We start from the raw sequence: 57,422 nt of genomic DNA, 5'->3' as shown, positions 1-57,422 counted from the left end.
CAGGAAGATCTTGATGTCGGCGCGGACGCCGAGGCGGGGTGCGTAGGTGTTGATGAGGGCCGCGGGGTCGTGATCGATCTGGATCACGGTCGCCCGGCGACTGGGCAGCGTATAGCCGTTGGTCGCAAGGCCGCCCAATCTGGTCCCGAGCGCCAGGACGCAATCGGCCTCTGCCATGAGCCTGTTGGCCGTCACCGACGAATAGCGGCCTACAATGCCGCAGAAGTTCGGATGCGAAGTCAGAACGGCCGGCTTGCCGCCAGCCGTGGCGACGATCGGAATGCCCGCGAGCTCCGACAGCAGGGCCAGCTCCGCCCACGCGCCGGCGAGCCTTACGCCTTCTCCGATGAACAATACAGGACGCTGTGCGACCTTGAGCAGGTCCAGGGCCGAAGCAAGCTCTGCATCGCGTGGCCCGACTTTGCCGGCCGCACTTCCCGAAAGACGTCCGGGCAAGTGCGCGCTTTGCGAGGCGCCGGGTAGTGCAAAGAAATTCTTCGGCACGTCCAGGTGAGTGGGGCCGCATGTCGGCGTAGCCGCGATGTGAAGCGCCTGCGACACGAGGCTGCCGGCCATTTCGGGGGCGGCGACCGCGCCGTTCCATTTCGTGACCGGCTGGAAGATGACATGCTGATCGAGGTCCTGATACTCGTTCATGTGCACGGCTTGCGTCGCCGTCGCGCCCGTCAACGCGAATACCGGGGATTGTGCCCAGACCGCATCCGCCAGCGCGGCCGCGACGTTGGCGGCGCCGGGCCCGGCCTGCCCATAGGCGGGAGCGACGCGCCCGCTCGCCCGCGCATAGCCGTCGGCCATGTAGACGGCGCTGGCCTCACTGCGTGCAACCACCATTCTTAGTCCGGCATCGCGAAGCGCGATCCACAAGGGCTGGTCGCCGCCGGTAAGGAGGAAGAAGTTTTCGACACCTGCATGCTTAAGCGCAACGGCAATGTCGGTGGCCACGTTGTTCGTCATCCTGTCCCTCCCGGGCGCGGATTGCTCGATCCGCGCCTTCAATAAGTATGTAATACCGTATTACTGGATTGGATATTTTGTCAAACGTCCTGCCGGAGGGCTCACATCGCGCCTTGACGCCAACTGAAAATCAATAATACGATATTACGAGATTGATTATTTTAATCTCGCAGGGAGGCGCTTCCGTGAAGAAGTATCAGATGTACATCGGGGGGAAGTGGGAGGATCCGAGTTCGGGCGAATGGTTCGAGACCATGAACCCCTATACCGCCGAGCCCTGGGCCCTGATCCCGCGCGGCAATGCCGAGGATGCCGCGCGCGCAGTCCGGGCGGCGCATCGGGCGATGAACGTCGGGCCGTGGCCCAAGCTGAATGCCACGCAGCGCGGCGCCCTGATGCGCAAGCTGGGTGACCTGATCGCGGCGAATGCAGAGCGGCTCGCCGAGATCGAGGTGAGGGACAACGGCAAGCTGATCAGCGAGATGCGGGGGCAGCTCAACTACATTCCGCAATGGTACTATTACTTCGGCGGCCTCGCGGACAAGATTCAGGGCTCGGTCATCCCGATCGACAAGCCCAACATGTTCACCTACACCAAGCACGAGCCGGTCGGCGTCGTCGTCGGTATCATTCCCTGGAACTCGCCGCTGATGCTGGTTGCCTGGAAGCTCGCTCCGGCGCTGGCGGCGGGAAATACCGTAGTGCTCAAGCCTTCGGAATTCACCTCCGCGTCCTTGCTCGAAATGATGGCGCTGGTGGAGGAAGCGGGCTTTCCGCCAGGTGTCGTCAACGTCGTCACCGGCTTCGGCAATGAAGTTGGACCAACGCTCGTCGAGCATCCCCAGGTCGCCAAGGTCGCGTTCACGGGCTCCGACGCCACGGGCCAGAAGATCTACGAGGGCGCCGCCCGCGGCCTGAAACGGGTCAGCCTGGAGCTGGGCGGAAAATCGCCCAACATCGTGTTCGACGACGCCAATCTCGACAACGCCGTCAACGGTGCCATTGCCGGAATCTTCGCAGCTGTCGGGCAGGCGTGCATCGCCGGCTCGCGAATGCTGGTGCAGGAATCGGTGCATGACGCCTTCGTCGAAAAGCTCCTGAAGGCGGCCGCCACGATCAAGATGGGCGACCCCATGCGGAGCGAAACCCAGGTCGGGCCGGTTGCTAATCTGCCGCAGTTTGACAAGGTGCTCGCCTATATGGAGATCGCCAAGAAGGATGGCGCGCATCTGGCTCTGGGAGGCGATCGTGCCAATCGGCCGGAATGCGGCAAGGGTCTGTTCGTCGAGCCCACGGTCTTCACCGGCGTCAAGAACAGCATGAGGATCGCGCAGGAGGAGGTGTTCGGCCCGATCCTGTCCGTGATCCCGTTCCGCGACGAGGAGGAAGCCATCGAGATCGGCAACGACATTCTATTTGGCCTCGCCGCCGGTGTGTGGACGCAGAACATGAAGCGTGCCCATGTGATGGCCGACCGGCTGAAGGCCGGCATGGTCTGGGTCAACACCTACCGCATGGTGAGCTACATGGCTCCGTTCGGCGGCTACAAGCGCAGCGGCCTCGGCCGCGAGAACGGCATCGAGGCCATCAACGAATACATGCAGACCAAGACTGTCTGGATGAGCAGCGGCGACGAGCCTTATCCCTTCGTGCTGCGATAGGCCAATTGGCGCGATCCGATCCCTGGGGTGACGCCTCCCAGGATCAATTGCCAATTGATCGTAATATAGTAGTATAAGATTAAATGACCCTTGGGACCAACCTGCGGGCATCAAACGAGGAAACAGGGAGGAGCTCCGCCATGAGAGCAGCATCGGTCGTCGCCTTGGCCACAGTGGGCCTGTGTCTGTCGGGCATGCCGGGACAGGCGCAAGTCAAGGACACATCGAAGGCGGTGGTCCTGAAGGGCGCCACGCTGATTGACGGATCGGGTGGCAAGCCCGTTGCCGATTCCGTCCTCGTCATTCGCGACGGACGCATCGCAGCCGTCGGGTCGGCCTCGGCGGTGAAGGTTCCCTCCGGCGCCAAGGTCATCGACCTCAAGGGGAAGACCATCATGCCCGGCATGATCTCGGATCATTCCCATGTCGGCATTGTCAGAGGCCTCAAGGCAAGTCCGGACAACTACAATCGGGACTACATCCTGTCCCAACTTCGGCAGTGGGAGGCCTATGGGGTCACCACGATCACGTCATTGGGCCTGAATGCGCCCGAATTCTACGATCTCCGAGCGGACCTGCATGCCGGCAAGGCACCCGGCGCGGATATCTTCGGCGCCGACCGCGGCATCGGGGTCGCGATGGGAGCCCCGCCGGTGGCAATCGTCCCGGTCGGCCCGACCCAGATCTACCGCCCGGACACGCCGGACGCCGCGCGCGAAGCCGTCCGGGAAATGGCGGGACGCAAGACCGATCTGATCAAAATCTGGCTCGATGATTTCGGCAAGCTGCTGCCGGTCAAGGTGAAGCCGGAGGTCTACACCGCAGCCGTGGACGAGGCCCACAAGAACAAGCTTCGCGTCGCCTTCCACATCAACGATCTCGACGATGCCCAGGCGGCGCTGAAGGCCGGCGCGGATATCCTGGCGCACGGCATCCGCGACAAGGAGGTCGATCCGCCGACTATCGAGCTCATGAAGAAGAATGCCGCCTGGTACGTTCCGACGCTGGCGCTCGACGATTCGAACTTCATCTTCGCGGACAAGCCGAAGGTCTCGGCCGATCCGTTCGTGAACAGGGTGCTGGATCCCGCCGTGAAGACGCAATTGGAAGATCCGGCATGGCGGCAGAAAGTCCATGACGCTCCCGGTTCGGAGCGCGCCCGCAAGGCGCTGGCGATGAACCAGAAGAATCTGATGACGCTTTACAATGCCGGCATCAGCATCGGATTCGGATCCGACTCCGGCGTCGGCCTGCGTTTCCCCGGCGTTGCCGAGCATCGCGAGCTCGATCTTATGGTCGAGGCGGGCCTCACGCCGATGCAGGCCTTGACGATTGCAACGAGTGGCGCTGCCAAGCTGCTCAAGCTGGATGACCGCGGCGTCTTGCAGGCGGGCAAGCTCGCCGATCTCATCGTGCTCGACGCGGATCCTTCGGGCGACATCGCCAATGTCCACAGGATCTCGGCAGTCTGGCACCGTGGGCGTCCCGTCGCCGGTTCGATAGCGACATTCGCGCAACGATAACGAGGGTGGATGGAGACGGCGTGCTCTTCGCCGTCGCGGGCTCCGGCTCCGCAGCCGTCCAGAAACCGCATCAGCCGGAGCCCTGTTCTCGATAGCCGCCTGGGGAGAAGCGCATGGGAAAGCTGACACGACGTGCCGTGGTTGCAGGTGCACTCGCCGTGCCCTTTGTCGCCAGGGCCGAGGAATGGCCCGCGGGCCAGATTAAATTCATCGTCCCGTTTCCTGCCGGCGGGACGCTGGACGCGATCGCCCGCTTGGTCCAGCCGGGTTTGCAACAGCGACTGGGAACGACGATCATCATCGAAAACCGTCCGGGTGCGGCAGGCAGCATCGGTGCAGCGGCGGCGGCAAAGTCGCCGCCGGATGGCCGCACCTGGCTGTTCGTGTTCGACACTCATGCCACCAATCCGGTGACGCAGCCGAGCCTGCCCTACAATTCCGACATCGACCTCGATCCAGTGATGCTGGTGGGCACGGCGCCGAACATCATTGCGTGTCAGCCGACACGCCCATACCAGACGTTGTCCGAACTGATCGCCGCCTCGAAAGTCAAGCAGGGAGGCTTCGCATTCGCATCGGCCGGAACGGCCAGTCTTGGCCACCTGACGATGTTGCTTCTCGCCAAACGCTCCGGCGCGCAGTGGACCCACGTGGCCTATAAGGGAGCAGCCCCCGCGGTGAACGACGCGATCGCAGGACATATCGACCTGATCATCGCGGCGACGACGGTGCTCAACAGCCAGATCGACGCAAAGTCGCTCCGTCCCCTCGCCCAGACCGGCGCGACGCGGCATCCGACACTCCCCAATGTTCCGACCTTGGTCGAAAGCGGGTTTCCAGATCTCGTCGCAACACCGTGGTGGGGGCTCTATGCGCCCGGGAAGACGCCGAAGCCGATGGTCGCACGCTTCAACGCAGACTTGAGCGCGGTTCTGAAGGAAGACGGCGTCATGGAGCGGATCAACGCGATGGGGCTGACGATCGTCGCAAGCGACCCGGAGTACATGCGAAAGTTCTACACGGAGCAGGCGCAGATCTGGGGACAGGTGGTGCGGGACAACGGCCTTAGGGCCGAGGGCGGATAGCGGCCGGGCACCATCGCTCGCGAGCCGATCCTTACACCGTCATCCGTCCGACCGGATTGTTCGGCGCCGCGTCGCGTCGCGGTCGTCCCCGCGGACGTTTCGCTCGAAGTGCGGCCTCGGCGTCCAGCGCCGCCTTGCGTGCGGCGGCCGCTTCGAGCTGCTCCAGCACCTTTAGTGTCGCCTTCGCTCCCATATTGACGTGGTTGACGGCGGACTGCCACGCCGCCTGCGGCTTCCTCGCGATGATGGCGTCAATGATCGCATGGACCTCGACCGCGTTCTCCTTGAGGCGTTCGGGCTGTGACAAGACGATCGGACGAAGATAGCTCAGGCGCGCGCGAATGACGCTCACAAAGCCCTTGACGACATTGTTGGCCGAAACGCTCATCAGGAATTCGTCGAGCTGGTTCTTGCATTCGAGCACCTTGGCGACGCTGCTCGACTTGAATGCCCGGTCCAGGTCCCGCTTGAGCCTGTGCAGTTCCTTGATCTCAGGCTCCGAGATCCTTTCGGCGGCCGTCCTTGCGGTCAAGCCTTCCAGCATGCCCCTGACCTCATAGTGCTGCCGCGCTTCGTCGGGCGACACACGCGCTACCACGGGCCCCTGATTGGGGATGTTGTCGACGATGCCTTCGGCCTCGAGTTGCCGCAGTGCTTCGCGCACAGCTGTCCTGCTGACTCCGGTCCAAGAACAGAGTTCGCCTTCCTTCAACCGCTCACCCGGCTGAAAGCGACCGTCGATGATCGCGGTCCGCAGATTGCTTGCGACCTGCTGCCGAAGGGGGGCAGCCGTGACTGGTACACGCTGGACCTTGGAGCTCTTCAATCCGCAATTCCTTGTGTAAGTTCAATAAGATGAGTCACGCAACACCACGTTGTCGCCCCCTACTCTGACAACAGAGGTGGTCCCGCAGGCGATAGTGACCCCTGTTTACGATGTGGCGACACCGGCGCTACCTAACTATTCTAATATAGTATTATACTATATTCCAGATGATTGAGCCCGATTGGCTTTCGATACCCTACGATGCGCAGATGGACCTTTTCAGTCATGATGGACGGTGGGGCTGATCTTCGCAATCTGAGCAGTAAATGGTCTTGCGACAGAATACCGACTCCCTTGAGAGCTTGGCTCCAAGGCACGCCCTTATGGGGAATCGATCCGTCGTGATAGTGAGCCTTCAGATTGACGATAAGGTCGGTCGTATCGATAAGTTGTTCGGCGTACATTTTCGATCAGGCGACCTTCGCAGATGCGCTCTAGGCGCGTCACGAAGCGACCTGCATCGGACGATCTGGCATTTCTGGGCAAAAAAACGCGATCTTGGCTCCCACTCGTTTCAATGGCGCTTACTTAATCATCCCCGTTGGATCTGAACTAGATGTTGAGCCCAGCGCTCCAGCGCATCTCGCATTTCGACTTGGTAACGAGCCCGATTATATACCCCGGCTACGCCCGCGCGGTGGCCGCTCACGTGGTTCAAGATCGCCTCTACCACATGCGGCAGGATGCCCAACCGATCCGCCATCACGGTTGCAGCCGTGTGACGAAGATCATGCATGGTCCAACGGACGGAGGCTTAGCATCCTCATGTGCTCCCCTCCGCGCTGTAAGAATCCGCGCATCAAGCGCGGCTTTCGATTTGGACCAACCGGAGAACCCTCGATCGCTGTTGCCTTTTCGGCGAGGACCATCGCCAAAGACGCGATCGCGATCATCCCGCCGGGGCGATAGCAGGGCCAAGGCAGCTGGGACGAGCGGCAGTACGTGCTCACGATGGTTCTTAGTGCGAACGCTGGGCAGGGTCCAGCGCTCGGCAGCAGTATCTAGCTCCGGCCATTGCATTCCGCCGACCTCATCGCGGCGCGGAGCGGTGAGGAGCAGCAAGCGCACTATACGTCCGTAGTCGTCATCACCGCATGCCTGCCAAACCTCGGCTAGCTCCGCATCGGATAGCACCCGGTCCCGGGACTTCGGCTGTTCGGGACGGTTGGTGCCGAGCACCGGGTTTCCCGGAATATCGAGCCCTTCTTGAATTTGTCCGAGCGCGGGCGGCGGAAACGGCCCCTTGCTGCATTGTAATTTCCGCGACTCGCGCTGCAACATGGCGGCGAGTGATCTTGAACACGGAGACTGAGTGCAGCGGTTTCCACGCGACCAACAAGTAGCGTTCGATCTCGGAATACGTACGGGGCCGCCAATCGCTTGGCTTCCCGACGCGCCTACTCTGGAGTCCAGGGTGACCCATGCGGGCCGATCGTGAAAAGCGGGGCTCGGGTCAGGGCGACATCACGACACATTCGAGATCCCTGTGCTCGAAGCCGCGCGGGCTAGAGCTTGAATCAAGAGTGCGCGGCCGAACGGCCGCTGGCGAAATTCCGCTGTCGGCGGGCCGCTAACGCATCGCAATTGCAACAGCAGACAGTGCTGCCGGAAGGAACCAGGTCCAGTCTGCCATCACCGCGGCCGCTGCCGCGGCAACGACACACCCCGAGACAAAGCCGAGCAGGCGCTGAAGCGAGCGATTCAGCGGCGTTGAATCATACGGCAACAGGGGGTTGCGTGCGGCGAGCAGGTCCATCGCCGACAAGGCCGCGTTGGTTAAATTGCCGGTCATTACCGCCGTCGAGATCGCGCCCGGCACCGCAAGGCGGAGCAGGGCGTACTGACACGCCATGGCGGATACGGCCATCATGGCGGCCGTGCCGGCCAGCAATCCAACCGGATCGGCCGATGCCTTGGTGACGACGCTGAAAATCAGAAGCGCGGCAAGAAGCAGAAATTGAACCAGCAGCAACAGTCGCGCCAGGGCTGGACCGTGCCGCTGCGAAGCCTGGGCGATCATCGAGACAGTCGCCAGCGCCAGCATGAAGACCGGAATAGTCAGTAATTGCGCCCAGTGAAACGAACCGCCTTCAACGGCTACGCCGGCGGCCAGCACGATGTTGCCGGTCACATGGGCGGTAAACACATGACCCAGTGTGAAGAAGCCGGTGGAGTCGACCATTCCGGCGATCATGCTGAGCAACAACGGCAGCCGCGCCTCCAGGCGCGACAAATCCCCTGCATCATCCGCGGAATCCAGCATCCTTGGGAATGCGCGGGAGTCTCCAGCGGGCACAGACATCTTCGGCTCCGATCGTGGCCGTCGGCGTGGAATCACTGCCGGCTATTGCGCGGTCCAGCCACCATCGACCGAGATCGCTGTTCCCGTGATCTGATCCGCGGCGGGTGAACATAGGAAGGCCACGGTGCCTCCAAGCTGTTCCGGGGAGGCGAAATCGAGAGACGGCTGCTTCTCCGACAGCAGCTCCTCGACGGCCTGCTGTTGACTGATGCCGCGTTGCGCAGCGATGTCGCTGATCTGCTTTTCGACCAGCGGCGTTCGCACCCAGCCGGGGCAGACCGCATTGCAGGTCACGCCGCTTCCAGCCGTCTCTAGGCCGACGACTTTGGTCAGGCCGACCAGCCCGTGCTTGGCCGCGACGTAGGCGGCTTTGTGTGTTGAAGCGACGAGGCCATGGGTGGAGGCGATGTTGACGATCCGTCCCCAACGCTGCTTTTTCATCTGAGGCACCGCTATCGCAATGCCGTGGAACGCCGCCGACAGATTGATTCCCAAAATTGCATCCCACTTGGCAGTCGGAAACTCATCAACCGGGGCAGTGAACTGGATGCCGGCATTGTTCACCAGGATATCGAGGCGACCGAATTTCTCGATCGCTGCTGTGATCAATCCGCGCACGGCCTCCGATTTCGACATGTCGGCGCCGTCATAGACGGCGCGCACGCCGTGTTCGCCTTCGATCCCCTTACGAATCGCCTCGATCTCGCTCGCGTCGCCGAAGCCGTTCAACACAAGGTCGGCGCCGAGCCGGGCCAGTTCTCGCGCAATTCCCAGCCCGATGCCGCTGGTCGAGCCGGTGACGATCGCTACTTTATCCTTCAACATGGGGATTCCGTTCGACGCCTGGTCGAAGTTCATGTGGGAGTTCATGGTCATGCTCCTTGTGGTGCGGGATGCGGGTTGAAACGATGATCAGTGGGCGCCGCCGGCATCGAGCTGGCCGGGCTTCTTCAGCATCATGGAAGCAGCAAGTGCGACGATCAGGGCGGCACCGAGCAGGAAGAACATGTCGCTGAAGGCGAGGATGAATGCCTGCTTCTGCACGACCCTGCCGATCGCGACATAGGCACGGCGCGCCGCGTCGGTGTGGTCGATCACACCATGGCTGATGAAATACTGCGTCAGCTTCTCGACCCTCGCCTGCGTCGCTTGCTCCAGCATGGAAACCGACTGCATCAACACGTTGGAGTGATACTGCTCGCGCTTGGTGAGCAATGTCTGCAACAGTGCGATGCCGACGGCGCCGCCGAGGTTGCGCATCATGTTGAACAGGCCCGAGGCCGAGCCGGCATTCTCTGCCTCGATGCCCGCAGTAGCGACCGCCGATAGCGGCGCGAACACGAAGGCCTGACCTACGGCGCGAACGACGTTGGGCCAGAACAACTGGTCGGTGGCGTAGTCATTGGTCATATGGATGTTCATGAAGTTGGAGGCCGCGAACAGCGCGAAGCCGACACCGATGATGATCCGGGCATCGAAACGCCGCATCAGTTGCGGCACCAGCGGGATGAACAGCAATTGCGGCAGCCCGGTCCATGCCAGCACCATGCCGATCTGTTCGGCGTTGTAGCCCTGGATACGCGACAGATAGACCGGCAGGATGAATACCGAGCCGTACAGTGCGATGCCGAGCAGGAAGTTGGCGAGGATGCCGAAGCCGAAATTGCGGCGGGCCAGCAGCCGCAGATTCAGCAGCGGCTTCTTGGCCGTCAATTCGATCCACAGGAAGGCGGACAGCGCGACCGCGGCGATAACCGACATTCTGAAGATGAAGGGCGAACCGAACCAGTCGTCCTTGTTGCCCTCCTCCAGCACCGTCTGGAGCGCGGACAGGCCGATCGACATGGTAACGATGCCCGGCCAGTCGCCTTCGCCAAGCAGCGACAGGTTCATCGGCGTCGGCTCGAGGGAGAACCACAGCATCGCAATCATCACCGTGCCGGGCACCAGATTGACGTAGAAAATATATTCCCAACCCCAGTTCTCGGTGAGATAGCCGCCGATCGTGGGCCCGATCGCGGGAGCGAACGTCGCGGAGATCGCAAACAGCGCGAGCCCGATCGGCTGCTTCGCCTTCGGCAGCAGCGTGATGATGAGCGTGAATGCCATCGGGATCAGCACGCCGCCGGTAAAGCCCTGCACGGCGCGCAGTACGATCATCTGCGGCAGGTTTTGCGCCAGGGCGCAGGCCGCCGAGAACAGCAGAAACAGGACCGCATTGGTGAGGAGATACACCCGGATCGAGAACACCTGGGCAAGCCAGCCGGAGAGCGGGATTACCACGATCTCAGCGATCAGGTACGAGGTCGAGATCCAGCCGCCGTCGTCGGTTCCAGCGCCGATCGCGCCCTGGATGTCGGCGAGTGAGGCGTTGACGATCTGGATGTTGAGCACCGCCATGAAGGCGCCGAGCGTGGCGCCGACCACCGCGATCCAGGTTTTTGCGGAGACGGCGGGAGCCGCCGGCGCCGCCGTTGTCCGGCCTTCACCGGCAGGATTTGCATCGGCAGCGGTTTGCAGCGTGCTCATGACACTCTCCAGGACCCGGATTCATTCAGCCGTGGCGCTCGGGCCGCGCGAGGCAAGGCGCCTTTTCGCGTCACGCGCGGCAACGGCTGCCGACTTGGTGTTGACGGTGGGCTCGGCCGACATGCCTGGACGCAGCAGGCCTTTCAGATCGTGATCGTCGAGCACGATCTTGACCGGCACGCGCTGCACGATCTTGGTGAAGTTGCCGGTGGCGTTGTCGGGCGGCAGCAGCGCGAATTCGAGGCCGCTGGCCGGCGAGAGGCTGTCGACACGGCCCCGCAGCCTGGTGCCGTGGAAACCGTCGATGGTCAGTTCGACCGGCTGACCGTTTCGCACATGGGTGAGCTGGGTCTCCTTGAAGTTGGCGACGACATACACGGCATCGAGCGGCACTACCGCCATCAACTGCGTGCCGGCCTGCACGAACTGGCCCACGCGTAGCGAGCGCGCGCCGACGGTGCCTGCCACGGGCGCGGTGATCTGCGTATAGGACAGGTTCAGCGCCGCCTGTTGCTCGACCGCGCGGGCACGGTCGAGTTGAGCCGCCGCCTTGGCGCGTTCGGTGGCGAGTACCTCGATCCGCTTGTTGGCGGCGATCAATGCCGACTTTTCGCCGATCAACTGAGCGGATTTCTCGCGTAGCGCCGCGTCGGTCTGCTGTGCGCGCTGAATGGTGCCGGAACCCGACTTCATCAAGCCGTCGTAGCGGGTCTGTTCTTCCCGCGCGAACTTCAGCCCGGCTTCGCTGGCCTCGACCAGAGCAGCCTGCTGCTGGATGACAGGTTCCTGCAATTCGATCTGCGCATTGAGGTTACGCACCGCTGCATTGGACGCCGCGACGTCGGCGCGGGCCTGATCGAGCGCGGCCCTGAAATCGCGATCGTCGATTCGCGCCAGCAATTGCCCGGCCTTGACCGGCTCATTGTCGGCAACGAGGACTTCGCCGATGTAACCCGAAACCTTGGGCGCGACGATCGTGGAATCGGCTTTGACATAGCCGTCGTCGGTCGTTTCAAGATAGCGGCCGGTGGTGAGGTAGTAGTGGCCGAACCCGGCGGCCGCAGCGACGCCGAGCGCCGCGACAAACGCGAGCGCCGCCCGCCGGATCGCCTGCCGGGACGGACGAAGCCGGGTTTGGGCTTTTTCGTCGGAAACAAAGGAAAGGGTCGACATGGCGTTCTCCTGGACCTGAAGGTTGGGCTAAAGCTCAATCGCGGCGATGAACATCGTGGGTGACCATGCCGAGCTCAGGTGCCGGCCGATCGAGACGCCGTGGCTCGGCCAGCGTGCGGCGGATGTCATCCAGCCCGCTCTGCCAATGCGTACGCATCGCGCTCAACCCGAACTCGTAGTCCCTGGAGTGGCCCTCGTAGATCTTGGACTGGTAGATCAGGTGGATGATGTTGTAGGAGCGGTGGCGGGCCAGATCGGCAATGGCTCGGATTTCCGGATCGTTCTTTGCATTTGCCGGCAATTTCTCCATCGTCCGCTGCAATGCCTGACGCATCTTCTGCATCCGCGTCATGTGGTCCGTAATGGCGCGCGTCCGGCTGGAATATTGAATGTCCTTCTGCCGGCTCGACACCTCCATCATGTCGTGGGGAACGCGACCCATCGCCGACCAGAGATCGACCTGGAACGTCAGCGTGTCGCGCGGCTCGCCGGACAGCACGCGGGAAAGGGGCGTGTTGGAGACGACGCCGCCATCCCAATAGTGCTCGCCTTCAATTTCGACCGCGGGGAATCCCGGCGGCAGGGCGCCTGACGCCATGAAATGCTTCGGTCCCAGACGACGTTCGGCAGTGTCGAAATAGGTCAGGTTGCCGGTGCGGACGTTGACTGCGCCGACGCTGACGTGCATCTCGCCCGAGTTCAATCGGTCGAAGTCGACGAGTCGCTCCAGCGTCTGTTGCAACGGCGCCGTATCGTAGAAGCTCGTCGCCGCATCGCCCGAGAACGGGGACCAGAGCGGTGAGGGGAAACGTGGCTTGAAGAAGCCGGGCTGGCCCTGCACCAGGGCCCGCGTCGCCGCCATCGCGTTGCGCACCGAGCCGATGTCGAACGCAAAGGGCAAGGCGTTGGCGAGCCCTTCGCCGGCGGGCCACTCGATCGAAAAGGCGCAGATGGTCTCCCAGAATTCGCGCAGCCGCTGTACCCGCTCGCCTTCAGGCGAGCCCGCGATGATGGCGGCGTTGAGCGCGCCGATCGAAATGCCGGCCAGCCAGTTCGGCCGGATGCCAGCCTCATGCAGGCCCTCATAGACTCCGGCCTGATAGGCCCCGAGCGCGCCGCCACCTTGCAGCACGAGAGCGACGACATCATAGGGCAGCACGTTGCCCTGCTGTTGCGGCGCGGGACTAGTCTGTTCACGTATCACGTTCAGCATTGCCAGGACTCCTTGCATGATGGCCGATCCGATCAGCCGACGTTCGCTTCGATCAGAACTTTGGACCCGGGTCCGCGCACGGCGGCGCCAGGTGCCAGGTAGTCGTGGACGACAGTGCCAAGTCCCAGCGTCAGGTCGGCAACGAGGTGCTTGGCCGACAGGACCTGAAGCACCGGCAGCTCGGCGACGGGAGCCAGGGCATGCGAACACAGGTCCAGCGCGGCGGGCCCGGTCCATGCGCCTTTCACGGTGATGTCTTCGAGGTGGTAGCGCACCAGTTCGCAGATGCGTGCCGTGCCGTCGACATGGGGGATGATCTTGAGCAGGAAGTTGGGGCCAGCGAGCTTTCGGGCTTCCAGATCAGCGTCGAGCGTGCGGTGTTTGTAGCCCATGGTACCGGTGGCAACGCGGACCGAACCGTAGTTCAAGGTGCCGACCAGCGTGTCGGTCTCGACCGCAAGCTTCGGCTGCGCCAGTTTCTTCGGGAAGCCCCACAGCTCGCGTCCGCCGGCGATGGGCGGATGATCGTTGAGAAACATCTGGTGCGTGAAGCTGCCGGTCTCGCCCCGGAAGGACACCGGGATGACCTGACCGCTTTCGGTGTAATCGCCGAAGCCGGTTGAGTCAGGCATGCGGATGAATTCGTAATTCACCACCGGCTCGGTGAGCTCGAGCGGTGCCGGCACGATCCGGCGCAGCGCCTCGGGATCGGTCCGGTACTGGATGATGAAGTATTCGCGGTTGACGAAGCGATACGGGCCGGGTGGAAAAGCCGGGTTCGTCAGCGGCATCGCGAACGCGCTCGCGCGGACGGTCTCGTGTTTCATCAAGGTCGAGCTCCGAAAGGGTTTTGGGTGAACGGGCCGCGCTTTGGCGCAGGAAACACGGCCCGTATCGGATGAAGCGCTTGCTGCGCGCGCTTGTCGGCACTAGCCCGGCAAACGGTCAGTAATCCCAGAAGGCCGGTACCCAACGAAAGGCGTCGCCCGCGACGGCCACGTGGCCGACGGATGGGAACGGCATATGAGTGGCCACCAGCAGCCCGCCGGTCTCAGCCAGCTCTCGCAAAAGACCGATACGAACGCGGGCCGCCTCCTCGGGGTAGTGTTCGAAGCCGTTATGCCAGTCGGGGTGTTCGAACCCGACTGCGAACACGAGGTCTCCGGCGAATGTCAGCCGCTCGCCGCCGGACGCCAGGCGGACTATGCTGTGCCCGGGGGTGTGACCGCCGGTGCGATGGATGACCACGCCCGGCGCCACTTCGTGCTGATCCTCGAAGAGCCGTAGTTGGCTGCGGTACTCTTTCACGAACCGTTTGGCCGTCGCCCGAAGCGCATCCGGGAAGCCGTCCGGCATGGAGACGCGGGAGAAATCGGGCGACTCCCAGAACTTGACCTCGGCGGCCGCCACGTGGATCTGCAGGTCCGGACGCAGTTGCTCCTTCACCCCGTCGACAAGCAGTCCGCCAACGTGGTCCATGTGCATGTGAGTGAGCACCACGTCGGTTACCGATGCGAGATCGATGCCGGCGGCCTCCAGGCGGTGGATCAATTGCCCGGCTCGTGGCAAGGGGAACTCCGCGCCCATCCCGGCGTCGACGAGGATGGTCCGGCCTCCGCTGCGCACGACGACCACGTTCAGCGCCCAATCGAAAGCGTCCGGTGGCAGGAAATTGTCGTTCAGCCAAGCTGCGCGGACGGCCGGTTCAGCGTTGTGGGCCAACATTGCGCCTGGCAGCGTCAGCACCCCATCGCTGACCACCATCACGTCAATCTCGCCGATCCGCAGCGCGTAGCGTGACGGAACCAAATCATCGTGCACCAGTTTACCGGCGTGTGAGGGGTCGTGCAGGTTCATGTTTCTCTCCTGTTACATGGTTGGTGCTGGCTGGTCTTGTTTGGGCAGGCCGCGCAGCCAGCGCGGAGCGCGGCCTGCTTCGCGCGATGGTCTAGAAGAAGCCGCTTACATCGCCGACACGCTCCGGATCGGCCGAGGCAAGGGCGGCGGCACGCTCGGCCTTCGGCGGATATATCCAGACGGTGTTGATCTCCTGCTTGGTCTTCTTGGCGGTGTCGCCGGCCATCGTCACCTCGCGCTCCCAGCCGCGGGTGAACACCGCGTCGGCTTCGCCGAGGTCGAGGCAGGTGACGTATTTCTCCTGGTGGTAGCGTTTGGTCGGAACGCCGAGCAGTTCCGCGGCGGCGTTGTGGCCGGCAAAGGCGCCCATTCGCGTGGCGTGCTGGCACGACATCAGCGCGAAATTGCCGTCATCGTCGCAGGCGGCGCGGGCGGCATCGCCGGTGGCAAAGACGCCGGGTACCGACGGCACGCGCAAATCACGGTCGACCAGCAGCCGGCCGGAATTGTCGCGCTCGGCGGGTACCTGTGCAGTCAACGGAGCCGCGCGAATGCCGGCCGCCCAAATCACGGTCTCGGTCTCGATGTGTTCGCCTGAGGTCAACGTGACGCCCGATTTGTCGAGCGAGGCGACACCGGCACCGAGCCGGGTCTCCACGCCGCGCTTGTGCAGGGCGTCCTCGATGAGCGGGCGGGGGCCTTCGCCCATGGCGGGAGCGATCGCGCTGTTGCGGTCGACGATGATGACGCGCGGCTTGACGTCCTTGCCGAAAATGGCGCGAAGCCGCGTTGGCAACTCGGTAGCCGCCTCGATGCCGGTGAACCCGCCGCCGGCCACGACGACGGTGTCCCGCCCGTTCAATGCCGGCCGGTCGGCCAGGCCATGCAGGTGCCGGTCGAGGGCAATCGCATCGTCGAGCTGATCGACGCTGAAACCATGTTCGGCAAGGCCCGGGATATTCGGACGAGCCAGCCGGCTGCCGGTGGCCACGACAAGCCGATCGTAGGACAGGCTCTTCTTCGCACCCTTGGCGGCGACGATTCCCACCACGCGGGACTGGGTGTCGATCGTCTCTGCGCTGCCTTGCACATAGACGACGTCGATGGCCTTGAGGACATCCGTGAGAGGCGCCGTCAGGGTCTCGGGCTTCGATTCGTAGAGCCTGGGGCGGACCACGAGCGTCGGCTCCGGCGATACCAGCGCGATCTTGAGTTCTTCGGGCGAAACGCCCTGGATGTCGCGCAGGCGCGCGGCGGAAAGTGCGGCGTACATGCCGGCGAAGCCGGCGCCAATGATGACAAGTCTCATGTGACTACTCCTCTGGTTTGACTTCTCGAACCCACGCGCGCGTCACCGTTGCCGCTCCCGCATCCGGGGATGGCTTGTCGTGATCGGTGACGACGCGAAAGACGTGAAACGAAAATTGTCGCGCGCTTACGGAGCGCTGCAGTCCGGCGTTAGCATCGTTGGACGTTCGCAGGAGGCGTGACAGCCGCGCGAGGTCATCGACCGGGCGAGCTGCAGGGTGATCGGCTCACTGGCCCTCAACGGCCAGCCATCGCGCATGACGGAGGTGCCGTCTCTGGTGACGATCGACGTCGTGGCCAGGGTCGGAATTTCGACTTCCTCGCCCGTTGCCGAAGTGAAGCGCACGCTGAGTGACAGTCCGTACACCAGCGCGGTCGCGATGACCCTCCGTCGCGGTACGATTGCAAGGAGGGCGACACAGTGCTTCCAGGCCATTGTTCGTCTCCGTCCATTGTCGATGTTCGATAACGCAAATCTACGGGATCGGAGCTGCGGCCGCGCCAGCGCGATTGACGCGGTTGCAGAGAGATTGCTGTTAACGCATGCGACGACGCCATTCGCTCGGGGTGTCGCCCGTCAGTTTCTTGAACGCCGCCGTGAACGCGGTTTGCGAAGCGTAACCAAGCTCTGCGGCCACCAACTCGATTGATGCGTCGGTATCGCGCAGCATGCTCATGGCCCTCTCGAGCCGCTGCTGGCGCAGCCAGGCGTGAGGCGAAAGCCCGGTGCTCTCCTTGAAGGCGCGGCAGAAGTGGAAGCGCGATAGACCGGCGTCCGATGCCAGCGCGGCAAGCGATACGTCAGCATCGCTGCCCGAGCGCAGGCGTTCGATCGCGCGACGCAGAGCATGAAGAGACAGCCCACCGATGGCCGGCTCGAACGTCGTTGGCCTGCCGGTATGCGCAGCCAGGAGACGCGTGGCCAGGAGATCCGTCAATTGATGTCTGAACAGGGCATCCAGGGACGAATTGCCGTCCAGCACATCCGCCGCACTCATCAGCAGGCTTGATGTGATGGCGTCGGGATACCCCGTCCGTTCCAGGAGATCGCCGGGAGCGAATGCGTCGGCTTCGCGGGTTACGCGTTCGAGTGTCGTGCGCGGAAGATAGAGCTGGATGACATCGACAGGGCCGGGAATATCCCATTTCGCGCTTGAACCCGCCGGAATGATCGTCACGACTCCGGGACGCGCCGTTCCAGTTGCCAGCGATTTCCCGGTGCGCCGCTCCAGACGCTGAACGCCCGTGGGGTAGGTCATGATGACGTGGTCGGTCATCGGCTCGACCACGTCATGCAGAGCCCCGTGCTTCCAATGCGCGATGGCGCCATTGGTACGGTCTGACGCCATCTGCAGCGGCGCGGTCTTGAGCACGCGCGCCATCTCCACTTCGGCGGCGTGCCGCTGGGCGGCCGGCGACCCGTCGTGGTGCGCAGCGGGTGCGCCAAGCAGAGCCTCCAGGGGATCGTTCACGATCGGTTTCTTCATGAAGCTATCCTCGCGTTGCTACCGCGCGCCTCGTCGCCAATCGGTCGGGGTTTCTCCGGTCAACCGCCTGAAGGCGGCCGCGAATGCCGTCTGCGAGGCATAGCCAAGCTCGGCCGCCACCGACACGATCGATGTATCGGTGTCGCGCAGCATGTTCATGGCTTGCTCGAGGCGGTATTGCCTCAGCCATGCGTGAGGAGAGAGCCCGGTACTTTCCTTGAAGGCGCGACAGAAGTGGGAGCGCGACAGGCCGGCATCCGAAGCGAGGGCTGCAAGCGAGACGTCGGCGTCGCTGTCCGAACGCAAGCGTTCGATGGCGCGAAGCAGGACGTTTGGCGAAAGCCCGCCGATGGTCGGCTGGAACGCGGTGGGCGAGGCGGTGTGCGTAGCCAGCAGGCGCGTCGCGAGCAGGTCGATGAGCTGATGCCTGAACAGCGTATCGAGGGCGGAGTTGCCCTCCAGCCCGTCGGTCGCGCTCAGGAGCAATCGGGATGTAACGGGGTCGGGATGCCCGGTTCGCTCCAGGAGATCGACCGCAGTGGCCGTGTCGGCTTCGCGGGCCACGCGCGCGAGCGTTGTGGTCGGCAGATAGAGCTGAACGACGTCCACGGGTTTCGGAATATCCCACCGCGAGCTTGACCCTTCCGGAATAATGATCACGGCTCCGGGACGGAACGTTCCCTTCGCAATCGATCTTCCGGAGCGCCGCTCCACGTGCTGCACCCGGCCATTGTAAGCCATGATGACGTGGTCGCTCATGGGCTCGACGACATCGTGTAACGGGTCATGTTTCCAGTGGGCGATCGCGGCCCCGGAGGGGTCGAGTGCCATGCGGACCGGTTCGGTGTGGAGGACGCGCGCCATCTCCGCGTCGGCGGAACGCTGCTCGGCATTCCGCAATTGGCGTTGGCTCGCGCTGGACGCGGCCGACGGATTTTCATGCGCAGAATCACGCGAGATCGGTTCGCTCATGGAGATGCGCCTTCAGAGGAGATGTGCACTCGCGTCGCCGGGGTGACTTGTGGGCTGGCGTGAAGCCATCGTTTCCCTGTGCGGTACCGTTGGGCGTCGCGAGTTTCTCCACGGCGTTCTAGGCGCGTAGAACTACGGGGTCTTTCCCAAAACGGCCGCGCCTTTTCTGAATCTGCTCAAAGCGTGCCGGCGCGCCCTTTATGTGAAGGGAGGCGAAGGTCCGCAGTCAGGTGGGTTTGATATTGAAATCGCTTCCAAAATCGCTTTGTGACAGTCACGGCCGCCGATGCTCACAATCGCGTTTCGCGCCGCCGCCAACCTAGACCTCCGCACCCGGATACCTGATAATGCGCCGCGAGATGGTGGCGGCAGCGAGGGGGCGGCCCCGATCAAACGCTGCGAATGGTCCGAACAAATGGCTCAGGCAAGCACCTTCGGACAGAGGGTCAGGCAGCAGTTGCGCCTGAGGGACGCGCCGCCCTCGCTGATCACGCGTTCACTGCGCGGCATCGACCTCGCGGTCACCGAAACCCAAGATGATAACCCCGTGCCATGCCGTTCCGGCTCGGTGGCGGACGAGGCCTATCTCGTCAGTCTTAAGCTTCACAATTACCCGGACTGCGAGCTCTGGGACCATGGCAAGTGCGTTACGAAGGTCGATGTCAGAGCCGGTACAACATATCTGTACGACCTCAGGAGCGATCCGGGATTTATTATCGACAAGCCGTTCCATTCCCTCCAGTTCTATCTTCCGCGTTCAACACTTGACGAAATCGCGAGGGAATCCCGCGCGCCCCGCATTGGTGATCTCGCGTGCCAGTTCGGCTTCGGCCACGACGACCAGGTCATGCGTCATATCGGGGCAGTGCTGTTGGAAGCACTGAGTCGGTCGGGCGAGGCCAACCAGCTTTTCATCGACCACATGATGCTCGCGTTCACCGCGCATATCGCCCAGGCCTATGGCGGGCTGCAAAGCATTGCCGGACCGGCGCGCGGCGGTCTTGCGCCTTGGCAGGTAAAGCGAGCCTGCGAACGGCTCGACTCGGACCTCGGCGGGACGCTTTCATTGCAACTGATCGCGGCCGAGTTTGGCCTCTCGGTCGGTCATTTTTCGCGCTCGTTTCGAATCTCGACCGGCCTGCCGCCGCACCAATGGCTGCTGCGCCGGCGCGTGGAGGCGGCCAAGCAGTTGATGACCACCGTGCGGGACCTGCCATTGTCGGAAATTGCGATATCGGCCGGCTTCGCCAATCAAAGCCACTTTACGAAGGTGTTTTCGGAGCAAGTCGGCGCCAGCCCCGCGGCATGGCGCCGCGAGGCAGTGGCGACTCCGAAGGTGATATGTGATCACGGGCGGTCCCGGACGGCTGCTTCGTGCTCATCGCAATGGTCGTGACCTTTGGTTGATCATGATCACGCGTTCCGTGCAACTCCACTCAAAGGGGTGGTGCGTATGAAATCGTCAGGTTTCTACGGTCAGACCGTGAAGCGGTTTTTTCATCTGGAGCAAGAACCGGTTTCGTTGATCACGCGTTCGCTTCGTAACGCCGAGATAGCCGTTACTGAGACCCGGGATGATGCGCCCGCTGAAGGCGTCTCCGGCGAGATGGGCCTTCAAGATGCCAATGTTGTCACCCTGATGCTTTACGATGACCCGAATTGTGAGACCTGGGAGCGCGGCAGGCGTGCGATCAAGGCCGATATCCGTGCGGGTGCAACATATCTGTACGACATGAAGAACGATGTGCGCTTCATCATCAACAAGCCATTCCACGCGCTCCATTTCTATCTTCCGCGCACGGCGCTCGACTCTATCGCTGAGCAGTCCAACGCACCGCGCGTGGGTGAACTCCCCGCTCAACTCGGTGCCGGTCATGACGACCCCGTCATCCGTCATATCGGTGGGGGGATCCTGCAAGCTTTGCGCCGGCCAGATGAGACCAACCAGCTCTTCATCGATTACACGATGCTCGCATTTACCGCGCATGTCGCGCAAACCTATGGTGGGCTGCGAACCATCCGTGCGCTGGCTCGCGGCGGTCTTGCCCCATGGCAGGTGAAGCGCGCCTGCGAACGGCTCGACTCCGACCTCGGCGGGACGCTTTCATTGCAACTAATCGCGGCCGAGTTTGGCCTCTCCGTCAGTCATTTTTCGCGCGCGTTTCGAATCTCGACCGGCCTGCCGCCGCACCAATGGCTGCTGCGCCAGCGTGTGAACGCGGCCAAGCAGTTGATGGCCGCGCGAGACCTGTCGCTGTCCGAAATTGCGATCTCGGCCGGATTTGCCAATCAAAGCCACTTCACGCGGGTGTTTTCGGCGCAAGTCGGCGCCAGCCCCGGGGCATGGCGCCGTGAAGTGCAGGTCGCCAGGGAAAGCGAAAGCTGATCATGCGATCAGCGGCGCCGCGCCCGTGAGATCTGGTAGGCGGCGCGGCGGACCGCAAAGATCTCGTCGGGGGGATACCCGATGCCTTCGGCGAGGGCCGCCGGATCGAAGACGTATGCATCGCGCGCTTCGATTGCGGTGATCACGATTGTTCCGAGGCGCACCGTGTCCCGGCGATCCTCGTCCGGCCATCGGATCGTGACATCCAATATGGGGTCCCCGGGACGGCCGAGGACCGCCATCAGGCTGAACCGGATATCGCGTGCTGCGATCCGGCTTTCCAGATCGTCGTGCAGGAAGTCTCCGGGCTTCGTTTTGGCGTCTTCCGTCGGGGCAGCCTGGTTGCCCACCGGGACGACCTTGAACTTGATGAACTGTGTCTCGTCACTCCGATTTGTTGCGGGAAAGGCGTGGACGGCCCAGTAGGTGGTATCGGCAAAGCTCGCGGGAAGCGGATGGGCGGCCACATACCTTGCCTGATGCGACGACTCGGGATTGGCGGTGGAGAACGCCTTGAGTTTCTCCGGATGAGGCCTTCCGTCGGGTGCGGGCATGCGCGCGGCGAGATACGCCAGCGTCTGATCGAGCGTCCTCGCATAATGAACCGGAGCGCTCTGAGTGAGGATGTCGGAGCAATGCTCGGCGTCGCCCAGTCTGAAGCTGAAGCCGCGCAGCATGAGATTGGCCTCTGGTCCACGGGGAGCGCCGTCCACCGAGAAGCGCGCCAGCACGCGTGATGGTCTTGTGAAACTCCGGGACTTTGTGACCTCGTCGGCTCGATCCGAGGGGATGTAGGTCCCCCGGACACAGCGGCCGCTGGCAAAGCTCGCGCGTGCCTTTGGCGAAGCACCGGCTATCGCTTTCATGGCGTCGACGATCGACGCAGGCCTGACGACTGGGGACCGGGTCATTGCGATCCTCCGGCGTCTTGCCGAAGCGGCCACGCGCGGCAGCCTCTCGGGCTTTGAAAGACAATCCGCTGGGCCGGCATCGGCCTCCACCGCCTGCAGAAGATCGGCGCCCCGTCCCCGGTTATGGTTGAAACCAAGTGATGGTGTATGTGAGCCGGTTGCACCGGAATCGTCGATCCGTCCGCCGTCGAGGTGAAACGAACAGTGGCTGAAAGCGCGCACATAAAGGTGGTTCGAAGGACTCTCGGCCGTGATGCGAGTGTTGCAGATTGGCTGACGAGGCTTTTCCAGGCCATCATTGTCTCTCCTGCCGTTGCTGGCGGCGATACATTGATGATAGTGAGCGCGCGCGGCGCTGCCCCAGAGCGATTGATCCCATTGCAGGGGGATTGCTGCCAGGTGAGTGTCGTCAGAAATGGCGCCGCCCGTGGACGGGGCCGGGGGCTTCTTTGCCTATTCAACGAACTTCCTGGTCGACGTCGGGAACGCGATCGTGAGGCGACCAAGGACGAAGGGCCCCCGTTAAATCGCAACGTGAACTGGGTGTCGATACCGCTGGCAGCGCCTCAGGGTTTGAACTTTGCCTAGGCCAAGTGGATCGCGCATGAATCGCCGCTGTTCGCATGCTCCGAGATGGCGACATTGCGAGGTTACAGCCCTTTCTGTCCGGGACAATTTATTTCGACAGAAAAGAAATCTATTGCGGGTTCAATGCAGGTTGAGTGATCCGTTTGTCGGGATGACCTTGATTTTCCTACGAAATCACACGCCTCTAAATCAGTCGCTCCGTCGGAACCGTGAATTTTAGGTCGACACACGGGCGTGCGTGGACCGGGTAAGAACGGCGGCTTCTGGCGGGCTATCAAGGCGCGAGGTCGGGAGTTAAGCTGCCCTCCAGTAAGAGAACAGCGCCTCCACACTAGTGGGTTTTAGGCTGTAGCGGTCTACTGACTCGAACCCCCGACAGATCGCAGCGGAGTGTGACAGTCTAACACGCGGCGCGGGACCGCTTGTCTTCGGCGCTTGGTCAGTGAATTTCGCTCCAGCCCCATCATGCGCCCCTAAGATTATCTCTGCCTCGCTGAGCCGTTCTTCTTCAGGAACGCCGCAACGAAACCGCAACGAATTAGGTGAAACGACCGTGAACAAAACGGGACGGAAACGACCGCGGCATCAAGAAATATCAATAGCTTAGAAGATACTCACTGCGTTCGGGACGCAGGGATCAAATCGCAACTTGGACCGAATGTCGGTATCGGTGGTTGCGCTAGCTGTCGTGTTCCCCGCACCGCTCAGGCCGACTGAGGTGCGAGCGCATCAAAACCAAATATCTTGGTTTGGAGAAGAGGTACTGAACGCGCATGCGGAAATCGGCGACGATGGCGTAAAAATAGGACAGGTCGAACATAAGGCTTGCGAAGATTTACGCAGTGGAAAGCTTTCGCGTGGCAACGCGGCGCATCATAAAATCTGCCGATGGATCGAATGTGAGAAGTCGACGGCCATGAAAACTTTGATGTTTGTCGTCGGACCGTGACGCGATCCTGACATTTCTAGGCAACTTTTCCGACGTGATCTGGCGCAAGGCCGGTCAGGCGTAAATAGAGTTCGCGATCCGTCGCGCCTTCAGTATTGATAACGAAGATCCGCGAATTGCCGCTTAGTCCGATCTTCGCTCTTGCTTCGTTGTTCCGGGCAATACGAATCAGGCCAGCAAGACCGACGCCACCACTCTCGCCGGCAACGATTGGCGGATCCCCGAATGCTGGGTATGCGAGACGCTTCATCACATCGATGGCATCACTCTCCTCGATGGTCATGAATGCATCGGCAACTCGGGTCAGAATGCGCCAAGCGACGAGCGATGGCTCGTAGCACTCGAGCATGGCCATTACCGTCGGCTCACGTTGGTCGATCTTTACGGGGTGACCTGCTCGCGCCGTTTCGTAGACGCATGCGGCGCGGTCAGGCTCCACCACCACGACCGTCGGACGCTCTTTGCCGAGGACGATGGCAAAATGGCCCGCCAAAGCGGCCGCGACGCCCCCGACGCCCGCCTGAATGAAGAGATGTGTCGGAGGATCGGGCATCTGACGCAATGCCTCGCTTATGATGGCGGTGTAGCCCTGCATGACGAGGCCGGGAATCCGTTCATAGCCAGGCCAGGATGTATCGGAAACCACGATCCAATCGCGCTCTGAGCATATGCGTGACGCTTCAGAAACCGAGTCATCATAGTTTCCATCGACGCGGATGATCTCCGCGCCATAGCCGGCGATGGCAGCGACACGCTCAGCGCTGACCCCGGAATGGACAAAGATCACGGCTTTGGTTCCGGCGAGTTGAGCTCCGTGCGCAACCGATCGGCCGTGATTGCCGTCGGTCGCGCAGGCGACGGTCATTCGATTGGCAGTCTCTCGTACGTCAGTACTGTTCAGTTCGTTGATGCCGACCGGTCGCCCCAGACATCGAGAGGCCGCTTCGAGAACAAGACGTATCACCGCATAGGAGCCCCCCAGAGCTTTGAAGCTGCCAAGCCCAAGACGGAGGCCTTCATCTTTGATCAAGATATCGCCGACACCCAACTCAACGGCGAGATTATTCAATCGATGGAGTGGAGTCGGCTCGTAGTTCGTGCGGCGCACGAGGAAGTTTTCGACTTGATGGGCTGCTGCGATACTCAACGTGTCGGCATCCGCGGCGTCAAGACTTGTGTTATGCTGCGGATGTTCGTTTCGGATCAGCTTCAAGGGATGTCCCGGTGGATTGAGGCTTGGCAGTCCAAGGCCTGGTGGGTATCCTGGCATTCTATTCCATCCCGTTCGCGCATTGCGCCCGTTTTTAAGGCGTCATTCGCGCGTTTTTTGCAAATTGGGAGTTCTCTGCAAGGATTTCTCGCAGACGAACTCCCTCACGGATATTCCTGTTCGCCGAGCAACACAACGCTGCCGGTTTTGACACGGCGCATCGAAACGAAAGTTCGGAAGCTCTTGACGTTACCAGCATCGAAGAAGAGCTCGCGGGTGAGGGCGTTATATTCGTCCATGTCCCGAACATTGAAAATCAGCACAAAATCGACCTCTCCCGTCACGTAGTAACACTGCTGTACCTGCGGACATTCGGCGAAGCGTTTCCGCATGTCATCGAGAAGATCCAGGCGCTCATTTTCGCTGGCCACCTCGACAATAAGGGTCAGCGGTCGTCCGACAGCACTTTGGTCGACGATGCTGACATCGGCAGTGACGATCTTTGTCTCGCGCAGCCGCTGAATTCTTCGAGCGACCGCCGCAACGGAGAGTCCAACCTCGTCAGCAATCTCACGATGTGGCCTGACGTTGTTACGCTGTCGCAGGATTCGCTTGTCTGCTGCGTCCAACGCCGGTTTCGCCATGATCGATGCTCTCTGCGAGAATTCTTTGCGCCCTTGGCCCGAAGAAAGAGCACAAATTGCACCCGTCTTGCAATATTCAATCACCTGTCGGATCGAAACGGCAGCGTCGCTTAGCGATTGCCCCGACTCTTCGGAAGTCCGATGGCAAAGACCGACGAGGCCTAAGCAGTAAATGCGACAGAATGGGAGAGCATCGTGACACAGCTGTCCACCAGAGGTTCGGTCACGCCGACCTCGATTTCCGTCGATACGAATTCAGGTCTTCTCGCCTTCTACAAGGACATGACAACACGGGAGCGCCGGACCTTTTGGGGGTGCTGGACGGGATGGGCCTTGGACGGGCTCGACTTCATGATCTATCCGCTGGTCGCCGGGACGATCATTGCGACTTGGCAGGTTTCGCCGGGAGCCGCGGGTCTTGCTGTAACGGTGACATTGCTGGCGTCGGCGGTTGGCGGTTGGTTCGCCGGCTCCCTTGCCGATCGCATCGGGCGTGTCAAAACGCTGCAATTGACCATTCTGTGGTTTTCATTTTTTTCGCTCCTTTGTGCTTTTGCTCAAAATTTTGAACAACTGCTGGTCGCTCGCGCCCTGCTCGGATTTGGCTTTGGCGGCGAATGGGCGGCTGGCGCGGTCTTGATGGGGGAGACGGTCCGAGCCCAATACCGGGGTCGTGCCGTCGGATCGGTTCAATCAGGCTGGGCGATTGGTTGGGGAGCCGCTGTCCTTGCCCAGGCGATCCTGTTCACTGCGCTTCCGCCGGACCAGGCATGGCGCTGCATGTTCGCACTTGGTGCACTTCCCGCCTTGTTCGTTCTCTATCTGCGCCGCAATGTGCAGGAACCGGAAGTCGCGGTTCAGGCGCGCGGCAAATCTGCGGAAGTCGGCGAGACGACCGGCGCACTCGACATCTTTCGAGGCGGGCTTCTCAAAACAACAGTTCTCGCCTCGCTCCTTTGTGCCGGCTGTCAGGGCGGCTACTACGCCATCACTACCTGGCTTCCTCGAGTTCTGACAACGGAGCGGCACCTCTCCATTGTTGGATCCACCAGTTACCTCGCCACACTCATCATCGGCTCCTTTGCTGGATATCTGGTCGGCGCTTGGCTTGCCGACCGGTTGGGACGCAGGCCTCTGTTCATCATCTTCTCCATGGGTGCGATCGCGGTGATTGTTACGTACACGCAGGCGCCGCTGCCCGACGACATTCTTTGGCTCCTCGGCTTTCCGCTGGGCTTCTTCGGCTCGGGCTATTTTTCTGGAATGGGCGCGTGACGGAGTTGTTCCCGACGCGGCTGCGCGGATCGGGGCAAGGATTTTGCTACAATTTCGGCCGCGGCGTCGGAGCGCTTTTCCCAGCGATTGTCGGTGCCGTTTCGTCATCGATGCCGCTGTCGGCCGCAATCGCGGTATTCGCCTCCGCCGCGTATGGAATCTTCTTTCTGGCGGCGCTCGCTCTGCCGGAAACCAAAGGCAAAGTGCTCCAAGCCGACAATTGATCAGATTTATTGACAATCATAAGCCTCGAATACGGTCCGAACTGGAGTTTCCAAGATGAACAAAAATGGTGAGCGAGCCAAAATTTTGTCGGCGGTCGACGCCAACAGCGACAAGGCAATCACGCTCTTGCGAGATATGGTGGCGATTCCCAGCGTTACAGGCGACGAGGGAAGGATCCAGCGCTATCTAAACGAGGTGCTGAGCCGCATGGGTCTCGACGTCGATATCTGGGAGACGGACTGGAACGAACTGAAGAAGCATCCCGGTTATCGTCCTGTCGAACGGGGTTATGAGGGGCGCCCGAACATCGTGGCGCGGCTTGCCGGCAGCGGCGGCGGCAAGTCTCTCCTCCTGAACGGGCACACCGACGTCATCCCGGTAGGAGCCGGAGAAGGATGGGACGAGAATCCGTGGTCCGCCTCCGTCAGGGACGGCCGCATATACGGTCGAGGGACCGCCGACATGAAGAGCGGCGTGGCGAGCCACATCATGGCTGTGCAAGCGCTTGGAGCGGCGGGAGTCAGGTTGAAGGGTGACGTCCTGATCAACATCGTGATCGATGAGGAGGTGAGCGGTCACGGGACGCTGGACACTGTCATCAGGGGCTATAGCGCCGACGCTGGTATTTCAGGCGAGACCAGCGATCTGGCGATTCAACCCGCTTGCATCGGACGGATCTGGTTCGAGATCGAGATCCTCGGCAAGCCCGCGGGCATTCAGAAGCGATACCAGGGCGTGAGCGGGATCAGCCTCGGTAATAAGATCGCGCAAGCCGTCCAAGAATTGGAAGACCGGCGCGTTGCGACAGTGAAGCACCCGCTCTATCCGAACGCATTGGATTCGCTTCCCTGCATGATCGGAAGTTTCTCGGCCGGAAATTACCCGAGCGCCTTCCCGACCAACTGTCTGCTGAAGGGCAGCATCGGAACGGTGCCCGGCGAAGACCACGAAGGTGTCAAGCGCAGCCTTGTCGAGCAGGTCGCCGCCGCGGCCGCCAAAGATCCCTGGATGAAGGATCACCCGCCAAAGGTTCGTTTCGTCGGCTACGACGCTGAAGCCTCGGAGATCCCATCGGACCATGGCATCGTTCAGACATTGCAGCGGAACTACCGTGAGATCGTCGGGCGCGAGCCCGAATTGAGTGGCCGTCAAGGCGCTGCCGACACGCGATTCCTGAACAAGTACGCGGCGACACCAACCGTGATCTTCGGCCCCGGCTCGACGGCCGTGATGCACTCCGACAACGAATACGTTTCAATCGACGACTACCACACCTCGATCAAGGTCCTGGCCCTGAGCATCTACGACTGGTGCAACACGGAGAAGTAGTTCCGATGCTGATCTCAAAGATTCTCGGAAAGCTGCCGTTCCTCAATCCCCTGGTCCGCCGGAGTGTCATGATGGCCCGCGCCGCCGCCGCCGCTTTGCCGTTCCTTGCAGCCCCCGCGGCAGCCCAAACAATTTCGCAGCAAGCGAGCTCGCACCAGGTCATATCCGAGCCGGTGAGATGGCAGATGGCCACCGAGTACCCGCAAAGCAATATTTCCGGAGTTGGGCTTGCTACCTTCGCCAAGCTTGTCTTTGAACGCACGAACGGCTTCGTGACGACGGTGAACGCCTTCGATAATGAACTCAGGATCAGCTCCGGCGAGATGCTGCGAGCCGCGCAGGAACGACGGATTGCAGGCGCCGATGCATTTGCCGGCCCGCTTGAGGCGTCCGATGCCATATTCGGGCTAGCATCGCTGCCGTTCGTCGTGCAATCCATCGACGCGGCGAGGGCTGTGAACGCCAGGGCCCGCCCGCTGTATGAGAAGGCGCTGGAGGCGCGTGGCCTCAAGCTTCTCTACATGACCATTTGGCCCTCGACGGGTGTGTGGTCGGATCGGCCACTCGGCAGCGCTGACGACCTGCCTACATTGGCCATAAGGACGTACGACTATAATTCGGCAGAGGTGATGCGCGCAGTGGGTGCGACGGCCGAATACTTGCCCTTCAACGATGCGATCGCGAAGGTAAGGGAGCACAAGCTGAATGCCATCCTTACGTCCGGCGATGGCGGGGCAGGACGAAAACTCTGGGACTATCTGCCGTACTTCACGCCGATCAATTATGCGATTCCGATTTCACTCGCGTTCGTAAGGACTGACACATTCGAATCTCTCCCGAAAGAAATTCAAGATCAGGTCGCTCAGGCTGCCGCGGAGACGGAAAAGAGTCAGTTTGAGCTCTTGGCAAGCCGCACTGCCGAGAACTACGCGCGAATGCGCGCAAATGGTGTCAGCATCGCGGAGCCGGCGCCCGCTACCGTTATCGCCGCTCTGAAGCGGGGGGCGGCTGCTCCGATTGCGGCTTGGAAGGCCAAAGTGCCCGTCGAGGCGGGCGCAATCGTAGACTGGGCGGGTCGGCAATAGAGGTGGCCCATTTCCGTCGACGAAACCGACAAACCGTCATTCTGACAACGAGAAATTCCGCAACGATCTCAATGGGCCAAAAACGCCGAAAATGTCAGAATGACGTTTGAAAACACTACAAGATTTCCTGACCTCCAAGCTGAATACAATGTGGCTGCTGTCTCAAATGGCGACCATCACCGAATGTCGGTATCGGTGGTTGCGAGTCCAGGATTTGAGCCTGCTCGGTAGGCGAAAAACCCATTTTCTGGCCGTAGCTCAAATGGTGGGTTTTGGCCCCGGAAGGTCGAAAATGCTTTATTGTTCAATGGAGATTGACTGACATTCTCTCCGCCATTTGTATGATCTTCTGCGCCAAACTACGATTTCGTGCGATTTTGTGCCGTGAGATGCCAGCGTCGGGGAATTGTTTCGGCTGGTGTACGGTCAACATTCGAGCGATGCCTTTCGTCCCCGAACCCTTCCCAAAAGCGGCTGCATGCTTGTCCAAGCGAGCACACCCCGGCTTGATCAGTCCAATGCAAGGGAGAGCCTTCGATGGGTCCCACTGAGTTGCTGAAGCGCCGAGAGTCCTCAAGAAACAAGCAACTGGAATCCATCGGAATCGATTTCGACGTCGCCCCCAACAGGCAGGCGTAGAAGCGATCGCCGCGATGGGCCATGATGGACGGCAATTGTGGTCACGACAGCATGTGTCTTCGGGGTGCTCACCGGATCTTCGCCCGTGCCCGGATTCACGGGGTACGCCGGGTAGTCCGCGCCCGCGACGGAGAGACGCAACCGATCACCCCTCCTGGACGTCGTGCACGTCGTGGTTAGCTTCAGTTTGTATCGACCGGCGGTCGCGACACGATAATGCGCATATCCGCTCGAGATCTGAAGTACCCTTCCGTCAGAAGTGACGAGTGAAAGGACGCAGCAGAGATCAAAGCTCGGACGGTCGCAACTCACTTCGAGCTCGACCTCGGGTTCGCCGACCACCTCGATCGCGTCTTCAAGAGCGTTTGTTGTGAAAGTCAGAACATCGCCGCGTTCATCGGCGACCCGGCGATCGACCGGCCCCGCCGGAACGCCATAGTAGCCTCCGACCGTCGGTGCGGGCCGCCAGGGATCATGCACGATATGCTCGACGTCGTCCTCCGGGTTCGACCGAGGACCGAGAGTGCCGTCCTCAACGTCCATGGCTGCTCGACCCGTCCCGCCCAGAAAGAGCGCCCACGTGTCATCAGGCCGAGCCTGGTGCTGTCGCCATGCCTTCAGCCCCATGTCGAACAGCTTGGTCCTATGGCGTTCCGCTTCATTTGGTATACCCTTGAGAACGTGGTCAAAGAACCGGATGTGATCGACGTCGACGTTGCGTTGCGCGTCCGGACCAAAGTCGACCGCGCCCACCTTGCGGGTCCACGGGAAATGGATCCAGGGGCCGACAATGAGCCGCGTTTTCTCGTTGCTGCTTGCAAGGGCCCGGAAAGATTCGATCGTGGCCGGAAGGAAAGGGTCGAACCACCCGCCGACGAACAGCATTGGAAGTCGGCGGGCGCGAATGGCCTCGACATATGTTACCGGCGAGATGCTGTCCCAATACGGTGAATCGGGCGGCGTCTCGAGCCAGTCCATGACGTGCGAATAGTGCCGATACTTCTGAAGCAGCTGTGGCATTGCTGCGATTGGCCCGCTAAGCGGCAAGTTGCTTCCCGCCGCTTGCAGCGCGCTGAAGGCCGCGTCGTCGCCCGCGCGCCGTGCGGCTTCGGCCGTAATCTGGATGCCCCAGCCGATCATGTGCTTCATTTGCAAGGCGCCGTTCTCATAGGCCCAATGCGCGGGATTCCACGGACCCATCGCCGGCGCCAGGGCTTTCAGGGACGGGCAGTCTCCCGCGGCCGCCAGCAGTTGGTTGTAGGCTTGATAGGAAAAGCCGTACATTCCGACGTCGCCATTCGCCCCGTCGAGGCGGGCCGCCCATTCGACCGCCTCTGCGCCGTCCTCGACTTCGGTTTCACCGGGGCGGAATGTCCCCTCTGACGTGCCGCGCCCCCTGACATCCTGCACCACGACGATATAGCCATGCGAGGCGTACCAGGCCGGGTGAGCGTAGCAGATGCTGCATGCAATGCGCCGGCTGTAGGCTTGACGCTGGAGCAGGACCGGGTATGGCCCTGGCGCCGCCGGGCGATAGACATCCGCATCGAGCCGCGTGCCGTCCTTCAACGTCAATGTCTCGACCTGGGGTGAAAGGACGGATAGCCGGGAAGACTGTGCTGACATCTGCTTAGACTTCCGTCGAAGTGAAGTTATGGATGTGAAGGACTTGCTGCCGCGGAGCTGCTGGTGTCTACGACGCAGCGTCCGCGGACGCCTTGATGCGTGTGAGCGGATACTTGTCGATCTCGGCGATCAGCTTGATCAGACGACTGGCCGCGCGATCGATTGCCTGCCGGCCGCGCTTGTCGTCGGCGAGGGCTGCATTGCCGCAGGCGCCCTTGGGATTGATGTCCTGCATCTGCCAGCCGAATCCGACCGCTTGGCTCTCCGGCATCAGGATTTCGCATTCCGTCTCCATGGTTTGGGACAGGGACCGGAAATCCTCGGCAAGGGTCATGTCGACAAGATCGGGATGGAGATAAAGCATCGCGCTGGTCTCGATTTCACCCGCATGGATTCCATGTTTGCGTTCGGTCGGAGTGAAAAGGTCGGACATGTCCGTGAAGCGCGACCATTGCGAGGAGACGGCGAGCATTCCCAACTTGACACGGAGCTCGCGGCAGACGATCTCCATCACCTGCGGCTGCCCACCATGTGAGTTGACGAAGACGACCTTGCGGACCCCGGCTCTGTGAACGCTTTCGCAGACCTCGTACCAGAGGCGTCCGAGAGTTTCCGCTGACAGCGTCAACGTGCCGGGAAACGCGGAATGCTCGTTCGATTTCCCGATGGACATGGTTGGTAGGATCAGCGCCGGAAAGTCGTCGGCCATCCGCGCAACTGCGTGCTGCATGATGCCGTCGACGATGGCGGTGTCGACGCGGACGGGCAGATGCGGTCCATGTTGCTCGACGGCGCCGACCGGAAGAACAGCGACGATCTTTTCCATGTCGAGGTGACGGAAGTCCTCGGCAGAGAGGTCCCACCACCAGTGCGATTTCAGCTTCATCTCGGTCACTTTCCGTTTTGGCCGCCAGCGTGCATGATCGTGCTCTCGCGCGCCGAGTCCGTGGGGTCGGCGTGGCGCTGATCAATGTCGGATATCGGCAGCGACGTGAAAAGTGCTTAATTTCGTCTGTTCTGTTGCCCTTTTGGCAACGCAGCCGCTGCGGATAGCGATGATCAAGCGTCCGTTTTGGCCATGCCTTAGCCGGCAACGTCCCGGATCATCGCCTTCAGCATCTCTGCCAATACGCTTGCGATGGCGCTGGTCCCGCGAATATGGCCGATCAGCATCAAGGCCTGCGCATCTTGGGAGAGCTCCCGAATGGTCACGTGGGCCAGCCGGCCGGCGCGCCGCTCGGACTCGACGTCAAACGGCGTCAGGAAAGTAATGCCGTCGTTCAATATGACGGCGTGCCGCATGATCTCGATCGAGTTCGTCTCGATAGCCGGGTGCAGGTCGATCGCGACGCGGCCGAAAGCCGCATCCAGATAGGGCCGGATCGCGCTGGTGCTGTCGGCGATGACCAGCGGGTAATCGGTGCAATCGCTGAGTCGGATGCTGGTGCGTTTCGCCAGCGGATGATTGGGTGCCATGACCGCGCCGAGCCGACCGACGCCGCGTGCCAGAACCTTCAGATTGCTGTCCTTTCCGAAGTCGAATCCGATGCCGAGGTCCGCTTCACCATTGGCAACGGCGAGCTGGATCTCCGCTCCCGTATTGTACAGCGTCAGGTTGAGCTTGACCCGCGGATTGGCAACTCGAAATTCCTTCACGGTGCTGGGAACAAGGTTCGAGGCGAGGCCGCTCATCATCGCCACTGTGATCTCGCCCCGGCGCAGACCCTTCAACTCCTCGATCTTCACTTGAGTGCGCGTCAACTCCTTCAGCGTCTGGCGGACATGTCCGATAAGAACTTCGCCCGCGGCCGTGAGGATCAGCTTCTTGGGGAGACGCTGGAAGATCGGCGTTCCCAGCTGGGTTTCTAGAGCCAAAATCTGGCGGCTGATCGCGGATGCGGCGACATTCAGGCGGTCCGCGGCCTTGCGGATCGAGCCCGTGCGGGCAACCTCGTCGATATAGTTCAGCAGCCGGCTGTGAAGCATCGTTGCCCCCAATGAGGTTCGCAAGATGGCGGCTCGTTGCCGAAAAGGCAACGGGTCTGTCGAATCTAAGCGCTTTGAGGTGATGTTGGGGCATGCGACATGCATGATGACGACACGCGCACCATCCAGGGGATTTCACCATATGTCGTTCAGCGTTGCCGAACTCACGCGTGCGAAAGCCTTCCGCATCTCGCCGAAGGACACCAACTATTTCGTAGTCCTGTTCGATCAGGTGACGGACCGGATCGGAAACATCTTCGTCATCGAGATCTTCAAGCCCGGCGGAGCAACGCCCCCCAACGAGCATGCCGCCGCACACGAGTTCTTTCACGTGCTGCACGGCGTCGGTATCGCGCGTTGCGACGGCAAATCCTTGCCGATCAAGAAGGGAGACTCGCTCCTGCTGCATCCCGGCTCTGAGCACGTCATCGAGAACACGGGCGCCGGCAAGCTCTACACGCTCACCGTGATGACCCCCAGCGAGGGCTTCTCCGAGTTGATCCGCAGCGGCGAGCCGGTGGAGCTCGACGCCGAAGACATCGGCGTTCTGCAAGGGTCTTGACCGATGGGCGCGCCAGCAGCTGATCCGGCCGTGCAGGACGAGGGCTTGTTGCCGCTCGGATCAAGCGGATTGAACAGCTGGATGGTTTCCGAGAGACACGCAAATCTGGTGCGGAAAGTGGTGCTGCCGCGGCCCATGACGGTGCAGGCCCATGGCAAACTGGTTACGCTTGACCTCGCGCGTACCGCCATCATCATCGTCGACATGCAGAACGACTTTTGCCATCCCAAGGGATGGCTGGCACATATCGGTATTGACGTCACACCGGCGCGTCGCCCGATTGAACCCTTGCGCCGGCTGCTCCCGATCCTGCGCAACTCGTCGGTGCCGATCATCTGGCTCAACTGGGGCAACCGGCCCGACCGGCTCAATCTCAGTCCGTCACTGCTGCACGTGTACAATCCGACGGGCGTCGGCATTGGTCTAGGTGACCCGCTGCCGGGCTCGGGCGCGAAGGTGCTGGAGCGGGGCAGCTGGTCAGCAGCCGTTGTCGATGAGCTTGCCGTCGAGCCGACCGACATCCACGTCGCGAAGTATCGGATGTCGGGTTTTCAGGACACCGAGCTCGACAGCATCCTGCGCAATCTCGGAGTGACCACGTTGATGTTCGCAGGCGTGAACGCCGATCAATGCGTGCTCTGCACGCTGCAGGATGCGAATTTCCGCGGCTATGACTGCATACTCCTGGAGGACTGCGCCGCCACGACCTCGCCCGACTACTGCATGGCCGCGACCGTCTACAATGTTAACCAGTGCTTCGGCTTCGTCGCCAGCTCCGAGGCGATCTCGGTCGAACTCGCACACTTTGCTCCGAGGGAAGACCGATCGTGACAGATCTCGCAGTCGATGCGCTGGACCGACTTGTCGCCGATCTCGGTGACATTCCTGTCGTCACCGAGCAGAAGGTCGTGCGCCGGCGCTCGCGCGACTTCTTCTGGTACAGCCCCATCCTGAATGAGCAGCTCGACGGCAAGTCAGCCGACCTGATCGTGCTGCCGCGTAACGAGGACGACGTCGTTCGGATCGCATCCGTCTGCGCCCACCACCGGGTGCCGCTCACCGTGCGTGGAGGCGGCACCGGCAATTACGGGCAGGCCGTGCCGCTCGAAGGCGGCGTCCTTCTCGACATCTCCGGGCTCGACAGCATCGCGTGGATCAAGCCTGGTGTGGTCCGGGTCGGGGCAGGCGCCAAGATGAATGCGATCGACGCCGCCGCGCAGCCCGAGGGATGGGAGCTGCGGCTGCATCCCTCGACCAAACGCATGGCGACGATCGGCGGCTTTGTCGCGGGCGGATCGGGCGGGATTGGGTCCGTGACCTATGGCGGCTTGCGTGAGCCGGGCAACATCCTCGCGGCGCGAATCGTGACCCTCGAAGAGGAGCCGCGTGTGATCGAATTGCGCGGCGACGCGGCGCAGAAGATCAATCGGGCATATGGCACCACCGGCATCATCACCGCGCTGGAAATGCCGCTCGCTCCTGCCTGGAAGTGGATCGACGTCGTGATCGCCTTCGATGATTTCATGGAGGCTGCGGCGTTCGGCTACGAGGCGACCCTGGCCGACGGGATCGTAAAGAAGGTTCTCGCGCCGATCACCTGGCCGTTGCCTTCCTATTTCGGAGCGCTGAAGCCGCACTGCCCCGAGGGCAAAAGCGTGCTGATGGCGATGATTGCCGAACCGTCACTGGAGAGCTTCAGATCGCTTCTCGGTGGCCGCGGCACGATCACGCTGGAGATGCCGACCGATGAGAGTCCGAGCCGGGTGCCACTTTACGAATATTGCTGGAATCACACCACGCTCCAGGTCCTGAAGAGCGATCGCTCCGTGACCTACCTGCAATGTCTCTACCCACATGATCGTGTGCTGGAAAAGGTCGCCGAGATGCGGGATCTGTTTCCAGATGAAGTCCTCCAGCACATCGAGTTCATTCGCTTCGGCGGCCGGGTCACGTGCAGCGGCCTGCCGGTGATCCGCTACACGGAAGCAGATCGCCTGAACGAGATCATTCGTCTGCACGAGGAGCGCGGCGTCTTCATCGCCAATCCGCACGTCTTCACCATCGAGGATGGCAGCCGCTACAAGCGCGCTGATGCGGATCAACTCGGCTTCAAACATGAGGTCGACCCGCACGGTCTGCTCAATCCCGGTAAGATGCGGAGCTTCGTCAGTGCGAGGCGATGAGCGATGCACGTGCTCTACGTGTATTGCCACCCGCTCGCCGACAGCTTTCACGCCGCGATTCGGAGCGAAGCACTTGCGGGGCTCGCCGAGGCCGGGCACACGGTCGATCTGCTCGATCTCTATGCCGAGGGATTCGATCCCGTCCTGAGCGCGGAGCGCCGCCGCGACTACCATGATCCCGTGCGAAACCGGCGCAACAACGAGGCCCATGCCGCGCGTCTCACGGCGGCGGACGCGCTGATCGTGCAGTTTCCGACCTGGTCATTCGGGCCCCCGGCGATGCTCAAGGGCTGGTTCGACCGCATGTTCGGCCCGGGCATCGCGCTCGACCTGTCCGATGCCGGCTATGCGAGGCCGATGCTGCAGCACATCCAACGCATCGCGGGCATCGCGACCTACGGCCGGCCGCGCTGGCAGGCGATCGGCATGGCCGATCCGCCGCGCAAGATCATCAAGCGGTATTTGCCGTGGTTCACCGGCGGTAAGGCGCGTGTGCGCTATTACGCACTCTATCACATGAACGTCGCGACCGCGAACAAGCGCAGTCGTTTTCTGGCGAAGCTGCGGCGGGACATGGTCCGCTTCTAGCCGCGCCTTGCGAAGCGGCGCCGCGTTACGCGCGAACGCTTCTGCTTCTTCCGGTGTCACCAACGAAAAGATCAACGGGATGCTCGACACTTCCGCCGCGCCGACATTGTCGCGCATCGGCGACTCGTATCGCAGGACGATCGCGCGTCATCCGAAAGGCAACGCATTGCGCGAATCAAAATGCTTCTAGCCTCTGCGTCGCCTGTGCATCTTGAGTCAGGGCGAGGATGCAGCCGTCGGGGAACGGCTCCTTGTAAAGAGCTCGAACTGTAGCCGTGACGACGAAGCCGTCGTTGCGAATGGTTGCGAGCGCCCGCTTTTCAAACCAGGGGAACACTCAATGTTCGATTTTCAACGATTCTTCACTGCCGCGATTTTCGTGCTGATTGCTGTGGCATCAAACAGTGTTGCCCGCGCGGACGATCTCGCGATTAAGTCCGCCCGGAAGACGCCTGATCTTCCGTTCTTCCTCGTGATCGACGATCGCCTGACATACGCGTGGATGCCGAAGGCGACAGACCCTGGTCTCTTCAGCGTTCAGCCGAACGGCGTCATCAACGGGACGACCGCGAAGCAGGTGTACGCATTCACGCATTTCGACGTCTGGACGTACGGCACCAATTTCCTCTCGCTTTCGATGTTCAAGTCGGATCACAACGATCCGGCCAACCCCTGTGTGACGAACGCGTCCGGGGCGATCGTGAGCAGCGTCTCCGGCCTGCCGGCCAGTTGCGCCGGAATGACGGAAATCTACGGTCTGTTTCGGTCGACGTTCGGCTGGAACGACATCTTCAACACCAAGGCGTTTGCGATCGGGCCGCTTCACAACATTTCATTCCAGGTCGGCATGGATGCGAACACGGAAAACAGCTTTCTAGGAAATTCCAAGCGCGCGGTTGTCGCTGGTCTCCAGTTTGCCTTCGACCTGCCGTACAAGGGATACTTCAATGTGGCGCCGCTCGCCTATTGGGAATATTCGAGCCGCAACGCGTTCGCTCAGTGCGGTCTGTTCGGCGCCGGCGTCGCGTATCCCGCGCCTGGTGCAACCTGTCTTGCCGACGGCGAACGAAGCTTCGACGTGACATGGTCCGTGGAGGCCAACTACTACATGGATCTCGGCTTCCTGCCGGAGAACATGCAGTTCTGGTCGATCAGCGGCCGCGCCGCCTGGCAGGGCCCGAAAGGCTACGAGAGAAATCCAGTCGTCAGTACGCCGACCGTCGTGACATTGAACTCGGAACCCATTCGACTGACGTTCGATGCCAGCAAGGCGCTGTGGGGACCGCGATACGCGCACTTCGTCGATCTTTGGGTTGCCTACCGCTATTGGCAGAACAAGTTCGGACTCGATCACAATCGTAGTGCAAGCTGTTTGTTCAGGGGCGCCAGCAACAACAGTTGCACGGAAGAGACGGTCTATGCCGGCGTGACCATGAAGTTCTGACGGCCCCCAGCCGGTGACCACTGGTCACCGGCATTCGGAGCGCATCATCGCTGCGGTCGCCTTGTGCCTCATTGCTGTGGTGGATTGCCCACGAAACCAGCATTTCTGCGAAGGCGACACGGCACGCAGACATTCGGTCCTTCCCCGCCAAGTGCATGTTCGGCGGGCCTAATGGGCTGCGGACTGCAAGGCGGATGCATTCACGAAACTTGTTCGGCCAGCGTAGGACCACCCCGCCTGCACACAAAAGCGGCGTTGCTCGAAAGGCAACGGATTGCTCGAATTAAAATGCTTTGAGGTGACAGTCTGCTTATGCATCCTGAAGCTCGGAAAGTCTCCCAGCAGAGTGTTCGCCGGCCGGCGCCGGTGCGATGCGGAAGGGCACCCAGCATGGCCGTGAAAAGTCTGTCCCGAACGATCGCTGCCGGTCTGTTGGCGAGCGCGGTATTGGCCTCCCTCGCGCCGGCGCGGGCTGCCGATAAGGTCACGTTCCAGACGAACTGGTTCGCGCAGGCCGAGCATGGCGGCTTCTACCAGGCCAAGGCCACCGGCCTGTACGAGAAGGCCGGCCTCGACGTCTCGATCAAGATGGGCGGCCCGCAGGTGAACGGCTCACAACTCCTGCTGGCTGGCGATGCCGATTTCATGATGGGTTACGATATCCAGGTTCTCAAGGGCCGCGAGCAGAACCTGCCGCTTGTGACGGTCGCTTCCTCGTTCCAGTTCGACTTGCAGGGTATCATGGCCCACGACGACGTGACTGATCTCGCAGCGCTCAAGGGCCGGCCGATCCTGATTGCCGGATCGGCGCGAACGACGTTCTGGCCCTGGCTGCGGACCAAATACGGCTATACCGATGACCAGATCCGCCCCTATACTTTCAACCTGCAGCCGTTCTTCGCCGACAAGACCGTCGCTCAGCAGGCCTACCCGTCCTCCGAGCCGTACCAGGCCGAACAGCAGCACGAGAAGGTCAAGTTCTTCCTGCTCGCGGACGGCGGCTACCCACCCTACGGATCCACGATCGTCACCACCGAGAAAATGATCGCCGAAAAACCCGGCGTGGTGGAGCGCTTCGTCAAGGCCTCGGTGGAAGGCTGGTACGACTACATGAAGAATCCGGCGCCCGGAAATGCGTTGATCAAGGAAAGCAACGCCAAGATGACGGACGGACAGCTTGCGTTTGCGCTCGAGCGAATGCGGGAGATGAAGGCGATCGACCGCGGCGACGCGGCAACGCTCGGCGTCGGCATCATCACGGCCGATCGCTACAGGCAGATCTACGATTTCCTGGTTGCCGGCGGCCTGCTCGATCCGAAGGCGGACTGGCAGAAATCGTTCGACGACCGGTTCGTCAAGAACCTGAAGATCGGGCTGAAATAAAGGAGTCCGACATGACGGTGCTGTTGCCCGTTGAGCCGTTCGACGAGGGGGCAAGGCAGATGACGACAGCTGATGGCCGGCCGCCCGCCGTCGAGGTCCTGTCGGCTGAGAAGGTCTTTGCCAACGGCGCGCGCGGTTTGGCGCCGATCGATCTTGCCATTGCCGAGGGCGAATTCCTGACCCTGATCGGTCCGTCCGGTTGCGGCAAGAGCACGTTGCTCAAGCTGATCGCCAATCTCATCGAGCCTTCGGATGGTCGCCTGCTGTGGTGGCGCGGCGATTTCGGCCAGGTGGGACAGGAGGGCAGGCGCCTCGCGTTCGTGTTCCAGGAGCCGACCCTGATGCCCTGGGCCCGGGTGGAGGCCAATGTCCGCTTGCCGCTCGAGTTCGTCAACATGCCGCGGGCGACTGCGGATCCAAAAGTCGCCGATGCCATCGCGCGCGTCGGTCTCTCGGCATTCAACCGGCATTTCCCAAGGCAGTTGTCCGGCGGAATGAAGATGCGTGTCTCCATCGCGCGTGCCCTGGTCACGAATCCCAATCTCCTTTTGATGGACGAGCCGTTCGGCGCGCTCGACGAGTTCACGCGCAACAGGCTCGACGACGATCTCGTCAACCTGTCGTGGGAGCGCAAGCTGACCACGGCGTTTGTGACGCATTCGATCTACGAGGCCGTGTTCCTCTCGACCCGGATCATCGTCATGGCCGCCAACCCCGGTCGAATCTTTCGGATCATGACCATCGATCATCCGCAGCCACGCGATCAGGGATTCCGCGACAGTGCGCAATTTGCAGCCTATTGTCGCGAATTGTCGACCTGGCTTGCCGAGGCATCCCTGCAATCGGTCGGGGGAGGCGATCAGTGAAGCCGCTCTTTGAATCCGAAGTCTTCGTGCGCATCGCAGCCCCCCTTGCGGTCGGGTTCGTGCTGTTCGCCGTTTGGGAGATCGGTTTTCGGCTGGCCGCCGTGCCCGTCTATCTGTTTCCCAAGCCGAGCGACATCTTTACAAGCTTCCTGCAACATGGCCCCTCTCTGCTCCGCGCGCTGCTCGTGACCCTGCGCGTGACCTTGCAGGCGTTCGTGGCCGCCGTCATCCTCGGCACGCTGATCGCCTTCATGTTCGTGCAGAGCCGGGCCATCGAGGTCAGCCTGTTTCCCTATGCGGTGCTGCTGCAGGTGACACCCGTGGTCGCGATCGCACCGCTCATCATCATCCTGGTCAAGAATACCCAAGTGTCGCTGACCATTTGCGCCACGCTGGTGGCGCTGTTTCCGATCATCTCAAACACGACATTGGGACTGCGCAGCGTCGACCCCGGACTTGCGAGCTTCTTTCGGATGAATCGGGCGAGCCGCTTCAAGACGCTGGTCAAGCTGCGCATTCCAGGCGCGCTGCCCTATTTCTTCGGTGGCTTGCGGATCTCGAGCGGTCTCGCGCTGATCGGCGCGGTGGTCGCCGAGTTCGTCGCGGGCACCGGCGGTCGCTCGTCGGGGCTGGCCTACGAAATCCTCGATGCGGGATTCTCCCTCGATATTCCCCGGATGTTTGCCGCGCTGTTCCTGATCACGTTGACCGGAGTCTTGTTGTTTGCGGCCATGGTCGCGCTGTCGCAACTGGTTCTGTCGAATTGGCACGACAGCGAGACCAGGACCGAGACATGACGGCGATGCTGATCGACAATGCCGCAGGCATCTTTACCGGGCTGCCGGGCGCCGCGATGCGCACCTCGGGCCAAATCCGCATCCGTGACGGTGTGATCATCGCAATCGGTGCGCTCGCGCCGGAACCGGGCGAGGAACGGTTGGATGCGCGGGGCGGGGTGGTCTATCCCGGTCTTGTCTCGACGCATCATCATCTGTTCCAGAGCGTCCTGAAGGGCGTGCGCTCCGGGATCGACCTGCCGCTGGCCGGCTGGCTGCGCGCGGTGCCTTATCGGTTCTGGTCGAAATTCGACGAGGAGGCGCTGGCGGTCGCGGCCCGTATCGGGCTCGCGGAGTTGCTGCTGTCGGGAACGACGACGGTTGCCGACCATCACTATCTCTTCAGCGACACCTTCCGGTTCGATCCGGCCCAAGTCATCTTCGACGTTGCGCGAAGCCTCGGTCTTCGCCTGGTGTTTTGCCGAGGCGGCGGCACCACGGCGCGCCACGTCGATACCGACAGGTTTGCAGCGATGCCGGTCGAGACGCTCGATCGCATGTTGCAGTCGGTGGAGGCGTGCGCGCAACGCTTCCACGATCCTTCACCAAACAGCTTGTCGCGGGTTGCGCTGGCGCCGACCACGCCGACCTGGTCGCTCGATCCAGGCGAGTTGCGTGAGGTGATCGCCGCGGCGCGGCGCATGGGGGTGCGGCTGCACAGCCATTTGTCCGAAACTGCTGACTACGTCGATTTCTGCCTGTCGGTCCACGGCAAGCGACCGGTGCATTGGCTCGCCGATCATGACTGGCTCGGCGACGACGTCTGGTTTGCGCATCTGGTGCATCTGGACGAGGAGGAGGTCCGGGTACTTGCGACCACTGGCACCGGCATGGCGCATTGTCCACAGTCGAACTGCCGCCTGGGCTCCGGCGTTGCGCCGGCGGATACGATGGCGCGCCTCGGCGGAGCCGTTTCGCTGGGGGTCGATGGGGCGGCCTCCAATGAAGCGGCCGACATGCTCTGCGAAATGCATAGCGCCTGGCACACCCATCGCGCGGTGAAGGGCGTCGGGGCCGTGACCGCCGAGGATGTCGTCCACTGGGCAACCGCCGGCGGCGCCCGTGTGCTCGGCATGCCCCATGTCGGTACGCTCGTGCCCGGGCAGCAGGCGGACATCGCCATCTTCAATCTCGACGAGCCCCGACATTTCGGCATGCACGACCCCCTGATCGCGCCGGTGACGTGCGGCGGCTCGGCCAGGATCCGCTATCTCTTGATCGGCGGCCGGATCGTCGTCGAGGACGGAGCCATTCCGGGGCTCGATCTGCAAAGACTCAAGACCGATGCCGCGCGCGTCATCACGCGTCTGGCTGCCTAGAATCCGGGAGCAAAGTCATGTTGAGCACGAAGCAGCCCGTGTTGCGCCGTTTCTGGTATGCGCTGATGCCGGTCGATCATCTCAAGGACGGGCCGAAGCCCTTCACCCTGCTCGGCGAGCCGCTTGTCCTCTTCCTCGATGGCAAGGGCGAGCCCGCCGCGCTCGAGGATCGGTGCTGCCACCGCACCGCGAAGCTATCGAAGGGATGGTGCAACAACGGTAACATCGTCTGCGGCTATCACGGCTGGGAATACGATCGCGACGGCAAGCTGGTGATGATCCCGCAATTTCCATTCGAGCAACCGGTGCCGGATGCGAAGGCGCGCTCATTCCGCGCCAAGCCCCGTTACGGCTATGTCTGGGTGGCACTCGATGACCCCTTGAGCGACATCCCCTCGATCCCCGAGGACGACATGCCCGGCTATCGCCGCATCAACCAATTCTACGACAAGTGGAGCACGGCGGCGCTGCGGCTGATGGAAAACTCCTTCGACAATGCCCACTTTGCCTTCGTTCACAAGGGCACTTTCGGCGACATCAACCAGCCGAAGCCTGAGAAGTACGAGATCACCGAGAACGAGACCGGGTTTGATGCCGAGACCATCATCACGGTTCGCAATCCGCCCAATGCCTACAGGATCACCGGGACGAAAGAGCCGATGACCAGGCGCCACCAGCGCAACAAATGGTTCATGCCATTTTGTCGGCGCCTCGATATGGAATATCCGTCGGGCATCCGTCACATCATCTTCAACTGCGCGACGCCGATTTCCGATGGACAGATCCAGGTCGTTCAGCTGCTGTTCCGCAACGACGCCGAGGCCGACTGTTCAACCCAGGAGCTGATCGCCTGGGATGCCGTGATCATCGCCGAAGATCGCGACATGCTGGAATCGACCGATCCCGACGCCGTTGTCGATATGGGCCGCAAGATCGAGATGCATATGCCGTCCGATCGGCCCGGCATGATCATGCGCAAGCGCCTGCTCGACTTGCTTCGGCAGCATGGCGAAGAGGAGCAGCCGCGGCAATAGCCGGTCTCGCCCCGGCCGGCAATGTTGAAGTGACGGTATCGCTGCAATGCCCGAAATCTGCGAACGGCGGACCATCTCAAACGGTTCAGTCTTGTGAGTCACCGCCGGGCTGAAGTCCTTGCTGCCGAACAGAGACAGGAAATAAGGCAGACGGCGATCTACAGCGCCGCACGATGGGCTTTTCGATACGCAGGATTGCCATTGGCGGGACAGGCGTATGTCGGCAGGCGAAGCTCCATTTTCGGCCGTAGCTCGGACGGTGGGTTTAGGACTCGAACCTGCAACGAGGCCGTTATGAGCGGCAGACTATCGATCAGCTTCGTTGATGTTACTGCCTTTTCGTCCCAATACCATCGCGTTCGTTGCGCTTCGGTTGGGGCGTTTCTGGTACGAAACTGGTGCAGTCACGGCGGCGGTGGCGCGCTGCACCAGGTCGGCTTCCAGAGGCGCGTATTCGCCGGCTTTGGTGACCGGGTATCGGTGGTCGCGCCTCCACCTCTGGGGCGCGGCAAGCGATGCATGACCAACCAGGTCTGTTGGAGCATAGCCCATTGGGCAAAGGGCCGCCGCTACCGTTCTACTGAGAACGCCGCAACGAAATCGCAACGAATTGGGTGAAACGACCGTGAACAAAACGGGATGAGAGCACCTGCCACGGCGAGAAAAATCAACAACTTAGAAGATATCCATTGCGTTCGGGACGCGGGGGACTACGCCCGGGCAGATCCGCCTCCCTGACTACGTGGGGGATAGCAGTGCGCGCGGATTATTCAGGACTGCCGGCGGAGGTTAGCGGTTTCTATGTTACCAATGGCGAGTGGCTTATTCAATCAATCGCAAGGATCTGGTGCTGCGAGTCCGGAATTTGAATCTAGCCAGGGGGTCGAACAAGCGGCGGGTTCTGGCAGGCCACGGTGCCGAGCATTCACGCCACCATACTAAGGACAAACAGGGGTTCGTCGTGTCGGTGGTTGCGGATGACTCCCCTCCCTGGGCACCAACGCTTCGCGACACTTTTGTCTGGCTGGCCGCTATTGATCCCCGGCAGTGCATGCCGCATTCACACGGCAGGACGCTGGAGCTTCCGACTGCAGGAGCCAAGCCCAAGAGTTTTGGCGCTTGCTCAGAAAAGTGCCTCTGTGCAAGACAATTGGTTCTCGGAACCGCAATAATTGGAATCGCAATGTGACAGCCTCTCTTGACGGCGAAATTCGCGACGGACGCCATCAGATGCAGGTCCGCGTCTATTTTGAAGATACAGACTCCGGCCAAATTGTTTATCATGCCAATTTTTTGCGCTTCATGGAACGCGGCAGAACGAATTACTTGCGCCTGCTCGGAACCAATCAGCACGCGCTGCTCCAAGAAGCGCGGAACGATGCGCCGGGCTTTACCTTTGTTGTCCGTTCGATGACAATCGATTTTCTAAAGCCGGCGGTCTTGGACGACGTGCTTGACGTCGTCACGCTACCGCAAGAGGTGAGAGGCGCGTCCATTACATTGCTGCAGGAATGCAGGCGCGCAGACGATCTCTTAGTCACGGCGCGTGTACGCGTGGCCTTTATCTCAGGCGGAAAAGCACAGCGCATCCCGAAGGCGCTGCGGCTTGCTATGGAAGACCATAGTTAAACGTGCTCGCCATTCACGCCTTAGCCGTCCAGCGACCCATTGAAAGCAACCCGTTAGGCTTCTGTTGCGACATCGTCAAACCAGTGTTCTCCGGCATCGTCTATCACGCCAATTATCTGCGCTTCATGGAGCGCGGCCGGACCAATCATCTGCGGCTGATGGGTGCCGAGCAGCAGGCATTGTTCGAGCAGGCCGCGACGGAAGACGCAAGCTTCGCCTTCGTGGTGCGCTCGATGCATCTCGACTTTCTGAAGCCCGCGCGGATGGACGACGTGCTCGACGTCGTGACCTGGCCGATCGCGGTGAAGGGCGCCTCCATCATGCTGGGACAGGAGGTGCGGCGGGCTGAGGACGTGCTGGTGAAGGCCGAGGTGCGCGTCGCCTTCATCAGCGGCGGCCGTGCGCAGCCGATCCCGAAATCGATCCGCGCCTTGATGAAGGCTGATCTAATTTCGTGATCGGGCGATAGCGGACGGCCTCTCGACTCCGCCGCATGCGGCGATAGATTGCGCTCCCGCCAACCGATGAGGCCATCATGTCCCGCCCGCCGCTTCCGCCCTTCACCCGTGAGACCGCCGCGCAGAAGGCCCGCATGGCCGAGGACGCCTGGAATTCGCGCGACCCGGTGCGCGTCTCGCTCGCCTACACCGAGGACAGCCGCTGGCGCAATCGCTCCGAGGTTTTTCAAGGCCGCGAGGCCATCGTCGCGTTCCTCACCCGCAAATGGGAGAAGGAGCACGACTACCGCCTGATCAAGGACCTCTGGGCCTTCGACGGCAACCGTATCGCCGTGCGCTTCCAGTACGAATGGCACGATGCCGGCGGCCAGTGGTACCGCTCCTACGGCAACGAGCAGTGGGAGTTCGACGAGCACGGGCTGATGAGGCGGCGCGAGGCCTCGATCAACGACATCGCGATCGCAGAGAAGGATCGGTGGTTTCACTGGGCAGCGCCCGGGCCGCGGCCGGCGGACGTCGCGGGACTGGGAAGCGATCCGTTCTGAGTCGAGGAAGTAATTCTCACCCCTCATGGTGAGAAGCCGCGAAGCGGCGTCTCGAGCCATGGAGGCCCTGCTGTTGCATCCGGGCCTCGATCCTTCGAGACGCGCGCGGGAGCGCGCTCCTCAGGATGAGGGGAAGGATTTTCGCGCCAGAAACCGCGTGATCGCGCCACCGAGCTTCGCGTTGTCCATCGGCTCCGCCAGCGACTCTCTCGCCGTTGCAACGACCGCGTCCGGCGCCTTGCCGTCCCGCAGCTCGCAGCACACTTGCGCAAACTCCACGTCGAACTCCGGATGCGGCTGCACGGTGAGCGTCGCGCCGTTGGCGTAGAGCAGGCCGGCATGCGGCGTGAAGTCGGACGAGAGGATCGTCAGCGCATCGTTCGGCGCTTCGACCACCTGATCCTGATGCGAGCAGGCGATGGCGACCGCTTCGCCGTCAACGACGCCGTTGTCCGGCAGCACCTGATAGACGTGCCGGCCGATGCCCCAGCCCTTCTCCGACTTGCGCACGGTGCCGCCGAGTGCCTGCGCAATCAACTGATGACCGAAGCAGATGCCGACCATCGGTGTCCTGTTGGCGTAGGCCGTGCGCACGAAATCTTCCAGCGGCGCGATCCAGTCGAGCCCGTCATAGACGCCGGCGGCCGCGCCGGTGATCAGCACCGCCTCCAGGTTGCGCGGATCGGGAAGCGCATCGCCGTTCGGGATGCTGACGATATCGACCGTAGCCGCCGGGTCCTCGGCGCAGACCATGCGCTCGAACATGTCCGGGAACGAACCGTGGCGCTCGCGATATTTTTGTGGGACCTGCCCGGTCTCGATGATGGTGATGCGTGCCATGTGCCCTCTGGTAAAGGTTAAGCTCACTCGCTTCCTGCCCCATGTTGCTGGTGTGGCGCTGTGCGCTCCAGCAGCGCACTCTCCTTCCGGACTTCGTTGAGAAACGCCTTGGCCAGGCGCGACAGCGGCTCGGCTTCCGACCATAGCATATAGGCGACGGCGTGCGTCGTCGGCGCGAACGGCCGCACGACGAGGCCGGTCCCGCCGTTCTGCCGCGGCGAGAAGGGATCGACCACCGCGGCGCCCACGCCGGCGGCGGCGAGCACGCAGGCCGTGTTGCAGTAGCGCACCTCGACGGTCGGCTGGAACGGCGCGCCGGCGCGGGCAAAACTGTCGCGCACGGCCTCTCCGAGCCGCGTGCCGCGCTCGAGCCCGATGAAGGGCAGGCCGGACAGGTCCGCGGCCGAGATCACCGGCCTGTCGGCGAGCGGGTGCTGCGGCGGCAGCACGCACACCATCTCGCCGGTGTGAACCACCTCGTGGGCGATGCCGGGATGATGTGTCAGCCCGAGCGCGAAGCCGAGCTCGGCGACGCGGTTGAGCACGCCTTCGATGATGCCCTCATAGCGCCGCACGTCGAAGAACACCCGCGTCTCCGGGCGGCGGCGCAGGAAGCCTGACAGCGCCGAGGGGATGATGCTGTAGGCAAGCGGTGGCGTCGCGACCAGCGCGAGATGCCCGGAGCGGTTCTCGCGCAGATCGCGCACGCGGTTCTCGAGCTTGGCGTGCAGCGCGAAGATCGCCTCGCTCTCCTTGTAGAGCGCCATCGCTTCCGCGGTTGGAAACAGCCGGTTGTTGACGCGTTCGAACAGCGCAAAACCCGCCTGCGCCTCCATCGTCTTCAGCGCATTGCTGACTGCAGGCTGCGACAGCGCCAGTTCGTCGGCCGCCGCAACCGTGGTGCGGTGGCGGATGACGGCGCGGAGGATCTCGAGCTGGCGCAGGTTCATATCACTGCCGATTATACTCTGGGTCAAAACATCATAGCAGAACGAATTGATTTTGCAGCCACGCTTCCGCGTAATGGCAGCGGATTTGCACGTCGCATCAAAGGGTTCATTAGCCCATTGAGGCAGCACTGCGCACAGATTGGAGGCAATCTTGGTTCGTGTCCTTCGCGCCGCCGCCGCACAGATGGGGCCGACGCAAAAAGCCGATACACGCGAGCATACGCTGTCGCGGATGCTTGCGTTGCTGGAGGAGGCGGCCGGCCGCGGCGTCAGCCTCGTGGTGTTTCCGGAGCTTGCCTTCACCACCTTCTTTCCGCGCTGGCTGCTCGAAGGCGAGGCGCTCGACCATTATTTCGAGCGCGGCATGCCGAACCCGCACGTCGCAGCCTTGTTCGACCGTGCGCGCGCGTTGCGCGTCGGCTTCTATGTCGGCTATGCCGAGTTGACGCCGGATGGACGCCGCTACAATTGCGCCATCCTGGTTGACCGCGACGGCGAGCTGCTCGGCCGCTATCGCAAGGTGCACCTGCCGGGCTCGGTCGAGCCGCGACAAGGAGCGCGCTACCAGCAGCTCGAGAAACGTTATTTCGAATATGGCGACCTCGGCTTTCCCGCCTTCCGCGCCGGCTCGGCTTGGGCCCACGCGATCATGGGCATGATGATCTGCAACGATCGCCGCTGGCCGGAATCCTGGCGCGTGCTTGGCCTGCAGGGTGTCGAGCTCGTCTGCATCGGCTACAATTCGGCGGCCTATGATCCCAATGGCGGCAGCACGGAAGATGGCTCCTTGCGCACCTTCCACTCCACGCTGGTGACGCAGGCCAACGCCTACATGAATGCGACCTGGGCGATCTCGGTCGCGAAGGCCGGCGAAGAAGACGGCTCCGGGCTGATCGGCGGCTCCTGCATCGTCGATCCCAATGGCCGCATCGTCGCGCAGGCCGCAACGCTGACTGACGAGGTGATCGTCGCTGACATCGATCTCGACCTCTGCCGCCAGGGCAAGGACAAGATGTTCAACTTCGCCGCCCACCGGCGGCCTGAGCAATACAGGGTGATCACCGAACGCGCCGGCGTGATCGAGCCCGCGGTTCTCGACGCGGACTGACAGGACGTTCCAACAAGGTTGGTAAAGGAACCGATATGACGCGCCTCTCGTATTTCCTCGGCATCGCAGCGTTGACGGCCGTGACGTCCGCGCAGGCGGCCGAGCTTCCGGCGGAGATCAAGCAGGCGGGCACGTTGAAGCTCACCGTCAACTCGACCTACGCGCCGATGGAATATCGCGATCCCGCGACCAACGAGCTCGTCGGGCTCGATATCGATCTCGCGAACGAGCTCGCCAAGCGGCTCGGCGGCCTCAAGATCGTCTGGAGCGAGACGCCGTTCGCCGAATTGATCCCGTCGCTCCAGACCAGGCGCGCCGATTTCATCATCTCCGGCATCTCCGATCGCGCCTCGCGGCGCGAGACCGCGGATTTCGTCGATTATCTCGGGACCGGTCCGCAGTTCTTCGTAACGGCGGAGAGCGAAGCCAAGGCTGCGACCGATCTCTGCGGCAAGAAGGTCGGCACCACCCGCAGCACCAGCTTCCCGGTCGAGATCGAGAAGTGGAGCAAGCAGAATTGCGAGCCGGCCGGCAAGGCGGCGATCCAGTACGTGCCGGGCGAGAACTCGATCGACGTTCGCAACCAGCTCAAGCAGGGCCGCATCGACGCCGCCGTGCAGGGCAGCGAAACCTTGCCTTACGCGCAAACGCAGGAGCCCGGCAAATACCGCGTGATCGGCGAGCCCTTTGCCAAAGGATATCAGGGCATCATGTTCCGCAAGGACGACACTGCGCTTCGTGAGGTCGTGACCGAGAAGCTGACCGCCATGATCGCCGACGGCTCCTACAAGGCTGTCCTCGACAAATGGGGCCTCGGCGCCAACGCGGTCGCCCAGCCCATGCTGAACGCGGCGCCGCAATGAAGCCGGCACCGGCACTCGCGGAGGGTTTTCCCGATCTGTCGGGGATGCGGATCGCGCGCGAGCCGCACTGGTTTCGCTGGCTCAGCGCAGCGCTGATCGTCCTCGTGCTGGCAGCGATCGCGCGCGCGTTTGCGGCTGGCCAGATCGAATGGTCCTATGTCAGCCGCTTCCTGACCGCAAAGGTCATTCTCGAAGGCATCGTCAACACCATGGTGATGGCGGTGCTGGCGATGGCGCTCGGCATTTTGCTGGGCGTCTTCGTCGCGATCATGCGGCTGTCGCCGAACCCGGTGCTGAAGACGGTCGCCGCCGGCTATACCTGGCTGTTCCGCGGCACGCCGCTGATCCTGCAACTGCTGCTGTGGTTCAATCTTGCGCTGGTGTTTCCGACCATCGGCATTCCCGGCCTGTGGAGCGCGCGCGCTGTCGACGTCATGACGCCGTTCCTCGCCGCGCTGCTCGGGCTCGGCATCAACCAGGGCGCCTATACGTCGGAAGTGATGCGCGCCGGCATGCTCTCGGTCGATATCGGGCAATATGAGGCGGCGCAGGCGATCGGCATGGGACGCTTGCGTGCGCTGCGCCGGATCGTCCTGCCGCAGGCGATGCGGGTGGTGATCCCGCCGCTTGGCAACGAGTTCATCGGCATGGTGAAGGCGACCTCGCTCGCCAGCGTCATCCAGTACCCGGAACTGCTGCACAACGCCGAAAACATCTACTACGCTAATTCCCGCGTGATCGAGCTCCTGATCGTCGCAGGGCTCTGGTACCTGCTCGTCGTCTCGGTCCTGACGCCGCTCCAGATGCTGCTCGAACGCCGTTTCGCGCGTGGCACATTGCAGTTTGCGCGATGACAAAACCCCTCGTTGCCATCCGCTCCGTCGCCAAGAATTTTGGCGAGTTCCAGGCTCTCAAGAGCGTCACGCTCGACGTCTGGCCCGGCGAGGTGATGTGCCTGATCGGCGCCTCCGGCTCCGGCAAAACCACGCTGCTCCGCTGCATCAACCAGCTCGCCATGATCGACAGTGGCGGCATCTGGCTCGACGGCGAACTATTGGGCGTGCGCGAGCAGGGCGGGCGGCTGCATCGGCTCAGCGAGCGCGAGATCGGGCGGCAGCGGCTGAAGACCGGGATGGTGTTCCAGCGCTTCAATTTGTTTCCGCACAAGACCGCGCTCGAAAACATCACCGAAGGTCCGCTCCAGGTTCAGGGCCGAAAATCCGGCGAGGTACGCGCTGAGGCGATCGAGCTGCTGCGGCGCGTCGGATTGTCGGCCAAAGCGGACTGGTATCCCGCCCAGCTCTCCGGCGGCCAGCAGCAGCGCGTCGCCATTGCCCGCGCGCTGGCGATGAAACCGATGCTGATGCTGTTCGACGAGCCGACCAGCGCGCTCGATCCCGAGCTCGTCGGCGAGGTCTTGGCGGTCATGAAGGAGCTGGCGCGGAGCGGCATGACCATGATGGTGGTGACGCACGAGCTTGGCTTCGCCCGCGAGGTCGCCGACCGCGTCGTCTATATGGATCAGGGTGCGATCGTCGAGCAAGGGCGCGCATCCGACGTCTTGGGCGCGCCGCGCGAGGAGCGCACCAGGGCATTTCTTTCGGCAGTGATCTGAAATGGGGGCGTATTGATGAAGAGACTTTTGGTTACGGCGGCGCTTTTCGGTGCCATGAGTGTTTCAGCTCTAAGTGTTAAGGCTTGGGCGATCGAGCTGCCCGCGGAGATCGCCAAGCGCGGCAGCATCAAGGTCGCGCTGGTGCCGAACTATCCGCCGATGGAGTTCCGCGATCCCGCCACCAACGCGTTGTCCGGCTTCGACATCGATCTCGGCGAGGCCATCGGCCGCAAGCTCGGCGTCAAGATCGAATGGCAGGAGACCAGCTTTGCCGAGTTCATGCCGTCGATCTCGACCGGGCGGGTGGACGCGATTCTGTCCGGCTTCACGGACTACGCCAGCCGGCACGAGATCGCGTCCTTCGTCGATTATTTGCGCAGCGGTCCGAACTTCTTCGTGCAGCAGTCGCGCGCGGCTGAATTCAAGGACCTGGCCTCGCTCTGCGGCAAGAAGGTCGGCGCCAGCCGCCGCACCAAGTTTCCGGCCGAGATCGCGGCCTGGAGCGAGAAGAACTGCGGTAGCACTCCGATCGTCTTCGTCGGCACCGATGGCTCGGCCGATGCCCGCACCCAGCTCAAGCAAGGCCGTATCGATGCCGCCGTGCAGGGTAACGAGACGCTACCTTACATCATGGATATCGAACCCGGCGCGTATGCACCGGTCGGCACGCCCATCTCGCAGCAGTTCACCGGCATCGCCCTGCCGGTCAACGAAAAGGCACTTCAGCAGGCCATTCTGGAGGCGGTCGACGCGCTGATCGCCGACGGCACCTACAAGACCCTACTCGCCAAATGGAAACTGAGTGACAACGGAATAGAGAAGGCGACCATCAATGCTGGACAGTAAGGCACTCAAGAGCATTCCGCTGGTTCCGGCCAACACTGCGGATCCCGCGCCGGAATACCCTTGGCCGAAGCCGTACAATTCGGCGATGTTCCTGTCGTTCGACGTGGACGCGGAGAGCGCGTGGACCAGCAAGGACGCCGTGCACGCGCAGCGGCTGATCACCATGAGCTATGGCGGCTATGAGGCGCGCGTCGGCACGCCGAAGCTTCTGGAGCTGCTCGACCAGCTCAATCTCAAAGCGACCTTCTTCGTCACGGGATGGTCGGTCGACGCGCATCCGGCGATGGCCGAGTCCATTCTCAAGGCCGGTCATGAGATCGGCCACCACGGCTATTACCATCTGCTGCCCGACCCCGGCGATCCCTGGATCGAGGAGGAGTTGGAGCGCGGTTTTGAGGCGCTCAAGCGCCGGCTTGGCGTCAAGCCGACCGGCTATCGCGCGCCCTATGGCGAGTTCACCGAGGAGCTGCGGGTGGCGCTGGTGCGCCACGGCATCGTCTACACCTCCTCGTTCCGCGACGACGTGCGGCCCTATCGCCACCGTCTCGCCGACGGCAAACCGGGCACGATCGAGCTGCCGGTGACCGCGAGCTATGACGATTGGATGCACGGCCTGTCCGCGCGCTTCAGCCCTCGCTCGATTTTCCCCAAGGAGCACGTGCTGTCCATCTGGAAGGACGAGCTTGACGAGACCAGGGACTGGGGCGCGATGGTAACCACCGTGCTGCATCCGCAATGCAGCGGCCGACCGATGCGGCTGCGTCTGCTGCGCGAGTTCCTGACCTACGCAAAGTCCTGCCCGGACGTCTGGATCACGACCGGTGAGAAGATTGCGGCCAACTTCCTGCGCCACGAGGCCGGCAAAAGTTGAGCCACGCCATGACCCGCATCCTCGTCATCAACCCCAACTCCTCCGCCTCGGTGACGGCGGCCATCGACGAGGCGGTTGCACCGCTGCGCATCGCTGGCGGGCCGGAGATTGAAGTGGTCGGCCTTGCCGAGGGACCGCGGGGTATCAGCTCGCAACGCGATGCCGACAGCGTCGTCATGCCGCTGGTCAACCGCGTCGCGCGCGACGCCGCCGATGCCTTCGTGCTGGCCTGCTTCAGCGATCCCGGCCTGCATGCGGTGCGCGAAGCGGCCGGCGGTCGTCCCGTCATGGGCATCGCCGAATGCGGAATCTTTCGCGCGCTGATGCTCGGCGAGCGTTTTGGCGTCATCGCGCTGTCGCCATCGAGCATCCGCCGCCAGCAGCGCATGGTACGGCTGATGGGTATCGACGGCCGCTATGCCGGAAGCTGGTCGGTCGGCGCGAGCGCGGCGGAGACGGCCGGCGCTGACATCCGGGGACGGTTGATCGACGCCGGCCGCGCGCTGGTCACGCAATGCCGCGCCGATGTCGTGGTGATGGGCTGCGCCGGCATGGCGTCGCATCGCGCGTCGATTGCGGAGGCCATCGGCGTTCCCGTGGTCGAGCCGGCGCAGCAGGCGGTGGCCGCTGCGATCGGTGCCGTCTTGTTGAACATGTGAAGAGACGAATGATGCATTTCGGTCTCGTCAGGAGCTTCCTGTAATGCCCATCTCCCGCCGCTCCCTGTTGAAAGCCGCTGCCGCCGCTCCGGCGCTGTCATTTCCGGGCATCGTACGCGCCGAATCCCAGACCACGCTACGCTTCATTCCTGTGATCGACCTCGCCTTCGTCGATCCCATCTATTCCACGGCACAGGTTTCGCGAAACCATGGCTTCATGGTCTACGACACGCTCTATGGCATGAGTTCTTCGCTCCAGGTTTCGCCGCAGATGCTGTCGGGCCACCTCATTTCCGGTGACGGCCTCCAGTGGGATCTAACGTTGCGCGACGGCCTGTTCTGGCACGATGGCGAGCGCGTGCTTGCGCGGGACTGCGTCGCGAGCATCCGCCGCTGGGCGACGCGTGACGGCTTTGGCGGCGAGCTGATGGAGGCGACCGACGAGCTGTCGACCGTCGACGACCGCACCATCCGCTTCCGCCTCAAGCGTCCGTTTCCGCTATTGCCGCAGGCGCTTGGCAAGGCCGCGATCAACGCCTGCTTCATGATGCCGGAGCGGCTGGCGAGCCAGGATCCGTTCAAGCCGCTGACCGAAGTGATCGGCAGCGGCCCGTTCCGCTATCTCGCCGACGAGCGCGTGCAGGGCGCGCGCAACGCTTATGCCAAGTTCGAGCGCTATCAGCCGCGCACCGACGGCAAGCCGGATTGGACCGCGGGTCCAAAGATCGTCCACTACGACCGGGTGGTCTGGACCACCACGCCCGATGCCGGCACCGGCGTCGCAGCGCTGCAGACCGGCGAACAGGACTGGCAGGAGACCACGCCGCACGATCTGTTGCCGATCATCAAGGCTGCCGGCGACATCGAGACGCGCATCCTCGATCGCCGGGGTTATGCCTGCATGCTGCGCCTCAATCATCTTCAGCCGCCATTCGACAACCCTGCCGTTCGCCGCGCGCTCTTGGGGGCGATTGATCAATCCGCCTTCATGACCGCGGTGGCCGGCATCGATCCGAACTTCCAGATCTCGCCGATTGGCTATTTCGCGCCTGATACGCCGATGGCGAGCGAGGTCGGTCTCGACGTGTTCCGCGGCCCGCGCGACTACGCCAAGGTGAAGGCTGAATTGAAAGCCGCCGGCTACAATGGCGAGAAGATCGTGGTACTCGTCCCCACCAACTCGCTGGCGCAGAAGCCGCTCGGCGAGATCGCCGTCGACAGCCTGCGCAAGGCGGGCATGAACGTCGAATATGCCGGGCTCGATTTCGCCGTGGTGTTGCAGCGTCAGCTCAAGAAGGACCCGATCGGGCAGGGCGGCTGGAGCGCGGCGGTCGGCAACTGGCAGGGCATCGACTGGCTCAATCCGGCCGGCAACACCAACATCCGCGGCGAGGGCAAGGTCGCCGGCTGGTATGCGAGCGAGAAGATGGGCGGCCTGCGCAGCCAGTGGCTGGCGGCCTCCGAGCTCGCCGAGCAGCAGCGCATCTGCCGTGAGATCCAGGCGGTGGCTTTCCAGGAAATCCCCTATATTCCGATCGGCCTGTACAAGCAGCCGACCGCCTATCGCAAAGCTATCACCGGCATTCTCGACGGCACCGCCGTCTTCTGGAACGTACGCCCCGCATGAGCACGATCGCAATCTTCGGCAGCTATGTGCTGTCACGCAAGGACGGCGCGCAGGACGTGTTGCGCGACCATTGGGTCCTGATCGAAGGCAAGAAGATCGCCGCAGTCACGCGCGACAAGCCGCAGGCCGACGAGGTGCATGACCGTCCCGGCCGCTTCGTCCTGCCGGGCCTCCTCAACCTCCACAATCACTGCTTCTCTGAGGCGGTGGCGCGCAGCCACACCGAGGACGGCAACGGCCGTCGCAACAACCAGAGCATCGTCTACACCGTGCTTTTGCCGCTGACCAAGCGCGGCGCTGATCTGCTGTCGGCGGAAGAGCGCATGGCGGTCGCGCGGCTCGGCATCCTCCAGCTCCTGAAGGGCGGCGCCACCACGGTAATGGAGCCGTTCCGCAACTCGATTCCGGAGATGTTCGACGCCGCGGAAGAGATGGGCATCCGCTTCTACGGCGCGCCCTACCTCTTCTCCACCTCCGACGCCAAGGCCGGCCCGGACGGCGTGGTCCACTATGCCGGCGATGATGGCACCGCCGACATGGCGACGTGGGACGCGCTCTATCAGCGCTGGAACAATCGTGGCGACGGTCGCATCGGCCTCGCCATGAGCCCGCATGCCACCGACACCTGCGGGCCTGACCTCTTGAAGGCCTGTGCCGCGCGGGCGCGCGAGCTCGGCGTGCCCATCACGACCCATATGGCGCAGAGCCGCGCCGAGGTCGAGACCATCGGCAAGCGCTATGGCGGCCGCACGCCGGCGCAATATCTGGAGTGGCTGGGCCTGCTGGCGCCCGATCTGATGGCGGCGCACTGCATGTTCAGCAGCGACGACGATCTCAAGCTGATGGCCGCACGCGGCATGACCGTGCTGAATTGCCCGCGCGTGTTCGCGCGCGCCGGCGTCACCGCCGCGTTCAGCCGGTTCGCGGAGCACGGCGTGCGCACCGTGGTCGGCACCGACGGCTACAACATGGACCTGCTCGGTGAGCTCAATGCCGCCTCGTTGATCTCCAAGATCACCTCAGCGCGCGCCGACGTTGCGAACTCGCCCGAGCTGATCGAGGCCAACACGACGGTCGCCGCAGACGTGATCAAGCGGCCTGACCTCGGCCGCATCGAGCCGGGCGCGACCGCTGACCTCACTGTCGTCGATCTCACCCATCCGCATCTTCAACCGCTGTTCGACCCGCGCCGCGCACTGATCGCGCTCGCCAACCGCGCCAACATCGATCAGGTCGTCGTCGACGGCCGCATGCTGGTCGATGCCGGCCGCTATCTTGGCGCCGACGAAGCGGCGATCACGGCGGCGGGGACGGCTGCGATCGGCAAGATCTGGGACCTGCCGGAGGCCCAGGCCGCGTTCAATGGCTGAGGGCGCTTTGGGAGCCACGAAGAAGGTGCACTCCCTCTCCCGCTTGCGGGGGAGGGCAGGGG

The 57,422-nt window shown here is 62.4% G+C and carries 51 protein-coding genes and 1 pseudogene (1 of these 52 running past the window's edge); 30 read left to right on the top strand and 22 right to left on the bottom strand.

What is annotated here, in order from left to right; translation table 11 throughout:
• Nucleotides 1–975, bottom strand: partial view of a thiamine pyrophosphate-binding protein gene (locus tag QCM77_RS27935; protein WP_279685738.1) — the 5' portion only. It extends 702 nt beyond the left edge of the window; only the first 975 of its 1,677 coding nucleotides appear in the window; the start codon lies at nt 973–975; its stop codon lies off the left edge, out of view.
• Nucleotides 976–1,160: 185 nt separating this feature from the next.
• On the opposite strand from QCM77_RS27935, the gene QCM77_RS27930 reads away from it, so the two are divergent.
• The 3 genes from QCM77_RS27930 (at nt 1,161) to QCM77_RS27920 (ending at nt 5,244) form a co-directional block, all read left to right on the top strand.
• Complete coding sequence (locus tag QCM77_RS27930) at nt 1,161–2,636, top strand: aldehyde dehydrogenase (protein WP_279685736.1); 1,476 nt, start codon at nt 1,161–1,163, stop codon at nt 2,634–2,636.
• A gap of 140 nt (nt 2,637–2,776) precedes the next feature.
• The gene (locus QCM77_RS27925) at nt 2,777–4,159 is read left to right on the top strand and encodes an amidohydrolase family protein (RefSeq protein ID WP_279685734.1); all 1,383 of its coding nucleotides are present in this window, start codon (nt 2,777–2,779) and stop codon (nt 4,157–4,159) included.
• A 113-nt stretch (nt 4,160–4,272) separates the two neighbouring features.
• Entirely contained in the window at nt 4,273–5,244 is a 972-nt protein-coding gene (locus QCM77_RS27920) for a Bug family tripartite tricarboxylate transporter substrate binding protein (protein WP_279685733.1), read from the top strand.
• A gap of 31 nt (nt 5,245–5,275) precedes the next feature.
• Here the strand turns inward: QCM77_RS27920 and QCM77_RS27915 are convergent, their stop codons facing one another.
• The 13 genes from QCM77_RS27915 to QCM77_RS27855 all read right to left on the bottom strand — a co-directional run bounded on the left by QCM77_RS27915 (nt 5,276) and on the right by QCM77_RS27855 (nt 18,911).
• On the bottom strand, nt 5,276–6,070 hold the full coding sequence (locus QCM77_RS27915; RefSeq protein WP_279685731.1) for a GntR family transcriptional regulator: 795 nt from the start codon (nt 6,068–6,070) through the stop codon (nt 5,276–5,278).
• A 702-nt stretch (nt 6,071–6,772) separates the two neighbouring features.
• On the bottom strand, nt 6,773–7,351 hold the full coding sequence (locus QCM77_RS27910) for a site-specific integrase (RefSeq protein ID WP_279685730.1): 579 nt from the start codon (nt 7,349–7,351) through the stop codon (nt 6,773–6,775).
• Between the two features lie 289 nt (nt 7,352–7,640).
• Nucleotides 7,641–8,333 carry a DUF1275 family protein gene (locus QCM77_RS27905; protein WP_279685729.1) on the bottom strand — a complete coding sequence of 231 codons (693 nt, stop codon included), beginning with the start codon at nt 8,331–8,333 and terminating at the stop codon, nt 7,641–7,643.
• Between the two features lie 81 nt (nt 8,334–8,414).
• Nucleotides 8,415–9,197: a 3-hydroxybutyrate dehydrogenase gene (locus QCM77_RS27900; RefSeq protein ID WP_279685760.1), complete on the bottom strand. Its 783-nt coding sequence runs from the start codon at nt 9,195–9,197 to the stop codon at nt 8,415–8,417.
• A gap of 87 nt (nt 9,198–9,284) precedes the next feature.
• Nucleotides 9,285–10,901: an MDR family MFS transporter gene (locus QCM77_RS27895; RefSeq protein ID WP_279685728.1), complete on the bottom strand. Its 1,617-nt coding sequence runs from the start codon at nt 10,899–10,901 to the stop codon at nt 9,285–9,287.
• A 21-nt stretch (nt 10,902–10,922) separates the two neighbouring features.
• Complete coding sequence (locus tag QCM77_RS27890) at nt 10,923–12,074, bottom strand: HlyD family secretion protein (protein ID WP_279685727.1); 1,152 nt, start codon at nt 12,072–12,074, stop codon at nt 10,923–10,925.
• 34 nt (nt 12,075–12,108) lie between these two features.
• Nucleotides 12,109–13,287 (bottom strand): DUF3734 domain-containing protein, encoded by a 1,179-nt coding sequence (locus QCM77_RS27885; protein WP_279685726.1) that lies wholly within the window; start codon nt 13,285–13,287, stop codon nt 12,109–12,111.
• Nucleotides 13,288–13,319: 32 nt separating this feature from the next.
• Nucleotides 13,320–14,114, bottom strand: coding sequence for an acetoacetate decarboxylase (locus QCM77_RS27880; protein ID WP_279685725.1), 795 nt, complete (start codon nt 14,112–14,114; stop codon nt 13,320–13,322).
• Between the two features lie 118 nt (nt 14,115–14,232).
• Nucleotides 14,233–15,144: an MBL fold metallo-hydrolase gene (locus QCM77_RS27875; RefSeq protein ID WP_279685723.1), complete on the bottom strand. Its 912-nt coding sequence runs from the start codon at nt 15,142–15,144 to the stop codon at nt 14,233–14,235.
• Nucleotides 15,145–15,235: 91 nt separating this feature from the next.
• Nucleotides 15,236–16,453, bottom strand: a complete 1,218-nt coding sequence (locus tag QCM77_RS27870) for an NAD(P)/FAD-dependent oxidoreductase (protein ID WP_279685722.1) — start codon at nt 16,451–16,453, stop codon at nt 15,236–15,238.
• A 126-nt stretch (nt 16,454–16,579) separates the two neighbouring features.
• Nucleotides 16,580–16,888: a hypothetical protein gene (locus tag QCM77_RS27865; RefSeq protein WP_279685721.1), complete on the bottom strand. Its 309-nt coding sequence runs from the start codon at nt 16,886–16,888 to the stop codon at nt 16,580–16,582.
• Nucleotides 16,889–16,988: 100 nt separating this feature from the next.
• Nucleotides 16,989–17,939, bottom strand: a complete 951-nt coding sequence (locus QCM77_RS27860; RefSeq protein ID WP_279685719.1) for a helix-turn-helix domain-containing protein — start codon at nt 17,937–17,939, stop codon at nt 16,989–16,991.
• An 18-nt stretch (nt 17,940–17,957) separates the two neighbouring features.
• A complete protein-coding gene (locus QCM77_RS27855) occupies nt 17,958–18,911 on the bottom strand; it encodes a helix-turn-helix transcriptional regulator (protein WP_279685718.1) in 954 nt (317 codons plus the stop codon).
• 415 nt (nt 18,912–19,326) lie between these two features.
• Between QCM77_RS27855 and QCM77_RS27850 the strand changes: the two genes are divergently transcribed.
• Both QCM77_RS27850 and QCM77_RS27845 read left to right on the top strand, forming a co-directional pair.
• Nucleotides 19,327–20,307, top strand: coding sequence for an AraC family transcriptional regulator (locus QCM77_RS27850; RefSeq protein ID WP_279685759.1), 981 nt, complete (start codon nt 19,327–19,329; stop codon nt 20,305–20,307).
• Between the two features lie 57 nt (nt 20,308–20,364).
• Complete coding sequence (locus QCM77_RS27845; protein WP_279685717.1) at nt 20,365–21,297, top strand: helix-turn-helix domain-containing protein; 933 nt, start codon at nt 20,365–20,367, stop codon at nt 21,295–21,297.
• 8 nt (nt 21,298–21,305) lie between these two features.
• Here the strand turns inward: QCM77_RS27845 and QCM77_RS27840 are convergent, their stop codons facing one another.
• From QCM77_RS27840 to QCM77_RS27830, 3 genes are all read right to left on the bottom strand, one after another.
• Complete coding sequence (locus QCM77_RS27840) at nt 21,306–22,163, bottom strand: catalase (protein WP_347882397.1); 858 nt, start codon at nt 22,161–22,163, stop codon at nt 21,306–21,308.
• Nucleotides 22,164–23,761: 1,598 nt separating this feature from the next.
• Nucleotides 23,762–24,958 (bottom strand): diaminopropionate ammonia-lyase, encoded by a 1,197-nt coding sequence (locus tag QCM77_RS27835; RefSeq protein ID WP_279661850.1) that lies wholly within the window; start codon nt 24,956–24,958, stop codon nt 23,762–23,764.
• A 161-nt stretch (nt 24,959–25,119) separates the two neighbouring features.
• Nucleotides 25,120–25,599 (bottom strand): Lrp/AsnC family transcriptional regulator, encoded by a 480-nt coding sequence (locus QCM77_RS27830; RefSeq protein WP_279685716.1) that lies wholly within the window; start codon nt 25,597–25,599, stop codon nt 25,120–25,122.
• 282 nt (nt 25,600–25,881) lie between these two features.
• On the opposite strand from QCM77_RS27830, the pseudogene QCM77_RS27825 reads away from it, so the two are divergent.
• From QCM77_RS27825 to QCM77_RS27815, 3 genes and pseudogenes are all read left to right on the top strand, one after another.
• Nucleotides 25,882–27,098 (top strand): annotated as a pseudogene (locus QCM77_RS27825) (MFS transporter).
• A gap of 55 nt (nt 27,099–27,153) precedes the next feature.
• Nucleotides 27,154–28,428 (top strand): ArgE/DapE family deacylase, encoded by a 1,275-nt coding sequence (locus QCM77_RS27820; protein ID WP_279661852.1) that lies wholly within the window; start codon nt 27,154–27,156, stop codon nt 28,426–28,428.
• Nucleotides 28,429–28,496: 68 nt separating this feature from the next.
• Nucleotides 28,497–29,513 carry a TRAP transporter substrate-binding protein gene (locus QCM77_RS27815; protein WP_462804355.1) on the top strand — a complete coding sequence of 339 codons (1,017 nt, stop codon included), beginning with the start codon at nt 28,497–28,499 and terminating at the stop codon, nt 29,511–29,513.
• Between the two features lie 573 nt (nt 29,514–30,086).
• On the opposite strand, the gene QCM77_RS27810 is transcribed toward QCM77_RS27815, so the two are convergent.
• The 3 genes from QCM77_RS27810 to QCM77_RS27800 form a co-directional block, all read right to left on the bottom strand.
• Nucleotides 30,087–31,721 carry a CocE/NonD family hydrolase gene (locus tag QCM77_RS27810; RefSeq protein WP_279685713.1) on the bottom strand — a complete coding sequence of 545 codons (1,635 nt, stop codon included), beginning with the start codon at nt 31,719–31,721 and terminating at the stop codon, nt 30,087–30,089.
• 124 nt (nt 31,722–31,845) lie between these two features.
• Nucleotides 31,846–32,664 carry a creatininase family protein gene (locus QCM77_RS27805; protein ID WP_279685712.1) on the bottom strand — a complete coding sequence of 273 codons (819 nt, stop codon included), beginning with the start codon at nt 32,662–32,664 and terminating at the stop codon, nt 31,846–31,848.
• A gap of 197 nt (nt 32,665–32,861) precedes the next feature.
• Entirely contained in the window at nt 32,862–33,764 is a 903-nt protein-coding gene (locus QCM77_RS27800) for a LysR family transcriptional regulator (RefSeq protein WP_279685711.1), read from the bottom strand.
• A gap of 142 nt (nt 33,765–33,906) precedes the next feature.
• Here QCM77_RS27800 and QCM77_RS27795 point away from each other — a divergent pair, with 142 nt between their 5' ends.
• The 13 genes from QCM77_RS27795 to QCM77_RS27735 all read left to right on the top strand — a co-directional run bounded on the left by QCM77_RS27795 (nt 33,907) and on the right by QCM77_RS27735 (nt 46,611).
• Entirely contained in the window at nt 33,907–34,326 is a 420-nt protein-coding gene (locus QCM77_RS27795; protein ID WP_279685710.1) for a cupin domain-containing protein, read from the top strand.
• Nucleotides 34,327–34,407: 81 nt separating this feature from the next.
• A complete protein-coding gene (locus QCM77_RS27790) occupies nt 34,408–35,157 on the top strand; it encodes a cysteine hydrolase family protein (protein WP_279685708.1) in 750 nt (249 codons plus the stop codon).
• Entirely contained in the window at nt 35,154–36,509 is a 1,356-nt protein-coding gene (locus tag QCM77_RS27785; RefSeq protein WP_279685707.1) for an FAD-binding oxidoreductase, read from the top strand. The genes QCM77_RS27790 and QCM77_RS27785 overlap by 4 nt, the downstream gene beginning before the upstream one ends.
• A 3-nt stretch (nt 36,510–36,512) precedes the next feature.
• Entirely contained in the window at nt 36,513–37,097 is a 585-nt protein-coding gene (locus QCM77_RS27780) for an NAD(P)H-dependent oxidoreductase (RefSeq protein WP_279685706.1), read from the top strand.
• Nucleotides 37,098–37,437: 340 nt separating this feature from the next.
• Entirely contained in the window at nt 37,438–38,541 is a 1,104-nt protein-coding gene (locus tag QCM77_RS27775) for a hypothetical protein (RefSeq protein ID WP_279685705.1), read from the top strand.
• 390 nt (nt 38,542–38,931) lie between these two features.
• Nucleotides 38,932–39,924: an ABC transporter substrate-binding protein gene (locus QCM77_RS27770; protein ID WP_279685703.1), complete on the top strand. Its 993-nt coding sequence runs from the start codon at nt 38,932–38,934 to the stop codon at nt 39,922–39,924.
• 59 nt (nt 39,925–39,983) lie between these two features.
• Nucleotides 39,984–40,790: an ABC transporter ATP-binding protein gene (locus QCM77_RS27765; RefSeq protein WP_462804354.1), complete on the top strand. Its 807-nt coding sequence runs from the start codon at nt 39,984–39,986 to the stop codon at nt 40,788–40,790.
• A complete protein-coding gene (locus tag QCM77_RS27760; RefSeq protein WP_279685701.1) occupies nt 40,787–41,587 on the top strand; it encodes an ABC transporter permease in 801 nt (266 codons plus the stop codon). Before QCM77_RS27765 ends, QCM77_RS27760 begins: the two co-directional genes overlap by 4 nt.
• A complete protein-coding gene (locus QCM77_RS27755; RefSeq protein ID WP_279685700.1) occupies nt 41,584–42,945 on the top strand; it encodes an amidohydrolase family protein in 1,362 nt (453 codons plus the stop codon). Before QCM77_RS27760 ends, QCM77_RS27755 begins: the two co-directional genes overlap by 4 nt.
• 17 nt (nt 42,946–42,962) lie before the next feature.
• Nucleotides 42,963–43,979 (top strand): aromatic ring-hydroxylating dioxygenase subunit alpha, encoded by a 1,017-nt coding sequence (locus tag QCM77_RS27750; protein WP_279685699.1) that lies wholly within the window; start codon nt 42,963–42,965, stop codon nt 43,977–43,979.
• 1,185 nt (nt 43,980–45,164) lie between these two features.
• Complete coding sequence (ybgC, locus tag QCM77_RS27745; protein WP_279685698.1) at nt 45,165–45,608, top strand: tol-pal system-associated acyl-CoA thioesterase; 444 nt, start codon at nt 45,165–45,167, stop codon at nt 45,606–45,608.
• A gap of 83 nt (nt 45,609–45,691) precedes the next feature.
• Nucleotides 45,692–46,066, top strand: a complete 375-nt coding sequence (locus QCM77_RS27740; RefSeq protein ID WP_347882396.1) for a YbgC/FadM family acyl-CoA thioesterase — start codon at nt 45,692–45,694, stop codon at nt 46,064–46,066.
• A gap of 77 nt (nt 46,067–46,143) precedes the next feature.
• Entirely contained in the window at nt 46,144–46,611 is a 468-nt protein-coding gene (locus QCM77_RS27735) for a nuclear transport factor 2 family protein (RefSeq protein ID WP_279685697.1), read from the top strand.
• A gap of 120 nt (nt 46,612–46,731) precedes the next feature.
• Here QCM77_RS27735 and QCM77_RS27730 read toward each other — a convergent pair whose 3' ends face one another.
• The gene (locus QCM77_RS27730) at nt 46,732–47,451 is read right to left on the bottom strand and encodes a type 1 glutamine amidotransferase (RefSeq protein WP_279666634.1); all 720 of its coding nucleotides are present in this window, start codon (nt 47,449–47,451) and stop codon (nt 46,732–46,734) included.
• 23 nt (nt 47,452–47,474) lie between these two features.
• Nucleotides 47,475–48,401 carry a LysR family transcriptional regulator gene (locus tag QCM77_RS27725; RefSeq protein ID WP_279666632.1) on the bottom strand — a complete coding sequence of 309 codons (927 nt, stop codon included), beginning with the start codon at nt 48,399–48,401 and terminating at the stop codon, nt 47,475–47,477.
• 151 nt (nt 48,402–48,552) lie between these two features.
• On the opposite strand from QCM77_RS27725, the gene QCM77_RS27720 reads away from it, so the two are divergent.
• Genes QCM77_RS27720 through QCM77_RS27680 form a run of 9 tightly spaced genes read left to right on the top strand, consistent with a single transcriptional unit; the run spans nt 48,553 to nt 57,360 of the window.
• The gene (locus QCM77_RS27720) at nt 48,553–49,509 is read left to right on the top strand and encodes an N-carbamoyl-D-amino-acid hydrolase (RefSeq protein ID WP_279666631.1); all 957 of its coding nucleotides are present in this window, start codon (nt 48,553–48,555) and stop codon (nt 49,507–49,509) included.
• A gap of 35 nt (nt 49,510–49,544) precedes the next feature.
• Nucleotides 49,545–50,372, top strand: coding sequence for an ABC transporter substrate-binding protein (locus QCM77_RS27715; RefSeq protein WP_279666630.1), 828 nt, complete (start codon nt 49,545–49,547; stop codon nt 50,370–50,372).
• Nucleotides 50,369–51,226, top strand: coding sequence for an amino acid ABC transporter permease (locus QCM77_RS27710; protein ID WP_279685696.1), 858 nt, complete (start codon nt 50,369–50,371; stop codon nt 51,224–51,226). The genes QCM77_RS27715 and QCM77_RS27710 overlap by 4 nt, the downstream gene beginning before the upstream one ends.
• Nucleotides 51,223–51,987, top strand: coding sequence for an amino acid ABC transporter ATP-binding protein (locus QCM77_RS27705; RefSeq protein ID WP_279685694.1), 765 nt, complete (start codon nt 51,223–51,225; stop codon nt 51,985–51,987). The genes QCM77_RS27710 and QCM77_RS27705 overlap by 4 nt, the downstream gene beginning before the upstream one ends.
• Nucleotides 51,988–52,002: 15 nt before the next feature.
• Entirely contained in the window at nt 52,003–52,833 is an 831-nt protein-coding gene (locus tag QCM77_RS27700; RefSeq protein WP_279685693.1) for an ABC transporter substrate-binding protein, read from the top strand.
• On the top strand, nt 52,820–53,704 hold the full coding sequence (locus QCM77_RS27695) for a polysaccharide deacetylase family protein (protein WP_279685692.1): 885 nt from the start codon (nt 52,820–52,822) through the stop codon (nt 53,702–53,704). Before QCM77_RS27700 ends, QCM77_RS27695 begins: the two co-directional genes overlap by 14 nt.
• A gap of 8 nt (nt 53,705–53,712) precedes the next feature.
• Nucleotides 53,713–54,363 carry an aspartate/glutamate racemase family protein gene (locus QCM77_RS27690; protein WP_279685690.1) on the top strand — a complete coding sequence of 217 codons (651 nt, stop codon included), beginning with the start codon at nt 53,713–53,715 and terminating at the stop codon, nt 54,361–54,363.
• A 43-nt stretch (nt 54,364–54,406) separates the two neighbouring features.
• On the top strand, nt 54,407–55,990 hold the full coding sequence (locus QCM77_RS27685) for an ABC transporter substrate-binding protein (protein WP_279685688.1): 1,584 nt from the start codon (nt 54,407–54,409) through the stop codon (nt 55,988–55,990).
• The gene (locus QCM77_RS27680; protein ID WP_279685686.1) at nt 55,987–57,360 is read left to right on the top strand and encodes an amidohydrolase family protein; all 1,374 of its coding nucleotides are present in this window, start codon (nt 55,987–55,989) and stop codon (nt 57,358–57,360) included. Before QCM77_RS27685 ends, QCM77_RS27680 begins: the two co-directional genes overlap by 4 nt.
• The last annotated feature ends 62 nt before the right edge of the window (nt 57,361–57,422 follow it).

The sequence above is a fragment of the Bradyrhizobium nivariense genome (genome assembly GCF_029846695.2).
GTDB lineage: Bacteria > Pseudomonadota > Alphaproteobacteria > Rhizobiales > Xanthobacteraceae > Bradyrhizobium.
This window is presented reverse-complemented; position numbering and strand designations above follow the sequence as displayed.

What these genes read in the sequence shown, in the direction of transcription:
- QCM77_RS27925 (WP_279685734.1), top strand. Translation starts at nt 2,777, where the DNA reads ATGAGAGCAGCATCGGTCGTCGCCTTGGCCACAGTGGGCCTGTGTCTG.
- QCM77_RS27920 (WP_279685733.1), top strand. Translation starts at nt 4,273, where the DNA reads ATGGGAAAGCTGACACGACGTGCCGTGGTTGCAGGTGCACTCGCCGTG.
- QCM77_RS27910 (WP_279685730.1), bottom strand. Translation starts at nt 7,351, where the DNA reads ATGTTGCAGCGCGAGTCGCGGAAATTACAATGCAGCAAGGGGCCGTTT.
- QCM77_RS27905 (WP_279685729.1), bottom strand. Translation starts at nt 8,333, where the DNA reads ATGCTGGATTCCGCGGATGATGCAGGGGATTTGTCGCGCCTGGAGGCG.
- QCM77_RS27900 (WP_279685760.1), bottom strand. Translation starts at nt 9,197, where the DNA reads ATGTTGAAGGATAAAGTAGCGATCGTCACCGGCTCGACCAGCGGCATC.
- QCM77_RS27895 (WP_279685728.1), bottom strand. Translation starts at nt 10,901, where the DNA reads ATGAGCACGCTGCAAACCGCTGCCGATGCAAATCCTGCCGGTGAAGGC.
- QCM77_RS27890 (WP_279685727.1), bottom strand. Translation starts at nt 12,074, where the DNA reads ATGTCGACCCTTTCCTTTGTTTCCGACGAAAAAGCCCAAACCCGGCTT.
- QCM77_RS27885 (WP_279685726.1), bottom strand. Translation starts at nt 13,287, where the DNA reads ATGCTGAACGTGATACGTGAACAGACTAGTCCCGCGCCGCAACAGCAG.
- QCM77_RS27880 (WP_279685725.1), bottom strand. Translation starts at nt 14,114, where the DNA reads ATGAAACACGAGACCGTCCGCGCGAGCGCGTTCGCGATGCCGCTGACG.
- QCM77_RS27875 (WP_279685723.1), bottom strand. Translation starts at nt 15,144, where the DNA reads ATGAACCTGCACGACCCCTCACACGCCGGTAAACTGGTGCACGATGAT.
- QCM77_RS27870 (WP_279685722.1), bottom strand. Translation starts at nt 16,453, where the DNA reads ATGAGACTTGTCATCATTGGCGCCGGCTTCGCCGGCATGTACGCCGCA.
- QCM77_RS27865 (WP_279685721.1), bottom strand. Translation starts at nt 16,888, where the DNA reads ATGGCCTGGAAGCACTGTGTCGCCCTCCTTGCAATCGTACCGCGACGG.
- QCM77_RS27860 (WP_279685719.1), bottom strand. Translation starts at nt 17,939, where the DNA reads ATGAAGAAACCGATCGTGAACGATCCCCTGGAGGCTCTGCTTGGCGCA.
- QCM77_RS27855 (WP_279685718.1), bottom strand. Translation starts at nt 18,911, where the DNA reads ATGAGCGAACCGATCTCGCGTGATTCTGCGCATGAAAATCCGTCGGCC.
- QCM77_RS27850 (WP_279685759.1), top strand. Translation starts at nt 19,327, where the DNA reads ATGGCTCAGGCAAGCACCTTCGGACAGAGGGTCAGGCAGCAGTTGCGC.
- QCM77_RS27845 (WP_279685717.1), top strand. Translation starts at nt 20,365, where the DNA reads ATGAAATCGTCAGGTTTCTACGGTCAGACCGTGAAGCGGTTTTTTCAT.
- QCM77_RS27840 (WP_347882397.1), bottom strand. Translation starts at nt 22,163, where the DNA reads ATGAAAGCGATAGCCGGTGCTTCGCCAAAGGCACGCGCGAGCTTTGCC.
- QCM77_RS27830 (WP_279685716.1), bottom strand. Translation starts at nt 25,599, where the DNA reads ATGGCGAAACCGGCGTTGGACGCAGCAGACAAGCGAATCCTGCGACAG.
- QCM77_RS27820 (WP_279661852.1), top strand. Translation starts at nt 27,154, where the DNA reads ATGAACAAAAATGGTGAGCGAGCCAAAATTTTGTCGGCGGTCGACGCC.
- QCM77_RS27815 (WP_462804355.1), top strand. Translation starts at nt 28,497, where the DNA reads ATGATGGCCCGCGCCGCCGCCGCCGCTTTGCCGTTCCTTGCAGCCCCC.
- QCM77_RS27805 (WP_279685712.1), bottom strand. Translation starts at nt 32,664, where the DNA reads ATGAAGCTGAAATCGCACTGGTGGTGGGACCTCTCTGCCGAGGACTTC.
- QCM77_RS27800 (WP_279685711.1), bottom strand. Translation starts at nt 33,764, where the DNA reads ATGCTTCACAGCCGGCTGCTGAACTATATCGACGAGGTTGCCCGCACG.
- QCM77_RS27795 (WP_279685710.1), top strand. Translation starts at nt 33,907, where the DNA reads ATGTCGTTCAGCGTTGCCGAACTCACGCGTGCGAAAGCCTTCCGCATC.
- QCM77_RS27790 (WP_279685708.1), top strand. Translation starts at nt 34,408, where the DNA reads ATGGTTTCCGAGAGACACGCAAATCTGGTGCGGAAAGTGGTGCTGCCG.
- QCM77_RS27780 (WP_279685706.1), top strand. Translation starts at nt 36,513, where the DNA reads ATGCACGTGCTCTACGTGTATTGCCACCCGCTCGCCGACAGCTTTCAC.
- QCM77_RS27775 (WP_279685705.1), top strand. Translation starts at nt 37,438, where the DNA reads ATGTTCGATTTTCAACGATTCTTCACTGCCGCGATTTTCGTGCTGATT.
- QCM77_RS27770 (WP_279685703.1), top strand. Translation starts at nt 38,932, where the DNA reads ATGGCCGTGAAAAGTCTGTCCCGAACGATCGCTGCCGGTCTGTTGGCG.
- QCM77_RS27765 (WP_462804354.1), top strand. Translation starts at nt 39,984, where the DNA reads ATGACGACAGCTGATGGCCGGCCGCCCGCCGTCGAGGTCCTGTCGGCT.
- QCM77_RS27755 (WP_279685700.1), top strand. Translation starts at nt 41,584, where the DNA reads ATGACGGCGATGCTGATCGACAATGCCGCAGGCATCTTTACCGGGCTG.
- QCM77_RS27750 (WP_279685699.1), top strand. Translation starts at nt 42,963, where the DNA reads ATGTTGAGCACGAAGCAGCCCGTGTTGCGCCGTTTCTGGTATGCGCTG.
- QCM77_RS27735 (WP_279685697.1), top strand. Translation starts at nt 46,144, where the DNA reads ATGTCCCGCCCGCCGCTTCCGCCCTTCACCCGTGAGACCGCCGCGCAG.
- QCM77_RS27730 (WP_279666634.1), bottom strand. Translation starts at nt 47,451, where the DNA reads ATGGCACGCATCACCATCATCGAGACCGGGCAGGTCCCACAAAAATAT.
- QCM77_RS27725 (WP_279666632.1), bottom strand. Translation starts at nt 48,401, where the DNA reads ATGAACCTGCGCCAGCTCGAGATCCTCCGCGCCGTCATCCGCCACCGC.
- QCM77_RS27715 (WP_279666630.1), top strand. Translation starts at nt 49,545, where the DNA reads ATGACGCGCCTCTCGTATTTCCTCGGCATCGCAGCGTTGACGGCCGTG.
- QCM77_RS27710 (WP_279685696.1), top strand. Translation starts at nt 50,369, where the DNA reads ATGAAGCCGGCACCGGCACTCGCGGAGGGTTTTCCCGATCTGTCGGGG.
- QCM77_RS27705 (WP_279685694.1), top strand. Translation starts at nt 51,223, where the DNA reads ATGACAAAACCCCTCGTTGCCATCCGCTCCGTCGCCAAGAATTTTGGC.
- QCM77_RS27700 (WP_279685693.1), top strand. Translation starts at nt 52,003, where the DNA reads ATGAAGAGACTTTTGGTTACGGCGGCGCTTTTCGGTGCCATGAGTGTT.
- QCM77_RS27695 (WP_279685692.1), top strand. Translation starts at nt 52,820, where the DNA reads ATGCTGGACAGTAAGGCACTCAAGAGCATTCCGCTGGTTCCGGCCAAC.
- QCM77_RS27690 (WP_279685690.1), top strand. Translation starts at nt 53,713, where the DNA reads ATGACCCGCATCCTCGTCATCAACCCCAACTCCTCCGCCTCGGTGACG.
- QCM77_RS27685 (WP_279685688.1), top strand. Translation starts at nt 54,407, where the DNA reads ATGCCCATCTCCCGCCGCTCCCTGTTGAAAGCCGCTGCCGCCGCTCCG.
- QCM77_RS27680 (WP_279685686.1), top strand. Translation starts at nt 55,987, where the DNA reads ATGAGCACGATCGCAATCTTCGGCAGCTATGTGCTGTCACGCAAGGAC.